At 66.4% G+C, this 46,035-nt stretch carries 43 protein-coding genes; 25 read left to right on the forward strand and 18 right to left on the reverse strand.

Annotation, left to right across the window (positions count from 1 at the left end; all coding sequences use genetic code 11):
- The first annotated feature begins 247 nt into the window (after positions 1-247).
- The 5 genes from E0497_RS17975 (at position 248) to E0497_RS17995 (ending at position 5,124) form a co-directional block, all read left to right on the forward strand.
- On the forward strand, positions 248-517 hold the full coding sequence (locus tag E0497_RS17975) for a hypothetical protein (protein WP_137726168.1): 270 nt from the start codon (positions 248-250) through the stop codon (positions 515-517).
- The gene (locus tag E0497_RS17980; RefSeq protein WP_137726169.1) at positions 510-1,241 is read left to right on the forward strand and encodes a hypothetical protein; all 732 of its coding nucleotides are present in this window, start codon (positions 510-512) and stop codon (positions 1,239-1,241) included. The genes E0497_RS17975 and E0497_RS17980 overlap by 8 nt, the downstream gene beginning before the upstream one ends.
- Positions 1,242-2,250: 1,009 nt before the next feature.
- The gene (locus tag E0497_RS17985; protein ID WP_137726170.1) at positions 2,251-3,093 is read left to right on the forward strand and encodes a hypothetical protein; all 843 of its coding nucleotides are present in this window, start codon (positions 2,251-2,253) and stop codon (positions 3,091-3,093) included.
- A 116-nt stretch (positions 3,094-3,209) separates the two neighbouring features.
- A complete protein-coding gene (locus E0497_RS17990; RefSeq protein ID WP_161987444.1) occupies positions 3,210-3,905 on the forward strand; it encodes an ATP-binding protein in 696 nt (231 codons plus the stop codon).
- A 424-nt stretch (positions 3,906-4,329) separates the two neighbouring features.
- On the forward strand, positions 4,330-5,124 hold the full coding sequence (locus E0497_RS17995; protein ID WP_161987445.1) for a MinD/ParA family ATP-binding protein: 795 nt from the start codon (positions 4,330-4,332) through the stop codon (positions 5,122-5,124).
- 87 nt (positions 5,125-5,211) lie between these two features.
- Here the strand turns inward: E0497_RS17995 and E0497_RS18000 are convergent, their stop codons facing one another.
- A complete protein-coding gene (locus tag E0497_RS18000) occupies positions 5,212-5,598 on the reverse strand; it encodes a hypothetical protein (RefSeq protein WP_137726173.1) in 387 nt (128 codons plus the stop codon).
- Positions 5,599-5,765: 167 nt separating this feature from the next.
- Here E0497_RS18000 and E0497_RS18005 point away from each other — a divergent pair, with 167 nt between their 5' ends.
- From E0497_RS18005 to E0497_RS18035, 7 genes are all read left to right on the forward strand, one after another.
- A complete protein-coding gene (locus E0497_RS18005) occupies positions 5,766-8,297 on the forward strand; it encodes an ATP-dependent DNA helicase RecG (protein WP_206663657.1) in 2,532 nt (843 codons plus the stop codon).
- A gap of 78 nt (positions 8,298-8,375) precedes the next feature.
- Positions 8,376-9,404 carry an HAD family hydrolase gene (locus E0497_RS18010; RefSeq protein WP_206663658.1) on the forward strand — a complete coding sequence of 343 codons (1,029 nt, stop codon included), beginning with the start codon at positions 8,376-8,378 and terminating at the stop codon, positions 9,402-9,404.
- Positions 9,401-10,162, forward strand: coding sequence for a hypothetical protein (locus tag E0497_RS18015; protein ID WP_137726175.1), 762 nt, complete (start codon positions 9,401-9,403; stop codon positions 10,160-10,162). The genes E0497_RS18010 and E0497_RS18015 overlap by 4 nt, the downstream gene beginning before the upstream one ends.
- A gap of 264 nt (positions 10,163-10,426) precedes the next feature.
- Positions 10,427-11,767, forward strand: coding sequence for a helicase associated domain-containing protein (locus E0497_RS18020; RefSeq protein ID WP_161987446.1), 1,341 nt, complete (start codon positions 10,427-10,429; stop codon positions 11,765-11,767).
- 292 nt (positions 11,768-12,059) lie between these two features.
- Complete coding sequence (locus E0497_RS18025; protein WP_137726177.1) at positions 12,060-12,299, forward strand: hypothetical protein; 240 nt, start codon at positions 12,060-12,062, stop codon at positions 12,297-12,299.
- 119 nt (positions 12,300-12,418) lie between these two features.
- Positions 12,419-12,787, forward strand: coding sequence for a hypothetical protein (locus E0497_RS18030; RefSeq protein WP_137726178.1), 369 nt, complete (start codon positions 12,419-12,421; stop codon positions 12,785-12,787).
- A gap of 149 nt (positions 12,788-12,936) precedes the next feature.
- The gene (locus E0497_RS18035; RefSeq protein WP_137726179.1) at positions 12,937-13,614 is read left to right on the forward strand and encodes a hypothetical protein; all 678 of its coding nucleotides are present in this window, start codon (positions 12,937-12,939) and stop codon (positions 13,612-13,614) included.
- A gap of 81 nt (positions 13,615-13,695) precedes the next feature.
- Here the strand turns inward: E0497_RS18035 and E0497_RS18040 are convergent, their stop codons facing one another.
- The 5 genes from E0497_RS18040 to E0497_RS18060 all read right to left on the reverse strand — a co-directional run bounded on the left by E0497_RS18040 (position 13,696) and on the right by E0497_RS18060 (position 16,627).
- Positions 13,696-14,166, reverse strand: a complete 471-nt coding sequence (locus tag E0497_RS18040; protein ID WP_241665957.1) for a hypothetical protein — start codon at positions 14,164-14,166, stop codon at positions 13,696-13,698.
- Between the two features lie 254 nt (positions 14,167-14,420).
- A complete protein-coding gene (locus E0497_RS18045) occupies positions 14,421-14,660 on the reverse strand; it encodes a toxin (RefSeq protein WP_137726181.1) in 240 nt (79 codons plus the stop codon).
- A complete protein-coding gene (locus E0497_RS18050; RefSeq protein ID WP_137726182.1) occupies positions 14,657-14,917 on the reverse strand; it encodes a ribbon-helix-helix domain-containing protein in 261 nt (86 codons plus the stop codon). The genes E0497_RS18045 and E0497_RS18050 overlap by 4 nt, the downstream gene beginning before the upstream one ends.
- Before the next feature lie 67 nt (positions 14,918-14,984).
- Complete coding sequence (locus E0497_RS18055) at positions 14,985-15,413, reverse strand: hypothetical protein (RefSeq protein WP_137726183.1); 429 nt, start codon at positions 15,411-15,413, stop codon at positions 14,985-14,987.
- A gap of 11 nt (positions 15,414-15,424) precedes the next feature.
- The gene (locus tag E0497_RS18060) at positions 15,425-16,627 is read right to left on the reverse strand and encodes an ATP-binding protein (protein WP_206663659.1); all 1,203 of its coding nucleotides are present in this window, start codon (positions 16,625-16,627) and stop codon (positions 15,425-15,427) included.
- A 307-nt stretch (positions 16,628-16,934) separates the two neighbouring features.
- Between E0497_RS18060 and E0497_RS18065 the strand changes: the two genes are divergently transcribed.
- Positions 16,935-18,725 carry a hypothetical protein gene (locus tag E0497_RS18065; RefSeq protein WP_137726185.1) on the forward strand — a complete coding sequence of 597 codons (1,791 nt, stop codon included), beginning with the start codon at positions 16,935-16,937 and terminating at the stop codon, positions 18,723-18,725.
- Positions 18,726-18,736: 11 nt separating this feature from the next.
- Here E0497_RS18065 and E0497_RS18070 read toward each other — a convergent pair whose 3' ends face one another.
- Both E0497_RS18070 and E0497_RS18075 read right to left on the reverse strand, forming a co-directional pair.
- A complete protein-coding gene (locus tag E0497_RS18070; RefSeq protein WP_137726186.1) occupies positions 18,737-19,180 on the reverse strand; it encodes a hypothetical protein in 444 nt (147 codons plus the stop codon).
- 24 nt (positions 19,181-19,204) lie between these two features.
- Positions 19,205-19,663 carry a hypothetical protein gene (locus E0497_RS18075; protein WP_137726187.1) on the reverse strand — a complete coding sequence of 153 codons (459 nt, stop codon included), beginning with the start codon at positions 19,661-19,663 and terminating at the stop codon, positions 19,205-19,207.
- A gap of 129 nt (positions 19,664-19,792) precedes the next feature.
- Here E0497_RS18075 and E0497_RS18080 point away from each other — a divergent pair, with 129 nt between their 5' ends.
- Together E0497_RS18080 and E0497_RS18085 are read left to right on the forward strand one after the other, a co-directional pair.
- A complete protein-coding gene (locus tag E0497_RS18080; RefSeq protein ID WP_137726188.1) occupies positions 19,793-20,440 on the forward strand; it encodes a hypothetical protein in 648 nt (215 codons plus the stop codon).
- A 132-nt stretch (positions 20,441-20,572) separates the two neighbouring features.
- Positions 20,573-21,436 carry a class I SAM-dependent methyltransferase gene (locus E0497_RS18085; RefSeq protein WP_137726189.1) on the forward strand — a complete coding sequence of 288 codons (864 nt, stop codon included), beginning with the start codon at positions 20,573-20,575 and terminating at the stop codon, positions 21,434-21,436.
- On the opposite strand, the gene E0497_RS18090 is transcribed toward E0497_RS18085, so the two are convergent.
- From E0497_RS18090 to E0497_RS18100, 3 genes are all read right to left on the reverse strand, one after another.
- Positions 21,377-22,345 carry a hypothetical protein gene (locus tag E0497_RS18090; protein WP_137726190.1) on the reverse strand — a complete coding sequence of 323 codons (969 nt, stop codon included), beginning with the start codon at positions 22,343-22,345 and terminating at the stop codon, positions 21,377-21,379. The genes E0497_RS18085 and E0497_RS18090 overlap by 60 nt on opposite strands.
- A gap of 68 nt (positions 22,346-22,413) precedes the next feature.
- Positions 22,414-22,944, reverse strand: coding sequence for an ImmA/IrrE family metallo-endopeptidase (locus E0497_RS18095; RefSeq protein WP_137726191.1), 531 nt, complete (start codon positions 22,942-22,944; stop codon positions 22,414-22,416).
- A 409-nt stretch (positions 22,945-23,353) separates the two neighbouring features.
- The gene (locus E0497_RS18100; protein WP_137726192.1) at positions 23,354-24,004 is read right to left on the reverse strand and encodes a helix-turn-helix domain-containing protein; all 651 of its coding nucleotides are present in this window, start codon (positions 24,002-24,004) and stop codon (positions 23,354-23,356) included.
- A gap of 502 nt (positions 24,005-24,506) precedes the next feature.
- Here E0497_RS18100 and E0497_RS18105 point away from each other — a divergent pair.
- Complete coding sequence (locus tag E0497_RS18105) at positions 24,507-24,824, forward strand: hypothetical protein (RefSeq protein ID WP_161987448.1); 318 nt, start codon at positions 24,507-24,509, stop codon at positions 24,822-24,824.
- On the opposite strand, the gene E0497_RS18110 is transcribed toward E0497_RS18105, so the two are convergent.
- Positions 24,821-25,546 (reverse strand): hypothetical protein, encoded by a 726-nt coding sequence (locus E0497_RS18110; protein WP_206663660.1) that lies wholly within the window; start codon positions 25,544-25,546, stop codon positions 24,821-24,823. The genes E0497_RS18105 and E0497_RS18110 overlap by 4 nt on opposite strands.
- A gap of 35 nt (positions 25,547-25,581) precedes the next feature.
- Here E0497_RS18110 and E0497_RS18115 point away from each other — a divergent pair, with 35 nt between their 5' ends.
- The 5 genes from E0497_RS18115 to E0497_RS18135 all read left to right on the forward strand — a co-directional run bounded on the left by E0497_RS18115 (position 25,582) and on the right by E0497_RS18135 (position 33,677).
- Complete coding sequence (locus E0497_RS18115; RefSeq protein WP_137726195.1) at positions 25,582-26,562, forward strand: hypothetical protein; 981 nt, start codon at positions 25,582-25,584, stop codon at positions 26,560-26,562.
- 140 nt (positions 26,563-26,702) lie between these two features.
- On the forward strand, positions 26,703-27,209 hold the full coding sequence (locus E0497_RS20700) for a hypothetical protein (protein ID WP_206663661.1): 507 nt from the start codon (positions 26,703-26,705) through the stop codon (positions 27,207-27,209).
- 204 nt (positions 27,210-27,413) lie between these two features.
- The gene (locus tag E0497_RS18125; protein WP_241665958.1) at positions 27,414-32,372 is read left to right on the forward strand and encodes a DEAD/DEAH box helicase; all 4,959 of its coding nucleotides are present in this window, start codon (positions 27,414-27,416) and stop codon (positions 32,370-32,372) included.
- Between the two features lie 409 nt (positions 32,373-32,781).
- Positions 32,782-33,051 (forward strand): hypothetical protein, encoded by a 270-nt coding sequence (locus tag E0497_RS18130; RefSeq protein WP_137726196.1) that lies wholly within the window; start codon positions 32,782-32,784, stop codon positions 33,049-33,051.
- A gap of 179 nt (positions 33,052-33,230) precedes the next feature.
- A complete protein-coding gene (locus E0497_RS18135) occupies positions 33,231-33,677 on the forward strand; it encodes a hypothetical protein (RefSeq protein WP_137726197.1) in 447 nt (148 codons plus the stop codon).
- A gap of 86 nt (positions 33,678-33,763) precedes the next feature.
- Here E0497_RS18135 and E0497_RS18140 read toward each other — a convergent pair whose 3' ends face one another.
- Together E0497_RS18140 and E0497_RS18145 are read right to left on the reverse strand one after the other, a co-directional pair.
- The gene (locus E0497_RS18140; RefSeq protein ID WP_137726198.1) at positions 33,764-34,399 is read right to left on the reverse strand and encodes a hypothetical protein; all 636 of its coding nucleotides are present in this window, start codon (positions 34,397-34,399) and stop codon (positions 33,764-33,766) included.
- 195 nt (positions 34,400-34,594) lie between these two features.
- On the reverse strand, positions 34,595-39,328 hold the full coding sequence (locus E0497_RS18145; RefSeq protein WP_137726199.1) for a methyltransferase domain-containing protein: 4,734 nt from the start codon (positions 39,326-39,328) through the stop codon (positions 34,595-34,597).
- A 371-nt stretch (positions 39,329-39,699) separates the two neighbouring features.
- Here E0497_RS18145 and E0497_RS18150 point away from each other — a divergent pair, with 371 nt between their 5' ends.
- The 3 genes from E0497_RS18150 (at position 39,700) to E0497_RS18155 (ending at position 41,146) form a co-directional block, all read left to right on the forward strand.
- The gene (locus tag E0497_RS18150; protein ID WP_137726200.1) at positions 39,700-40,035 is read left to right on the forward strand and encodes a hypothetical protein; all 336 of its coding nucleotides are present in this window, start codon (positions 39,700-39,702) and stop codon (positions 40,033-40,035) included.
- A gap of 180 nt (positions 40,036-40,215) precedes the next feature.
- Entirely contained in the window at positions 40,216-40,380 is a 165-nt protein-coding gene (locus E0497_RS20470; protein ID WP_161987449.1) for a hypothetical protein, read from the forward strand.
- Positions 40,381-40,567: 187 nt separating this feature from the next.
- The gene (locus tag E0497_RS18155) at positions 40,568-41,146 is read left to right on the forward strand and encodes a hypothetical protein (RefSeq protein ID WP_137726201.1); all 579 of its coding nucleotides are present in this window, start codon (positions 40,568-40,570) and stop codon (positions 41,144-41,146) included.
- A gap of 53 nt (positions 41,147-41,199) precedes the next feature.
- Here E0497_RS18155 and E0497_RS18160 read toward each other — a convergent pair whose 3' ends face one another.
- Complete coding sequence (locus E0497_RS18160; protein WP_137726202.1) at positions 41,200-41,523, reverse strand: hypothetical protein; 324 nt, start codon at positions 41,521-41,523, stop codon at positions 41,200-41,202.
- A gap of 332 nt (positions 41,524-41,855) precedes the next feature.
- Between E0497_RS18160 and E0497_RS18165 the strand changes: the two genes are divergently transcribed.
- The gene (locus E0497_RS18165; protein ID WP_137726203.1) at positions 41,856-42,275 is read left to right on the forward strand and encodes a hypothetical protein; all 420 of its coding nucleotides are present in this window, start codon (positions 41,856-41,858) and stop codon (positions 42,273-42,275) included.
- Between the two features lie 652 nt (positions 42,276-42,927).
- On the opposite strand, the gene E0497_RS18170 is transcribed toward E0497_RS18165, so the two are convergent.
- From E0497_RS18170 to E0497_RS18180, 3 genes are all read right to left on the reverse strand, one after another.
- Entirely contained in the window at positions 42,928-43,140 is a 213-nt protein-coding gene (locus E0497_RS18170) for a hypothetical protein (RefSeq protein ID WP_137726204.1), read from the reverse strand.
- Positions 43,133-44,632, reverse strand: coding sequence for a hypothetical protein (locus E0497_RS18175; RefSeq protein WP_137726205.1), 1,500 nt, complete (start codon positions 44,630-44,632; stop codon positions 43,133-43,135). The genes E0497_RS18170 and E0497_RS18175 overlap by 8 nt, the downstream gene beginning before the upstream one ends.
- A 268-nt stretch (positions 44,633-44,900) precedes the next feature.
- The gene (locus E0497_RS18180; protein WP_137726206.1) at positions 44,901-45,527 is read right to left on the reverse strand and encodes a hypothetical protein; all 627 of its coding nucleotides are present in this window, start codon (positions 45,525-45,527) and stop codon (positions 44,901-44,903) included.
- Between the last annotated feature and the right edge of the window lie 508 nt (positions 45,528-46,035).

Genomic DNA, 46,035 nt, shown 5'->3' on the forward strand with positions numbered 1-46,035 from the left:
GGCTCGCCGGCCACACCAACATCGCCGGCGCGCTACGCCACCACGGCCGTGATCCACACCGGCCGATCGATCTACTTCATGCCGCCTGACATGGGGTTATGCGACTTTGCCGGGCCCCTGGGGGAGCACCGACCTCGGCAACATCCGTCGTCCGGGCCGCCTGGGCCCGCTGGATCGCCGGAGCCTCCGCTGACGACATCGCCCGCAAGCTCGGGGCCGTCATGCCGTCGATGGTTGCAGGTGTCGCATGACCAGCCTCGCCGCAACACCCAAACTCACCGTTGCCGGTGCGGCACTGCTCGTCGCTGCACGATGCTCGGGCATCGACATGTTCGGGCCTGCCGACGCCGATGCGATGCTGCCGGCCCGGCTGCGCTACACCCAACTGGGTCCGGACGCCGCCGCAGTCACCCCCCGTCAGGCATGGAACGAACTCGTAGCAGCGGGGAAGGTCATCGGAGACTTCACCAGCTGGCGGCTCGTCGACCTCGACAAGAACGGCCACCCGTATGTCTGACATCAACGCCTCACGACCGAAGCTGGTCCGCCCGAGTCGGTCCCGCGGCAAGACCGGGTTCTTCGTCCCCGTCGTCAAGGACTTCTGGAAGGAGATGGCCGCAGAGGGATGCAGCTTCTCCGAGATCGGATATTTCTCGCTCATCATCACCTCAAAAGCAACGACTGCTGTCGGTAGTTTGTACCTGCAGCACGAGTGGGGTGACATCGAAGGGACGAATCCGGATCACGCGGAAAAGTCGCTGAACTCGCTCGAACAGCGCGGCCTGATCGTCCGGGACGGCTACTACATCCTGGTCCGCTCATGGATTCGCCGGAATTGCTTCAACAACCCGAAGTACCTCCGGTCCGGCCTGTATCCACTGCAGAATGACGTCGACAGTCCGCTACTGCGATTTGTCATCGGAACCGAACTGATGAGGTTGCGGCTCTCGGACCTGCCCTTGGACAAGGCACAGAACCTGCACGACAGCGCCAGCCTCCTGTGGGCCGAGATCACCGGCAACGATCTCCCTCCCATCGCGGCCATGGTTGGCGACATCAACGACCCCAACCAGTACATGATCAGTGCGCTGACCTCGATACCTGGCATCGAGACCGTTGCGGTCGAACTTGATCGTCGGAACTGGTGCGTGGTGAAGGAGGAACTGCGCGCTCCGCTGCAGAAAGCCCTGGCTCCGGTCCGGAACGTCACCCCGCTACAGGCCCGGACCGCCGGCCAATAACGCGTCGACTCGCCACGAACGGAGGCCCACAGACCACGGTCTGTGGGCCTTCTGCGTTCCCCACACACAGCCCCGAAAACAGGCCGAAAATCGTGGGATACCCCTACGCATACCCTAGTGGATACCCTATCCATTTTCGCCGGAGCGGATACCCCTGTGGATACCCATGCGGATAGGGTATCCATGCAGGAACATGCAGGTCAGGAGGATTCTGGATAGGGTATCCAATACCCTATTGGATACTCACACGCGGGCGTACCTGCGCGGGCGCGAACAAGATCACAACAAGTAAAAACCCCACCTCCCTACGGTCGGTGGGGGTCCAGGGGGAGGGGCCCGCGCCGAACCACTCCGACGAACGACCTCGCCGCTGCGCGTCAAGGCCCCGATGCGCCGCCGGCGCATCCCAGGCCGAAACAGGGAACCGGCCCTGAAACGCCCTCAGCGCGATCCTGAGGCCCTGAGACGCCCGGATAGGCGGGAGCGGCCCCCAAAACCCGGCAGCGGGGCAACCAGGGCCCGTTTCAGGGCCGCCTGAAACGACTTCCGCCACCGCCTTCGGTCAACCCCTCGGCGTCGACCGCCGGGGACCACGACCGGCCAGCCCGCCCTCAACGGCCGCCACTCGACGTGCCGCACACCCGAAACCGGCTCTCTAGCGTGATCCCGGCACACCACAGACAGAACACCGAGACGCAAGGGAGGAACAATGCCGACAATCGATGCGCAGGAACTCGCCGACGCTCTTGTTCAGGCCTTCGCGAAGCGTCCTGAACTTTTGGATGCAATCGCCGATTCAGTCGCCGAAAAAATTGCATCAACCATCGCCGCGGGAACCATCAACCAGGGGACCAGACCGGCCCCCGGCGACGTTTGGGACGCCCCCGATGAAAGCGTTCAAGAACTCCTCGAATGGGTTCGAGGAAACGGCTCGAAAATCATCCACGGAGACGCTGAAACGTGGGCGAAAGCCGTCATCGCGGCCAGCGGGACAGCACGCCCCCAAGACGTGTTCGACTGGGCGTTCGCCGACACCTGCGAGACCAGCTACTGGCGGGAGAACCCGGTACCCATCGCGGCACCGACACCGACAAAGTCCGGGACCGCCAAGTCCGGGCAGTACACGCAGATGCTCGCGGAGTACCGAGCCGCACACGCAAGCGACAGCGCCTGCACGGTGGCAGGGATCGACCCGCTCATCGAGACCGTGGTCGAGCAGATCCGCCTGTACGGTGTCGTGAACGACCCGTCCCCGACACTCGCGTGGCGACGGAACGCTCTCGCGATCCAACGATCCTGCGATGCAACCGAGGCCGCGGCCGTGATCACCTGGGCGATGGGGAACCGGCCTCACTGGCGGTCGAACGTCCACGGCATGCCAGCTGACCGCACGTTCAAGAAGATGCTCGCCGACTACCGGATCGCCGGCGCCGGATTCAACCTCGTCCGTGACGGCGGCGATCACGGTCCGGTGATCGAGCGTTTGGCCCGCGGATGGGCCTGCTACCTGGCCAGACTTCTCGGCAAGGACCGCATGCCGGTTCAGCCGTCCTCGTATCGCACGGTGTGGGAACTACTGACCGGAGCGGACGGTGGCGCGCCGGTGCCGGAACCGGAACTGCAGCAGGTTGTGCGATGGATCCTCGACCCGGAGGCAGGTCGGGCACGCTTCTACACGCACGGAGACAGCTTCCCGTCACCACCGAAGATCCGAAAGGCTCTGCTCGACATGGCAACTGACACTCCTCGCGGTCGCGGCGGTGTCGCGGCCGGGGTCGCCACCACAAACTCGCTTGCCGGGGACGGTGTCGCGGCGGTCGGCGCGACAACAGTGACAGTGGAGGGGATCTGATGGCGTTCACTCTCGACGGGGGCGGGATCGTGCAGGTGCCGTGCCGAACCTGCGGCGCGGCCGTGAGTCGAATGACTGGACTTGCAGGTCAACCCCCCAACTGGCAGGACCGTGTGGTGTGCGCAGGCTGCCGTGATGAAGACCCCCAGCAGGCATGGGACGCCGAACTCGACCGGCAGGCGCGCGCCCGCCTGCACCGACGGATCGTCGGCTTCGATGCGACAGCCGGTTACGAGACCGCGAGCTTGAACACCGACGACGTACGCAACACGAGGTGGGCGCGCGCGGCCGTGTCCGCCCTCGACGATGCTGCAGCCCGGACGACACGGGCCGGCCTGATGTTCTTCGGGCCCACCGGGATCGGGAAGACCTGGGCCGGGTTCGCAATCTGCAACGCGGCGGTGCAGCGGTTCGGCGCCGACAGCGTGCGGTTCGCGACCGAGGAGACGCTCCTCGGAGGTGACGTCGCACCGTGGGAGCTACATGGCCGGCTGCAGTCGTGGCTGCGGGGGGCATCGGTGGTGCTCGTCGACGACATCGGCGTCGCGAACCGGCGGCAGGAGCAGGTGCAGGCGGCGTGGAAGGAGTTGTGCTCCCAGATCGCCGGGCACCCGAGTTCGCTGGTACTGGTGGGGACAACGAACAGGCAGGGTTGGGATGGGGATGCCGGGCTCACCGCGTGGATGGGGGCGCAGGCGACGTCACGGCTAAGACAGTGGTCGGTGGACTGCTCGACGGGGTGGGCTGATCGACGGACGGACGCGGTGCACGAGCGTTGGCGTGAGCACCTGACCGGGAGACCGGAACGGTAGCAGTCACCATGGTGTGCACGAGAAAGCCAGGAGGTGAGGATCGATGACCGGTGCGGTTGATCCCTGGGGTGAGGGCGCGGCCGGGGCCGAGCCGGACAACCCGTGGGATGACCGGTCGCTCGACGGCCAGAGTTGGGCCGAGGCGCCGGCGATGGAACCGGAGGATGTGCAGTGGCGGGAAGCTGCGGCGCCACCGGTTGCGCCTGTCCAGCGGCCGGTGCGGCGTGCTGCGTCGGATTCTGTTCCGCCGGTGAAGCGACGGACGGTGGCCGTGCCGCCGCCGGCGGTCCCGGTGACAGAGCCGGCGGCTGCAGCGAGTCCAGTTGAGCGGGTGAGGGAAAAGCCTCGTCGGGGCTGGCGTTCCTGGTTCCGGGGACATGCCACTTCGCCTGTTGCAGGGGGTGGCGATCGGCTTGCAGCGTCGGTGAAGCGGCCACTGCAGGCCCCGAAGACGATCGCGTTCATCAACGAGGGCGGCGGCACCGGGAAGACAACGAACGCGGTGCTGCTCGGGATGACACTCGCTGCGCACCGTGGTGGCCCCGTGATCGCGGTCGATGCCTCACCGGGATGCGGTGATCTCGCGAACCGTGTCCCGGCCCCGAAGTCGACTACTGGAACGGTGCGCTCGGTCGTTGCCCAGGCCGGGCAGATCACGAGCTACGAGCAGGTGCGGGCACACACGAACAAGCTGTCCAGTGGACTTGAGGTTCTTGCCGCGGATTCGTCGATGTCGACGGAGGCCGTGTTCACTGGCTCCGCGTACGAGGTGCTGGCTGCGACGTTGCGGCGGCACTACGAGGTCGTCATCACCGACTGCGCGGCCGGCATGGTCTCCGATGTTGTCGACGCGGTCCTCGCCGATGCGGACCTGGTGGTCATCGTCTCGGAAGGCGGTGACGGCGTCCGGTCGTCGACATGGACCGCGAACTGGATGAACGAACACTCCCAGACGAACCCGCGGTACAAACAGCTCCTTGAGGATGCGGTGGTGGTCGTCAACTCTCGGCACGATCGCACGAACACGAACACCGCGAAGATCATCGACTTCTACCGGAACATCGTGCGCGCGGTCGTGGAGTTGCCGTTCGACCAGCATCTCGAGGGCGGGAACATCATCGACGTGAACAAGCTGTCCGAGAAGACTCGGGAGCAGCTGTTGGTGTTCGCGGATGCGGTGATGTCGGCTGACGGCATCGTCCGCGGCGCCGACACGTGATCGACAGTCACTGTCCCGGCGCGGGTCCTACGGGGTGCTGTTGCTCCGTGCCGGTGTCATCAGCAATGAACGGCCGTGCGCTGCAGTTCACGTGGTGGTGCCGGTTCGTCCCGTGAGGATCGGTTCGAGCATGGCCCAGACGGTGTAGCGGGCGCCGGTGTCGTCGACGGCTGTGAAGCTGCGGCCGGTACCGGATCGGGCGAGCAGATGCTCGGGGTGCTCGCTGGCGAAGCCGGTGATGGTCTCCTCGACGGCGTGAACGATGTGCGGGAGTCCCGGTTTCTTGTCGGTGGGCCGTGATAGGCCAAGGGTGACCATGCGGTCGTGGAGAGCTTCGGCTCCGCCACGGGTCGCCAGGACGAGCAGGATCTGCGGGGTGGTCAGCCCGAACTCCTCGCAGGCGTTCGCGATCTGGGCGGTCGGGGCGACGACGCTGACCCAGGTTCTCAGGGGCGTCTCGGAGGTGGTGGTCATGGACTTGATTCTGGGGAGGAGGGTTCCGGTGTGCGGCGTCGTAGGTGTGCCGCGACCGGAAAGTGGTCTCGCAGAATCGAAGACACATCTCGGACATGAATGTTCCCGGGGTCCGGTCTGCGAGGGAGGTTGTGGGCGTGCAGGTGTCTGTGGCGCACCGTGTTCGGTTGTGTGACGCCGCTGTGAAGTTGGCGTCGGTTGGGGTGCGGACCCCGGCGATGGATGCGGCCCGTGCCCGTGATGCGGACGATCCTTCGGTGTGGCCGCCGATGCTGCTCACGCAGTTGTTGGTGGATGTGCGTGCGAACGCGGCAGCGTTGTGGCCGTTGGGGATCACTGTGCAGGATCTGCCGCCGTTGCCGGCGGGGGCGCCGCCGGTGGGGTCGACTCCGCAGCGTGCCGCGCAGTCGACTGCCGCGGCCTCCACACCCGCTCCCGCGTCTGCAGTGGGTTCCCCGTGGGGAAACGGAACCCGTGTTGCGCAGGCGCCGACCCGCGCACAGGTGTTCGCCGCCGCCGGCCTGGACCTGTCGATCCCCGACACCACCGACAACCGTTCCGCTGCCGCTGTGCTCGCGCAGAAGGGGACAGGGGAGCCGCTGCTGTTCGATGGACTGCTCGACTCGTTGCGGGGGGTACCGGTCGACGATCTCGACGGTGTCAGCGAGAAGGTTCGTGACCGTCTGACCTCTGGTGGTGTCGGCAGCGTGTTCGACCTGCTTCTGCGGGTGCCGCTGCGTTATGTGGACCGCACCCAACTGGTTCCGCTGCGTGAACTGCGTCCGGGACTGCCACAGGTCACGTTCGTTGCGCGTGTGTTGAGCGTGAAGACGAGCTGGGAGAAGCGGTATACGCGGTTCACGCTCGGTGATGAGAAGACGAATGTGTCCGCGATGTTCTTCAACGCGCTGTGGATGGGGAAGAGGTTCAGCCGCGGCGACCTACTTCTCGTGCAGGGCGATGTCGGGGAGTTCAACGGCGGCCTGTCGATGACGGCACCGCTACTGGAACCGATGACGGAGGCGGCGGCCCCACTGCTGGCGATCTACCCGCAGTCCCAGAAACATGAGGTCGACACGTGGATGCTGCGGCGGGCATCTGTCGACGCGTTGCGGCGCATCCCCGCGTTGGATGATCCGATCCCCACGGTGCTGTTGGATCGGCGGAAGTTGCCGGCGCGGTTGGCTGCGCTGCGGGCTGTGCACGTGCCGGAGTCGAAAGCGGATGCTGAACTCGGCCGGGACCGGCTCGCGTACGACGAGCTGCTGCGCCTGCAGCTCGCGCTCGGTGTGCTGCGGAACGCGCAGGCCGCGGAGTCGGGTGTGACACACAAGCCGACGGGGAGACTGCTCGACGCGTGGCTGGCTGGGCTGCCGTACACGCCGACCGGTGCGCAGGCCCGCGCGATCACGGAGATCCGCGCCGACATGGTCGCCGGAAAACCGATGAATCGGCTCCTGCAGGGCGATGTTGGTGCCGGCAAGACGTTGGTGTTGGCAGGGACTGCGTTGCTGGCGATCGAAGGCGGCTACCAGGCTGTACTGATGGCGCCGACCGAAATCCTGGCCCGCCAGCATTTCGAGGAAATCGCGGAGGCGCTGCGGCCGCTCGGGGTGACGGTGGACCTGCTGGTGTCCCGAAATCTGCCCAGGCCCCGGAAGGCTGTGCTCGCGGATCTGGCGGACGGGACGACGAACCTGCTCGTCGGCACCCATTCGGTGTTGTCGGATCCGGTGGTGTTCGCGAACCTGGGGGTCGCACTGATCGACGAGCAGCACCGGTTCGGTGTCGACCAGCGTGCGATCCTGGCGGCGAAGGGCCCAGGTGGGGCGACCCCGGACATCCTGCAGGCCACGGCGACCCCGATCCCGCGGACGGCGGCGATCACCACCTACGGTGACCTCGCATTGTCGATTCTCGATGAGAAGCCGCCCGGACGAACTCCGACGGTGACGCAGTGGATCGAGTCTGCGGACATCACCGATCCGTCTGCGCGTGTGTGGGCGGCGGTCCGGGAACAGGTCGCTCAGGGCCGGCAGGCGTTCGTGGTGTGCCCGCTGGTGAAGGTGTCGGGGCAGGAATCGGAGACGAAGATGGCCGCCGCGGCCGAGGAAACCCTCGCCGAACTCGCGGACGGGGCGCTGGCCGGGCTGCGGTTGGGGTTGGCGACCGGCAAGCAGAAGCCGGACGAACGCAACGAGACGATGCGCGCGTTCAAGGCCCACGAACTCGATGTTCTCGTGGCCACCACCGTCATCGAGGTCGGCGTGTCGGTGCCGAACGCGACCGCGATCGTGATCCTGGACGCCACGAAGTTCGGGCTCGCACAGCTGCACCAGTTGCGTGGCCGTGTCGGCCGCGGCCGATGGGCCGGCCAGTGCTGGCTGGTCGGCGAAACGACCAGCGAGGACGGTATCGCCCGCATGGACGCGATGTGTGAGACCGACGACGGGTTCGTTCTCGCTGAACGCGACCTGCAAATCCGCGGCCCTGGCGCATTGACCGGATCCGCTCAGGCCGGCCGGGACGCTGGCCTGCTGGTCGCTGACCTCATCGACGACGCCCGCATCCACCTGGCGGCGCGTGAGGATGCGCAGACGATCTTGGCGCGCGACCCGCACTTGCTGCGCAGTCTGACGTTGAAACGGGAAGTGGAAGCGGCGCTCGGCGATGACGCCCACTACCTGACGAAAAGCTGACCGGACATCCGGCCGCCGGGCCTGTACATCACGGGTTCTCCACCGCCGGAAACGGCACTGCCACCTGCGGCGACTCTGGTGGCGCTGTCCACCGTCGACAGTGCGCTGCAGCTGTGGTCTCCGCCGGAAACCACGGTCGGGAAGAACCCTCCTGATCTAGTGGCGGCCGCCGAACCGGTGGTTGGGAAGAACCTCCTTGATCCACTGGCGGCCGCCAGCGGGAGAGTCCCGCCGGCAACGACAGGAGGCATCATGCCCGCACCACGATCCCGCACCACGCGACGCCACAAGCCGACTCCGTGGCGGGACACGCCAGCACCCGGGCCGACGGTCATCATCGACATCGACGGGGTCATCGCGTCGATGGACCGGCACGAGCATCTGATCGCCGCACCCCGCTACACGGACAGGGACTGGACTGAGTTTCATCGACGATTCGGTGACGCTGACGTGATCGAGTCCGGTCGTCGACTCGCCTGCTCGCTGCACGCAGCCGGGTTCACGGTCTCCTACTCGACGACACGGTTCGAGCCGTTCACGTCGGCGACATACGAGTGGCTGCGTCGCCACCAGTTCCCTCTGGGCACGATCCATGACCGCGCGTTCTACCTCGATGGCACTGTCCGCCCATCGGTCGACGTCAAGCGGCGGCACTGGTGGTGGTATCAGCGGCGCACCGGTAACCCGGTGGTCGCGTGGATCGACGACGAACCGGAGGCTGTTGACGCTCTTCGTGGTGAGGGATGCCCAGCCTGGGACGTGACAGATCTGCTGGCAGTGGCAGCTAATCCGATGGGTGGGACTCTCGCTGATGCGCTCGCGGCTACCGAGGCGTTGTCGGCGCGGATTCCGGCGGCGTTGGCGGCGTGGACAGCTGAGGATGCCGCCTGGATGAAGCAGCGGGAGGTGGCAATGCGGCGGCACAGGAAGCGGATGTTGACTCGCAGAATGCGAGCCTCCCGCGGCCAGATAGCCGACAGTCTCGGGTTGGGTGGCGGTGTTCCGCCACCCAACCCGGACCGCCGCCAACCCCACGGCACCCGAACATGTGTTCGATCAAATGTTCTATCCTGGGCAGGTAAGGCGGCGCGGGGAGCACAGCGATGACGGGACCGGAGCAATCAAAGACGGCAACCATCGAGATGCTGCGGCGACGCATCGCGACGATGTCTGCACGGCCGGGCCCGCCGCCGCGCGAGGCCGACACTGGTCCGACCGCATGCCCACCCATCCCAGCCCCCACCTCAGCTGGCCTCGCCCGCGACACCCTGTCCGTTCCCGCCCCGGTCGCTGAACTGCTGCCCCACCACGGGCTTGCCCGCGGCTCGACAGTCCATCTCACCGGCGCCTCGTCGATGCACGCAGGACTCGTCGCCTCAGTCACCCGCAGTGGCTGCTGGGCTGCGGTCGTCGGCCGACCACAGTTCGGTGTCCTCGCCACCGTCGAAATGGGGGCAGATCTGAAACGGTGCGCGTTCTGCGACGCCGGCCCTGATCCCGTCACCGTGGCGGCGACCCTCGTCGAAGGCATCGACCTCGTTGTCCTCGACCTCGGCGGCGCAGACATCCCACCGACACGGGCCCGCGCCGTGACCGCGAGAGCACGCCAGCATGGTGCAGTTCTCGCTGTCACCAACGGCCGTTGGCCCGCAATCGATGTGCACCTGGATGCGCAGATAGCCGGCTACACGCGCGTTCCTGGCCGCCGGGGCCGTGTCACCGGCATCACGCTCGACATCACTGCGACCGCCCGCGGCCGGCAGGCTCGCCGTGCCCGCGTTGACCTGACCAGCACTCACAGCGACGTGGACTGGCAGGTCGCTGCGACCTCTCCGGCTTCCGGCGTGGTGGAGGCCGCGCAGTGAACCCGCCCGGCATCGATGACTGGAAAGAACCTTTCCCCGACAACCCGATCCTGCACAGGCTTCCCGCACCGGTCCCGGTGCTCGTCGATACACCCCACGTGTTTCCCGCCAGCTGGGGATTCGCCCGCGCCGACAGGCTCCCGCTACGGGTGCGGGCCGGCGGCATACGACTTGAAGCCTCGATGGCGGCGTACCTGCACGCGTGGCTTCGGCTGTCCGCCGGCAGCTGGATCGCGCAGGTATGCGCCTCGGTGTCCTCGGCGAATGGCCACAGCCATGCGGACCTGTGGCTGTGGGTCGACTCAGCAGCTGTTCGACCTCGATGACCGCGCTTCCCGAATCCTGTCGCCGCTGCCGCACCACCGGAATCGGGGTTCGCATGATGATCCTGGCCGCGGTCGACACCTGCAATTGACCAGCCGGACACCGGCGGCGAACGCCGCATCATCCGCTCCGAATCCGAAGGGAGAACTCATGCCTCAGATCGTCGACCTCGACAGCGTGTTGGCGACTCTGCCGGTGTTCGTGAAAGCCCACGGGCATGGTCGTGTCCCCGTCAACTGCGTCATCGACAACGTCCATCTCGGCGAAGCGATCGCAGACCTGCGCTACGAGCACCGGCGTAAGCGACTCGACCCCGAAACTCGGGCACGTCTCGACGCCGCAGGTATCGCCTGGTCGATCTCGGCCGCAGACCGCTGGACAGACGGCATCGTGGCGCTCACCGAGTTCGTCGCAGCGCACAATCACGCAGACGTGCCCTCCGACTACCAGACGGCGCACGGGTTCTGCCTGGGGCAATGGCTGCACCGGATCAAGCGAAAGCACCGGATGGGGCAACTACCGGAACTTCGTACCTGGATTCTTTTGGACCTCGGCGTCGACTTCGCGCCGAAGCGGGACGACCGTGCCGGCTACCTCCATGCCCTCACCAAGTTCGTCGAACACCACGGCCACACGCGGGTTCCCGCGGGCTATGTCACCGCCGACGGCGCAGACCTCGGGCGATGGCTGGCGCGGCAGCAGGACCTGTACGAGGCCGGCCTTCTACGAACACAGCTGGTGCAGCCGCTGATCGAGGCAGGCATGCCGTGGCAGACCGCGTTCAACAGTCAGTGGGAACGCGGGTTCGCCGCCTTCACCGCATGGGTGGCCGAACACGGGCATGCGGGCCCGGACAGGGATGCGGTTGTCGATGGCTACGCGGTCGGGGAATGGTGGCGCCGCCAGTACAAGGCATGGCAGTCCGGGAAACTGCACGCCGACCGCATCCATCGACTCGAAAGCCTCGGCGCCTCACCGACGCCAGAGAACAGTTCGGCCGCCAGGTGGCGGCAGAGCATGCTGCGTTTGCAGGACTTCATCCGCGCTACTGGGCACGCGCAGGTGCCGAAGACTTATCGCAGCGCGGACGGATATGCCCTTGGTCGCTGGTTCCAGCGGCAACGTCGCCGGTACAACGATGGACTGCTGAGCGCCGAACGGATCGCGGACCTCGAGGATGTCGGTGTGCGCCTTTCCCTCCCCGCCCGCAACGGTCGCCCCCGCAAGAAGGTTGTTGCCGCAATGCGCCGGCCCGCAACTCCCCAGATCAGAGCCGCGTAGGCGCTGCTCTCAACTGCTGCACCGCAGCATCCCCAGGCGTGGCTTGGGGTGCTGAACTGCGGTAACGAGGAGTCGGGTCGTGCTTGGAGAGGGCTACTCGAAACACTGCTCTCAACCCGCCCATTGGACAAGCGGCACAACGGTGGCGAGGCCTGACTGACGGGCAGGTGGAGCAGGTTCGGCGCCGATCCTGTCCGTCGACGACCACCGCGGGATCGGGATGCCGCAGGTCTGCCGAGCGGCCGCGACAGTTGGTGACGAAACGAAACACCAACTGAGGAGGCATCTTTCGATGAACAACACCACCCGCGCGTTCGAGGTCTCGGTCACCGTCACCGCCACCGTCTCCGTCGATGCCGACGGCATCCCCGACTACCTGCCGAAGAGCCTGCACTCGTGGCCGGACGGCCTTGTCGAAGAGTGCGGCCGACTGTGGGCGGAGCAGACCGGGCTGACCATCGACCGGTTCAACGAGACCGATCTGGTGGAGATCAGCGAACAGGACTCGTTGGATCAGCCGAGTACCACCTAGTCGCGAGTACCGGCCCGCGGTCGTGTACCGCGACCGCGGGCCCTTCTGGACGTGCCGCACTGCCGGCGGCCCGACAGGACGCTGGGATCACCGCACCGAACACGACAAGGAGACCCACGATGAGCACCGCAACCATCACCCCGGCCGGACTGGTCACCGAGAAGAACATCCCCGCCTTCGGCCCCTACGCTGCAACCCCGGTGTCGCCGGAGACCGTCGCCGAGCAGGTCACCGCTTCGACTGCGGAGGTCGCCCAGCCTGTGGACGGTCAGCACGCGGCTGCTGATGTGGCCGCACTGATCACCAACCGGATCGGCGCCGGGTTTGGGGCAGTGGCCGGGACGGTGTTCACCACCCACCACGGCCACACGTTCGCGATGGCGGGCGTCATCGTCGGCGTCAACGAGGTCGTCGTGCAGTTCGCCGACGAGAACAAGAACCTGCACGTCGTACCCCTCGCGTCCGCGGTCGCGGTGATCCTGGACTAGCCGCGCAACCTGCGGGGCGGGCAATCCTCGCCCCGCAGGTTGCGGCGTTGGCAGCTGTCCGTCAGAAGCTGGGGCGGGTTCGTGGTGCCGCGCGGGAAGAAGGCACCCGATGTACTCGGCGCAGCAATCAACAACGGACGGAGAACCGGATGCTGCAAATCGGACTGAACCGCGACGTGGCTGCGCGCCTGGCGGTCAACGAGTGGGCAGAGCTGAACGACGAATTGCGTGACAGCGATGTCAACGACCGCACGATGACGCCGTTCGTCGTGGGCATGGTGCGGGATCTGGTTGTGCATCACGCCGAGCCTCACGCGCAGGAACTGCTGTATGTGATCGGCGACGACACCGCCCAGCCCCACGTGTTCGCTGACTTCCAGTGCGATGGGGAAGGCTCGATCACCAACGACGGACATCTGTGTCTGTCGGTGATGGTCGGGGCGGCGCCACTGATCATGGACACGGGAATCGACGACGTGCGCGAGTTGCCGCTTCCCGCGGACATCACCCAACTCGATGCCGTCGTGGTCCTCACCGCAGTGATCGACCACCTCAACAGCCTGCTCCGCCGCGCCGCCGCAGTGTTCGGCGCGCGGCCGGCGTCCCGCGCCGAGCCGATCGAGCACCGGGTGCTGACGGCCGAGGGTGTGCGCGGCGAAGCCGACGACAACCCGACACTCAGCGACACCGCCCGGCAGCGGCTCCGGGACGTGAGTGACGACGACATCGAGGACGCGATCATGGGGTGCTGGAAGCAGGTCGAGGACCGATTCTTCGAGGTCCACGACGAACTGCAGACCGCGGTGGTCGCGATGCTCACCGCCTGACGGGTACGGGCCCACCGGACTGGTTCAGTTCGGTGGGCCCGCGTAAGTCTGGCGGGTCGGGCTGTCCGCCAGCCCTTCTCATCAACTGCCGAAGATCGCGCCGATGCCGGTCCCCGGTACGACCGGGCCTGGAATGGTGATGACGGGGGACGCTTCGTCCACCGTGAACGCCGGCATCTGGAACGCCGTCAGGTACTCCTCGATCCCGGGGTAGGCGGACACCCACATCGCCGGCGTCGCGTCGTAGCGGCCGCACGTCGCCATGACGACGTAGCTTCCATCGGGGATCGCGGTCACCGTCTGCGTTGTCACACCTGGTGCGACTTGCCCCTGCGTGAAGATGGTCTGGCCTGCCATGACGACATCTGCGACCGGAGGCAGCACACCGTCAGGTGCGGGCGCGAGTGCAGTCCCGCACGTCAGGGGGACGCCGGTGCTGTTGGTGATCGTGTTGACGACTGACGAGCCGTCCACAGCGAAGTTGTAGGCCACTTCGCCGGCGTCGGCAGCCGCTGCCACCGCGGGGGCCATGCCGGCGAGGGGAATCGCCATCGCCGCGCCGATAGTCACACGTGAAAGCAGCCGCATCCTGAATCCTCCTGATCGAACAGTGAATTGGTTCCGCATCGACAGTGCCGCAGAAACATCCCGCGAGAAGGGATTCGGGAGGCGCGTGTTTCGCCCGAGACTGCCTGTCCGTGGCCCCGACTGCCGTTGGCGCTGTGTGGATGGGTCTGTTGGATGCGGCCGACGTTGAAGTCGCATGACGTTCGGGTCCTGATGGGTTCGATCTCGTGCGCTATGGGCTATGCCAGTAGGTCGAGGTACTGTCGGCGGGCTTTCATGGCGTGGATGAGTAGTTCGTTGCCGCTGTCGAAGCGCAGGACAACGAGTTCGAGGAGTCGACCGTTCGGGTCGAATCCCAGTCGGAGTTCACGGGCGGGGTTGTCGTCGTCGAGGTCGGCGATATACACGTGGTGTTCGGCGGCGTATATGCCGTCGTCTGCGGTGATGTCGTGCTTGAGTGCGGACGGGTGGACCTTCACGCGACGTCGGCCCAGGCGCGCACCGCGGCACGGATCGCCTCGGATCGGGACATGTGGTTCTGCTCGGCGCGGGCGTTCAATGCCTCGATGAGTGCAGCGTCCATCCGCACCGCCACCATCGTTCCGGCTTCGTCTCCTACGGTCGGGCGGCCGCGCTTGCGGAGGCGTTCGACGTCGTAGCCGGCTTCGGCTTCGTCGGCCCAGTCTCGGATCATCTCGTCGGTGACCGGGGTGCCGTTGATCGTCTCGCCGTTCATACCCAATATCGTAATACGAAAATTGGTGAGTCGGGAGGGGCTGCCTTCCGTACATGGCATCACCGCCTCAGCGGAGGCTCCGCCCGAGCGCGAACCCGCGAATCTCCGGCAGTGCACCGGGCAGCCGATGGAACAGTCGGCTGCCGTCGGCGCGGGCCGGGCTGCCGTTCGTGTAGATGTCCCGGATACCGGTGCAGGCGTCGCGGAGCGCCTGGTCGACGGTGCGGGTCTTGCATCGTCGAGCGTGCAGTGGCGCATGAACGATCACCGTGGTGCCGTGCACCGACACACCGGGCCCGGACCCGCGCGCTGGCAGCCCCCGCATCGTGCGCAGGAACTCGTAGTCGATGACCGACAGCAGGTAGAGAACCTGATCGTCGTCGGGTTCGTCGTCGAGGAGGATCGCGAGAAGATCATGGTCGGCATCGACAGGATCGCCCCCATGCTCATCGACGTGTTCGAGTGGGCCCCGAGCCCTCCACGCAGGCAAGGACACCCCGGCGGTGGTCACAGTGCGCCCCCCAGCTGCAGCGGGCGGACGTCGGCGAGGCCGAAGACTCGCTCCACCGTCTGGGCGACAAGGTCGACGTCGTCGTCGTTCGTGCACGCAGACACCACAGTCGCCGCCGTGATCTCGATACCGAGTCCAGCGTCGAGGAGATGCTGCGCAGCCTCAAGGTCCGCCATCTGGGGTCGCCACACGGGCAGACCCCCATCGGCGATCGACTCCCGATGGTGGGACAGCAGATGCCTGCCGATCTTCACCAGTCGCGCGTCGATTCCTGCGCGGTCGGCCACGTCGTAGTCGGTTTCGACCGTCACCTCGAACGGGAACCGCCGCTTGATCGCGTCGTCGAGAGGTCGAACACCTTGCCCTTCCTCGTTGTAGGTGATGATCAGGCTGAACCCTGGTGCTGCCACCACCGGTGGCATGTCGGGCCGGTCGTCGAGGACGAGCTGGCCACGCGAGTCGGCGACCGACAGCAGTGCGGCGATGGTGCCGGACGGGGCACGGTTGATCTCGTCGACCAACAACACCTTCCCCTCCTTCAACGCGCGGGTCAGTGGACCGTCGTGCCAGACGAAGCTGCCGTCAGGGTGCGGCTGGTACTGACCGGCCAGCGAGGACATCGTCAGATCACGGTGACCCTGCACCGTGATCAGGTCAGCGCCGAATGCCGCCGCCGGCAGAGTCGTCTTCCCGCCGCCGGGGACACCCTTGAGGCGGACATTCATCTGGCCGCGTAACTTCCGAAGAATCAGGTAGTCGGGCTGCCCGGCGATCGACCGCGGCAGATAGCGGCGGCCGTCAGCGAGGAGCACGCCGTCGGCGTCTTCGGCGGGGACCGCGGCCAGGACGCGGTCGGCGATCGCCACTCCACTCTGCGGGGCGGAGATGCCGGGGACGACGTGCTGATCGTGGGCGAGAGCGTCGACAGCAGCGGTGAGCGGGTCGAGGGCAGGCCCGGCCGGAGACGTGGCGAGTGCCGCGAACAGTTCGAGAGGGTTGAGCGGGCGGTTACCGGGGACCGTCGTGTGGCACACCCGCGGCGGGTGGATCAGCTCACGGTGCCCGTGCGCAGCGGTATCGCAGTGGGCGCGGAACAGTCGCTCGAAATGGCCGGCGACATCCCTTTCCTCGGGATCCACTTCGCGGACCACGACGGTGCCGGCATCGAACTGGTCCCGCGTGCCGAACGCGGACGCCACAGTCTCGATGCTGGTGTACGGATCTCGGTACGCGACTGCGGCGAACACACGTCCTGCTGGAATAGCCGGATCCTGTGTGGCCCATGCAGCGAACTTGATGCTCGCCATCTGTCACACCTCTCTACTCGGGAATCGATCGTTCAACAGGAGTGTTCCGGCAGCGGCTGGGGACTGCGGCACCACACGAATCGAGTTCCGTACGTGCCGTTCCCTCATCCCCGTGACCGGCTTCGTGTGATGCCGCGACCCGGTTTCGTGACTGCGAGAGTGCGGGCATCCCGAATCACCAACCAGGAAGACTCCGCCCATGACGTCGACGACCACGACCCAGATCGCCGCCCCGCTCGAAGCGACAACGGACACCGTGTGGCGGCAGCTGTCGAGCAGGCTCGGCGAGTTCGTCGACACGATCACTCCACGACGTGACCTGGTGACCGTCATCGGTGTGGACGCCACACCCGACGTCGACGGGTATCGGCCCGCCGGCCTGTTCGACCACACCACGGCAACAATCACTGTTGACGCCGCCCAAGTGCTTTCCCCGGGAGACGATCCAGACCGGATCGACCTGCGTGATCCGCGGGACTGCGCCCGCTACCCGGTGCTGGCGGGTGTGACAGTCCACGAGGTTGGACACGCCACCCACACGGCCCGCCGACTGGGGATGCCTCGACGGGCCGCTCCGTGGGTGGCGTTGTTGGAAGAACCACGGATGGAAGGCCGTGTCGTCGCCGGCAACGTGCGCACACGAACCTGGTTGCAGGCAGCGGCCGTTCGGCTGTTGGGGGATACGACCCCGCGGACCGCTGGGGAGGCTGCACGTCTGCTGATCTTGGTCGGCGGCCGTGTGGACGCAGGTGTCTACGACCGTGACGATCTCCCCGATCTTGCCGCGGCCGCTGCTCCGTTCCTCACCGGCGAGCAGATCGGTGTGCTGGTGCAGCAGACACGTGTCGCGGTCGGCCTCGACGACGGTGACATCGACGGCCTCACCGGGTGTGCGGTGGCGATCGCCGACGTGATGGAGGCGTCTGACCAGGTGGATGACTGCGACGACGACGTCGTAGACCACGGCGGTGACGACGGGGGAGGATCCGGGGTATCGGTGCAGGTCAACGAAATGTGCACTGACAGTGAAATGCGCACTGAAATACACACTGACGGCAACAATGACGTTGCCGCGGCAGTCGCGGCCATGACCCGACGGGCTGTCGCCGCAGTGCAGGCTGCCGAAAACCTGACCGTCACCTCCACCGCGGAACAGCAGCGCCGCGACACCACAGCCCAACTCCACCGCGACACCGCAGCAGCCGGCCGCGCGAGCAGGGCACACGTGCACCGTCACACGGTGCGGCGACCCACCCCGGACGAGCTGCGCCAGTCCGCTCGCCTCAACCGACTCGTCGCCGGCGCCGCAGACCGTGGCGCCACCATGACCACTGTCACCCGAACCACCCCTCCCGGCCGGTTGCGGATGCGTGAACTCGTCAGAAGGGAAGGACAACTCGCCGCCGGAACGAGGCTGTCAGCGACACCGTGGTCCCACACCAGCTACCGGGACGTCGACACTCCACCGGTGACGGTGGGTATCGCCATCGACAACTCGCCGTCGATGGCACCCGTGCTCGATTCGGCGGCGGCGGCAGCCTGGATGGTCCGCCGGGCCACACGACCCCGAGGCGGCGACAGCACCGCGGTGACCTGGAACAGTGACGCAGCGATCCTGCCCCACGAAACCCGTGGCGGCGCAATCCATGTTCCAGAACCGGTAGGCGGCAGCGATGGGCTGCCGGCGGCGCTGCTGGCACTAGACGCGCACCTGCAGTTGAGCCGGGGCGACGGCCCACGCCTGGTCACCGTGATCAGCGACGCCGACCTCCCCAACCCAGATGAGGCCGAACAGCACCTTCGGCGTCTCGCCGCGACGGGGACGCGCCTGCTGTGGCTGATTCCCGGGCCCGAACATCAGCAGCGCCCCGGACTGCTCGAACGACTCGACCGCCACCTCGAGGCTGTGACCGTGATGGATCTGAGTGAACCTGCGCGGGCCGCGGACATCATCGGCGACGCCTTGGCTGCGGTCCTCCGCCGCTGGTGACCGCCAGGGGGTCAGGCTGCGGCGCGGATCTGGTCAACCATGTGCTGGGTGGCGTCCGCAACGTCGATGTACGTCTGTCCGTACACCTCCGGGTTCGAGGCAGACCGCTTGTCCGGCACCGCGTACAGGCCCGACTTCACGTGGTCGCCGGTGCGGCGCAGCACCTGCACCGCGTACTCCAACCCACCGAGCGGCATGTACGCCATCGCCGGATCGTTCTGGAACAGTTCGGGGCTGTCGTCTGCCTCGACGAGGGTGAACGTCAGCGAGGTGAGCAGTTCCGCGATGTCGCGGGGGTCGATCTCGGCTGCGGACGGAACACCCGACTCGAGCAGCAGCCGCAGTGCGTCGCAGAGCTTGCTGCGCAGCATGCCCATCGCCGCGTACCGGGCGTAGATGTTGATCTCGCGGACCTCGGCCGGCAGGCGGTGCAGCGGGAATGTCATGGTGGTCATCGGGAAGCTCCTGGGGTGGGTAGATCAGTAGGGGCCGTGCAGGTACGCCGAGTCCGGGGTCTTGTTGGCCGGGTCGTTGATCAGACCGCTCAACCAGTCGGCGCACTCACGGAAATCGGTGGCCTGCTCCGGGGCGGAGCGGCCGTCGGGGACCGGGCACAAGCCAGCTTCGATGTTCCCGGCCGTCGCGACCAGCACATCACGCGTGAAGATCAGGGCCGCGGTGGCCGCGTACACGAGCGGGTAGTCGGTTCGCAGGAACTGCCCGGTGTCACCGCTGGTGTCCTGCTCGACCCACGCGAACAGTTCCAGGGCTTCGCAGATCTTGACCGCATCCACCCCGGGAGCGGATCCGCCGGCCTCGAGGACGATACGCAGTGCCTGCGAGAGCGCATGCTGCACGAGCCCGTTGTCACCGACGCTGATCGAGCAGTCGATGTCCTTCGCGGAGAAGGAGACACGGGTACGGGGGAACGTCTTCATGGCCACGAGTGTGCCTTACCCGTTTCCGGGCATGGGGCATCCGCGGATGCCTCACCACCAGCCTCCCGCACCTATACATGACGGCACCGACAACACGTCGGGACACGACACCACGAAAGCGACAACCCGATGACCACCTCTGCCGGCGCACCTGAACTCTGGGTCGACGAGTTCGGGGACGACCCCAACATGCCAACCCGCACGACCACGTCAGCCTCGACACCGATCCGCCCCCACCGCGGGTACCGGTTCCATGCGTTGCCGGCGACCGCCGCCTATGTGCCCGACGGTTCGTACCGCATCGACCGGCGCGCGCATGTCCTCCTCCGCGACGACCGGCCCGTGGCCCGTATCGGACCTGACCTGCACACTCGCTGGCTGTCGCCGATGGAGGACACCGCATTCACGGTGTGGGCGCAGGAGCTGCGGTGGATCCAGCAGGTGCCCGCGCACACGAGCCTGCCGGCGTTCGGTCTCGCTCTACTCGACCGTGAAGCCCACGCCGTCGACTGGTGCGAACAGCAGTCGCAGACGGCGCTGGTGTACTCGACCGTCGCCGATATGCGGCGCGGCCGGTGGCGCGCTGAACCCCTCCTGAACGCCGACCATGCCGATGATCTCGCCTTCCTGACCCGAGTCGACTCGCTGGCCGCCTACTACTGGCATCGCGGCCGCCGGCACACGCTCACCCCGGGCCGGGCGGGACTCATGGACGAAGTGTCGAACGGTGAGGGGCTGGCGGCGATGATGCCGGCATGCCTCGTCGACCCAGCCTGATCCCCGTGTCGGCGCATCCGTATTCGCCGGGCTCGGGGGCGAACAGGGAGAACGGAACTCGCGCTGCGACCTCGCGCACACCGTGCAGCCCCGGCAGCAAACAGTTGACCAGCCAGCCGACAGACTGTGGCGATGGAGATCAACGGAAACATCAGCGCGACTGCCGTCGCCACCGCCTACTTCCGGTCCGTCGAGTCGAAGCGCCCGGACCACCTGTTCGTCGACGCTCTTGGTGAGCAGTTCGTTGCAGCATCAGGGATCTCCGCAGACGGCGACCTGCGGTTGCCGAACGTCACCGAGCACCGCCTGTACCGGTCGGTGGCGGCCCGCACCCACTACCTCGACGAACAGGTGTCGGCAGCTGTCCGCGATGGGGTGCGGCAGGTGGTGATCGTCGGCGCGGGCCTCGACGTGCGCGCGTACCGGATGGGTTTGCCGGCGGAGGTGACGGTGTTCGAGGTGGATCTCGAGGCGCTGTTCGAGTTCAAGGAACCGGTGCTCGCTGCGGCTGACTCCGTGCCGACATGTCAGCGTGTCACCGCAGCGGGGGACGTGACAGGTGACTGGTCACAGGCTGTTTCTGGGGTTGGGCATCGCGCGGATGAGGCGACCGTGTGGGTGATCGAGGGCCTGTTCATCTATCTCACCGACGAGCAGAACGAGCACCTGTTGGCGACGGTCAGTGAGATCAGCGCCCCCGGGTCGGTCCTGTGTGGCGCCCACTTCGGTCCGGGCTCCGTCGACGAGCAGCAGACCCGTCAGATGCAGGATCGGGTGAACGAGGCCGGCTACGGCTTCCAGTCGTATGTGGCCGATCCGGCGGCGTGGCTCGCCCCCTACGGGTGGGAGACCAGCGCGGTGAGCATCGCGGACTACGCCGCCGGAATCGACCGGACCCTCCCGTACACCGAAGAACCCGGCCGGGAGGTGTCGTGGCTACTGTCCGGCCGCCGCAGCGTCCGGGGTGAGGTTCGTAGTCGTGTAGACGTCGGATAGCTCGACCATGAGCCGGTGGGAGGCAATGGAATCGGTCGACGCTTTCCAAGCCGCCCACCGGGTCAGGGGCGGTGCGGTGTTCTGCTCGAGGACCACATCTCGATTGCTGCTCGTGACCGACTGCCACTCCTGCATGCGGGTCCGCAGCAGTCGGTAGCGGCGGCAGCGGCGAGGCAGGGTCACCGCGGCGACGAGGCCACCGAAGCCGATGAACGACGTCACGAGCCCGAGGATCAGAACGAACGCGATGGCCTTCGAGTTTTCGGCGTACCAGCTGTGCGCCTGATCAGAGTTGTTGTTGACGTAGAGGTCGACGATCTTGAACGCCACGTAGACAACGGCCATCGCGGCGGCCGCCGCGAGGATGGACAGGCCGGCGACGAGCGGGCCGCGGCGAACCTTCCGAAGTGCTTGCATGGCGGTGACAATGACACCGGTGCCGGCTGCACCGATGGTGCCGAGGTAGACGGTCCAGTAGGCCGCCAACGATCCGGTCATGGGGAAGTCTGCGGTCATGTAACTGGTCGGGGTGTCGGTGACCGGTGTCATCAGGAACGTCCCGAACATCAGAGCTGTCACTGCGGCGTAGACGACGAGCAGTCTCCGGCCGATGGACTGGTGGCCGCCGACGGTGAACGCCGCGAATCCCGCGAACGTCGTGGCGGCCAGCGTGCCGAGCCACATGCCGGTGAAGTCGCACAGGTTGTAGATGCCGGTGATGGCGTGCAGCCACTCGTCGACGTAGTCGTCGGTGACGACAGGAACACGCGCGAGTTTGGCGGCACCGAGGAACCCGATTGCCGCGGTGAGGAGCCAGGTTTCGCGGCGGTCGCGGTACCGGTAGACGCGGTAGCCGGCGACGAGCAGCAGGATCAGGGGGAGAACAAGGCCGATGAGAATGGAGATCACGGGACCGCCCATCCGACGGCGCGGGCGAGGCGTCCGAGGATGGCGCTGTCGACGTCGCCGACGTTCGCTCACCACAACGGCTGTTTCAACTCATCGGCAGCGTTCATCAGCAAGGTTGCCAACCATTCGGCTTCGCGTTCGATCGGATCGGTCAGCACCGCGCGGTGCTTGCACACGGCTTTCGGGAGGAGGTTCTTCATGTGGTCGGGGTGGATGTTCGGCATCAGCCGGCGCAGGAACGCGGACTGCAGGGCCTCGACAGTTTTTTCGTCGGCCTGGTGCCGGAAGATGATGTGCGCCAGTTCGTGGCAGATGATGTGTTCGCGGTAGTCGCCGGACGCGTGCGATGTCACGAAGATGTAGTCGATGCGCTCTCCGGGAATCCACACGCCGGTGATCTTGTTGCCGTCGCCGTCTTCGATCTGTTCGAACTCGTCGGGGATGGTGAGGACTTCGATGGGGCGGCCGTTGCGGATCGACAGATCAGCGATGAATCGTTCGCGGGTCCACGGCCGGCTCAGCGGTAGATCGCGCAGGATTCGTTCGGCTGCTTCACGAGCTGCGTCGCTCGCATCCTGACGTGTGGGCTCGGTGCTCATTGATACTCCTGAGGAGGGACATAACCTGGTCGCGTTCAGCTGGGGATGCAGGGCCTGGGGTCCGACGTAACGCGACCCAAGGCACCCCGGCGGAGCGCAACTCCCCGAAGAGTCGGAGCTGTTGATCGAGATCACTGCAGTCGTCGTCGATCAGATAGGCGGCGTCGAAGCCGAACGCGCCAGCGATGTGGCAGAGGATCTGATCGGGTACATCGGTGACGGCCCCTGAGCGGATGCCGTCGATGAAGTCCGCGGTGACAGTGTCACCGCAGGTCGCGCTGATGTCGGAGGCGATACTCGCAGACGTATGGGCTGTCCGATCAGATTTCGGCAGAGTTGTGAAGAGTCTTTCGACCCTTTCCGACAGGCACATGCGACATTCCCCGGTCATGTCTCACCTCTTCGTCGGCTAGGTCGTTTGACCTGATCGGCGGCGATGTAGTCGTTGAGCGAACTGTTCGCACTGTTCAGGTGTGAGATCAGTGACTCGACCGCTTAGCCATCGACGATACAACCGTTCGGTGTGCTCAGGTTCTGGTGTCCCTGCGGTGGGGGCGTCGAGGAGGTGCCCGAAGGCCAGTTCGAGGACCGCCGGGATCTGGGTGCTGGAATGCCGGTTTCGTTCGAGGACTTCGGTGGCCCAGCGGCCGGCGAGACGGGATGCTGACTGTTGCACGGCGCGCACAGAGTCGCTGATGTCGGTGTTGGTGGCGTCGTAGGTGTCGGTGAGTCGGTTGACTGCCCGGATGAGACCGGCGAGTTCGTCGACAGATACCGCGACCTGCGATGCACTGATCAGTCCGTCGGATTCTGCGGTGTCCGGTAGTGGTGTGGGGAGGCCGCCGGTGAGGGTTCGGGCCGCGGATCCGGGCTGCCATCGCAGGCCAGTGTCGAGCTTTTGGAGGGTTTGCGCGGAGGGGCCAGGTCCGGCGCCTTCTTCGATCGTTCCGAGGCGGGTGACGGACGGGCCACCAGCTTGATGAACCTGTACACGAGTGAGGCCTAGCTCACGTCTCCGGGCGGCAACGTAGTCGCCGAGCCGTCCTGAACCGTCGACCATCCGGTGAAGCACCTCGCTTGCATCTTGTATGCGTCAACCACGGGTGTCCATGGCTCCCCCGACCATGCCTTCGCTCCGAGGTCTACGCAGCGCGTTGCGCTGTGCGACGGCGATCTGGAGCGGCGTAACTATCTCACATACCAGGTATGGCTTCAAAGTGGCTTTGAAATGTGTGTGTCATGTTGTTACTGTCCGTATCGGATAGGGGACGTTCCATCGCGCGGTGACATCAGCACAGCTTGTTGACTCCGACACGGGCGGTCGCCTGTCTCGTCGCCTGTCGGCGGCACCACCTATCGGAGATGCACTGCCCCACCACCGGGGTCGCGGAGCCTCGAACCATCTGGTTCGAGGCTCCGCGTCGTTTACCGGCATCCAGAAATCGACGTTGCCGCAGACCGGAACCACGACACCTACCGTCGTTCACGCGTCGCGGACCAACTGCGACCCCTCGCCGCCACACACCGGCCGGAAACACCCCTATACGAGAAGGACAACACCCATGCGTTCTGTCGGACAGTCGCACTGCGGCAACCGACCCGGTGACACCGACTCCTTGGTGGCGGCACTGACCGCGGCGATGGAGAGTCGGTTGACAGGCATCGACTCACCCAGCCCATCTGAACTGACGATCGTGTCGTGGATGCTCTCTGGCGAGTTGGCTGCGATCCGGCCTGAATGCGAGACCGGCACATCGATGGAACTGCAACCGCAGGTGCTCGATGTCCTGTTGCGTGAACTCGACCGAATCAACCACCCCGGCCGCAACCTCGGCGCCGTCGCACAGATCGTCGCGCAACTGGGCGCTGTCGGCGACTAGAACGCGGCCAGGTCCAGATCGTGCAGTGTCGCCGAGACGACATCACTCAACGTGTACTCGCCGGCAACAGTGTGGTGGTAGGTGCCGTGCCCATTGTCTTCCGCGACCAGCAACAGCGGAGACTGCGCCACCTCGTCGAGGAAGTCGACCAACCGCGTGTACGTGACGACCGGCAACTGCAGCATCTCCAACGGGGGCTGCGTGACGACATGACGGGCAACATCCTTGGACAGCGACTGCACCTGCTGCTGCACCGTCATCGCCAGGTCACGCAGAGCACCGGAATCACCTGCATAGCTGGACAATCCCAGAGCTGCCGTATCTGCAACTTGCTCGACAGCCCGGGCAGCACGCATCACCTCGACGAGAGTGGCCGCGGACTCGGCGAGCGTATGAGCGGACAACAGGACCGCGGGAACACTCTCGCCAGTGTCGCCGTCGCTGGTGAGCACGGTAGGGGCGAGGCTGTCCGCCCATCGTTCGGCGGCTTCGGCGGTGATCATCGACCGTGCCGTGTCGGTGCTGACGCCGGCTGTTTCGGCAACCACAGTGACCATGTTGGTGACGAACTCGCTGACCACGTCACGGGAAACCGCGATGCTACGTTCCTGCAGGATCACGCACAGCCGATCCGTTTGCGTGACATGCCAACTTGTTTCGTCCATGCGGTGATCATCGCGCACGGTGTTCGGGTGTCGACGCCGGACGGTGACAAGGGCCATACGGCGAGGTTCCACTGTCGAGGAAGGACATGACGATGACGACGACCTCAGCGGTCCAGGACTGGGATGCTGCGACGGCCGCCCCGGCGGTGATCAGTCAGTTGGAGCAGTCGACGGCCTGGATGGGCAGTGACATGGCGGCGGTGGCACGCCTGTTCGTCGAGCAGCAGAACGCCCAATCGTGGTGGACGCGCACACATCCACGCCGGGGTGGGGCCGATGTCACCGAAATGCTCACTGGCTGGCTGCCGTACGCGTACGGCGTCACCCCGGGCACTCCTCGCCGAACCGAGGACGGGTTGAGTATGGCCGCGCAACTGGTGCGGGACATGCTGCAGGCGCGCGTTCACGCGTTCACAAGCATGCCGATCTACCTGGCCGGCCCGAACGTCGCCGACACGGTGATCATGCTGGCCGGCACCCACACGTATCGGGGGGAGTCGGTGGCCGATGGGGTGGGTATCGGCCGCAGCGGCCACCTGGTGCTACCGACCCCGATCATCCGGCGGCAGCCGTCGCAGTTTGATCAGGTCGTCGACTACGTGCTGCAGCAGGATCCGGTACCGGATGCCGTGCAGGCGATCTCGTGGACCGTCGACACCACTGAGTCCGGCCACACACTGCGCGTGGGGGACTGGATTCTGGTGGGCGAGGTCGGCGACCCCAACGGAAGCAACATCGAACGGCAGGTCGCGGAGGTGATGTGCGACCCCGCCACCGATGGGTTGATGCCGGAAGTGATGTGGAGCAGCGAATGGTCGCAGCCGCTGGCCCGCCCGACCGCCGATACTCGACTGTCCGCTGCCGACCGGATGCGATGCGCGGTGGGTGACTTGAAGTCCGGGAACGTCGCCCCGTGGACTCGGGGAGACATCTACGACGACATCGACGGGCTGCTCTCAGTCCGGTTGGTGCAGGTGCTGTCGGATGCTGCAGCGGTCGGTCTGCTGTCCGCCACTCCGGTGGCTGTCGACGGCGCGAACCGCGAAGTGTTCCTGCTGTCGGCGGCGTCCTGACCAGCAGTGCAAGCGTTGCCGGCGGACGTGTCAGCCGGCGCCGGTGGTCGACAGCAGATGCCGGTCAGCCGTGCCGCACCCGATCGTGATGGGCGACAGTCTGGATCTCGTCAACCGCAGTCGAGGGAAACGAGGCCCCCATGTCGATCACGTTCGCACCGGAGATGGCGCCGGTCATCGGTTTCCGTTTGACCGACCACCTCGGTGGCCGTAGCGGCCTGATCGCCGACCACGTGGACGCCACCGCTCAGCTGGTGGCGCTGAACGCCTCCGGTGACGTTCTGCCCGGCTGCACCGACCCGGAGTCCGCCCGTTACTACGGCGCGGGTATCGAGTCGGTCACCGCTGACGGTGACGATGCACCCGAGGTGAACATGTCGAACACCAACGCGGTGATGCTCCTCGACCTGCTCGGCCTCGACACGGAAGGCTTCGGAGACTGCCCCGCAGACGACTTCCTCGGACGGGTGCTGGTGGCATCCGCTCTCAGCCCCGCCGACGAGGGCGTTCCTGCACACGCGGTGGGCGGGAATCCTCGCATGATCGACTGCGGTCGACGGCCGGGCTACATCCAGGAGCGTCTGGGCGATCTGCACCGGTTGGCGGCCTGGGCGGTGGAGAACGGCCGTACCGTGCAGTGGGGATAGATAGCGAAGCGCACCTGCCGTGAAGGGCAGAGCCACATGTGACGGCCCTCGCAGGACGCGTCCCCGGTGCACTACCAGCGATTCTGTCCAATCTCCGAGGTGGAGCCTCCGTGCCAGCATGGCCGCTCTCGGCAGTAACCTCATCGCCGACCGTGTGTAGGAATCGGCACCTCTGGGCCGACAGGTACGAAGGCAGGCTCTCGGGTGTCGGGTTCAGTTCATGACGTCATTGAGGCGTTCCGTCAGGCACCCAGCAATTCGGAGCGAGGCACGAAGTTCGAGCAGTTGATGGTCCGCTACTTCCAACTCGACCCGCTGCTCTCCCAGCAGTACGAGCAGGTGTGGCGGTGGACGGACTGGCCCGGCCGCGACGGCAAACCGGACACCGGGATCGACCTGGTCGCCCGGGAGCGGGACACGGGCGCGTTCACCGCGATCCAGTGCAAGTTCTACGAGCCGACCCACACCCTCGCCAAGGCGGATATCGATTCGTTTTTCACGGCGTCGGGGAAGAAGCCCTTCACGAACCGAGTGATCATCTCGACCACCGATCGGTGGGGGCGTAACGCGGAGGCGGCACTCGAGGATCAGAACACGCCGGTGCAGCGGATCGGGTTGGCGGAGATCGCCGAGTCTCCGATCGACTGGGATGTGGCCTGGCCGAAGGGCGAACTTACGGTCACGTTGTCGGAGGCGAAGCGGCACGATCCGCGCCCGCACCAGCAGGACGCGATCGACGCGGTGTTCACCGGGTTCGACGCCGGCCACGACCGCGGCAAGCTGATCATGGCGTGCGGAACCGGTAAAACGTTCACCGCGTTGAAGATCGCGGAACGCACCGCCGCCGAGCAGGGCGGGTCGGCGAAGATCCTGTTCGCGGTGCCGTCGATCTCGCTGTTGTCGCAGACGTTGCGGGAATGGACCGCCCAGACCTTGTTGGATCTGCGGGCGTTCGCGGTCTGCTCGGATACAAAGGTTTCCCGCGCCGCGGAGGACATCGGCGCCGTGGATGTCGCGATCCCGGTGACCACCGATCCGGCGACCCTGGCTGCGGAGATGGGGCACCGGAAGCGGGCGAAGGGGTTGACGGTGGTGTTCACCACCTACCAGTCCCTGCCGGTGGTCGCGGCCGCCCAGACGCAGGGGGTGGACGGGTTCGATCTGGTGATCTGCGACGAAGCGCACCGCACCACCGGCGTCACCCTCGCCGGTGAGGACGAGTCGAACTTCGTGCGCGTCCACGACGGCGACTTCCTCAAGACGGCCCGCCGGCTGTATATGACGGCGACACCCCGGCTGTTCGACGAGAAGGTCAAGGATCAGGCGGCCGAGCATTCGGCCGAGCTGGCGTCGATGGACGACGAGACGAAGTTCGGGCCGGAGTTCCACCGCCTGTCGTTCGGGGACGCCGTCGAACGGGGCCTGCTCACCGACTACAAGGTGATCGTGCTGACCGTCGACGAAGACCTCGTCGCCTTCCCGTTGCAGCAGCAGCTCGCCGGCGAGTTCTCCGAGCTGAAACTCGATGATGCGTCGAAGATCGTCGGCTGCTGGAACGGCCTGGCGAAACGGGCCGGACGGACCCCGGACGGCACCGGCTTCGCGCCGGGGGAGCCGCCGATGCGGCGGGCGGTGGTGTTCGCGAAGGACATCGCCGCCTCCAAACAGGTCGCCGACGTGTTCCCGGCCGTCGTGGATGCCTACCGGGATCTGTTGGACGAGAGCGAGAACGACGGCCACGACATCGCGGCGACGAACCGGGATCTGGCGTGTTCGGTGCACCACGTCGACGGCACCTACAACGCCCTCCAGCGCAACGCCGAGTTGTCGTGGCTCAAGGCGCCGGTCCCGGAGGGGGAGTGCCGGATCCTGACGAACGCCCGCTGCCTGTCCGAGGGTGTGGACGTGCCGGCCTTGGATGCGGTGATGTTCCTCAACCCCCGCAACAGTGTGGTGGATGTGGTGCAGTCCGTCGGGCGGGTGATGCGCAAGGCCGACGGCAAGGACTACGGCTACATCATCCTGCCGGTCGCTGTCCCCGCTGGCGTCTCGCCGTCGCAGGCGTTGTCGGACAACCGCCGCTTCAAGGTCGTGTGGCAGGTCCTCAACGCGCTGCGCGCGCACGACGACCGGTTCAACGCGATGGTCAACTCCATTGCCCTCAATAGCACTGCGGCGGAGAAGAAGACCGGTAAGGGCTCGTCGATGCTGATGGGCGACCACATCGGCCCCGTCGCGGACGGCACCGGCGAATCCGTCGCCGGCACCGGCAACAGCACCGATGGTGGCTCGTCGACCGCCGCCGGCTCCGACGGCGCCTCGACCGCCGCCGCCGATGCGGGTGGGCAGGTGGCGCAGCAGATGGCGCTGTTCTCGCTGTCGGAGTGGCAGGAAGCGATCGTCGCGAAGATCGTCGACAAGGTCGGCACCCGCGCTTACTGGGAAGACTGGGCCGCCGACGTCGCCGACATCGCCGCCGCCCAGAACACCCGCATCCGTGCACAGTTGGACGCCGCCGACCCGCAGGTCACCGCCGCGTTCGAGCGGTTCCTGCAAGGCTTGCGGGACAATCTCAACGACTCCATCACCACCGACGACGCGATCTCGATGCTCTCGCAGCATCTGATCACCAAACCGGTGTTCGACGCCCTGTTCGCCGAACACGACTTCGCCTCCCACAACCCGGTCTCGCGGGTGATGCAGGCGATGGTCGACACCCTCGGCGACGCCGGCCTCGAAGCCGAGACCGCGAAACTCGACGGCTTCTACGCCTCCGTCCGCGTCCGCGCCGCCGAAGTGAGCACCGCCGACGGCAAGCAGAAGGTCATCGCCGAGCTCTACGAGAAGTTCTTCCGCCTCGGCTTCCGCAAGCAGTCCGAAGCCCTCGGCATCGTCTACACCCCGGTCGAGGTCGTCGACTTCATCCTCCGCGCCGCCAACCAAGCCTCCCGAGACGCGTTCGGCCGCGGCCTGACCGACGAAGGCGTCCACATCCTCGACCCGTTCACCGGCACCGGCACCTTCATCACCCGGCTGCTGCAGTCCGGACTGATCTTCCCCGAAGACCTGGCCCGCAAGTACAGCCGCGAGTTGCACGCCAACGAGATCATGCTGCTGGCGTACTACATCGCGGCGGTGAACATCGAATCGACCTACCACGCCCTCATCGGCAGCGAGAGCGTCGGGGAGTACAGCCCGTTCGAGGGGGTCGTGCTCGCCGACACCTTCCAGATCACCGAAGACGGCGACAGCCTCGACTCGGACATGTTCCCCCAGAACAACGACCGCATCGTCCGCCAGAAACAGATCCCCATCAACGTCGTCGTCGGCAACCCGCCGTACTCGGTCGGACAGACCAGTGCGAACGACCTGAACGCCAACATCTCCTACCCTACGTTGGACAAGCGGATCGCCGACACCTACGCCGCGCGATCGACCGCGACGAACAAGAACAGCCTCTACGACTCCTACCTGCGCGCCTTCCGGTGGGCCACCGACCGCATCGGTGACGCCGGCATCGTCGCGTTCGTCTCCAACGGCGGCTGGATCGACGGCAACACCGCCGACGGCATCCGCCTCTCCCTCGCCGGTGAATACTCCCGCATTTACGTCTACAACCTGCGCGGCAACCAGCGCACCGCCGGTGAACTCTCCCGCAAGGAAGGCGGCAAGGTCTTCGGCTCCGGAAGTCGTAACACCGTCGCTGTCTTCATCGGCATCAAGAACCCCGCCCACGCCGGCGCCTGCGAGGTCTTCTACCGCGACATCGGCGACTATCTGAGCCGCGAGCAGAAACTCGAGATCGTCGACGCCGACACCCTCCCCAGCATCGACTGGCAGTCCATCACCCCCAACGCCCACGGCGACTGGGTCAACCAACGCAACGACGACTACCTCGCCTGGCCTGCCATCGGCGAGAAGAAGCAGACACCGGGACAGGTCACAGTCTTCGCGCTGTATTCGTCGGGCTTGAAGTCGAATCGGGATGCGTGGGTGTACAACTACGAGAAGTCGGCAGTCGCGTCGAACGTCCAGCGCACGCTCGACTTCTACAACAGTCACGTCGACGACTTTGCTGCTTATTGCGCGGGGAACGCAGTCACAGACCGGAAGGGCGCCGCAGACCAGTTCATGGACAACGACCCGACGAAGGTCAGCTGGAGTGGAGGTCTCAGGTCGGACTTCGCTGCCGGAAAGCATCATTCGTACGAGCCGAAATCTCTCACAGCCGGGCTCTACCGACCGTTCTCTAAGCAGTACGTGTACTACAGCGCTGCGCTCAACGAGCGTCGCTATCAGCTCCCCGTGCTGTTCCCGACCTCGGACCACAAGAACATCGGCATCGTGCTGACTGCACCGGCGTCGCACTTTGAGTTCACCCCGTTCATCACGGATCTACTGCCGAACCTCCATCTGCTAGACACCGGTCAGTTTTTTCCCCGCTGGACGTACGTGAAGGCCGAGCCGGCAGCCGGGGAGCTGGACTTCGCGTCAGTAGGCGCCGCTGACGTCGACGAGCACGGCTACCGGCGGGTCGACAACATCACCGACAGCATCCTTGCCCTCTACCGCGACGCGGTCGGCAATCAGGTCACCAAGGACGACATCTTCTACTACGTCTACGGACTTCTCCACGACCCCGCCTACCGCGCGAACTATGCGGCAGATCTGAAGAAGATGCTCCCGCACATCCCCACCCCCGAAACTCGTGAACGGTTCGAGCAGCTCACTGCAGCTGGCCGGCAGTTGGCGGACCTGCACGTGAACTACGAGACCGTCGAGCCGTACGACCTGGACGTGCAACTCAAGAAGGGTGCCTCCGCTACTGACCGCGAGACGTGGCGAGTGTCGAAAATCAAGTGGGGCAAGAAGAAAGACCCCGACACCGGCAAGAACGTAGACGATCGCACCACCATCGTCTACAACCCGAAGGTCACCATCACAGGCATCCCAGAAGACGCCGAACGCTACATGCTTGGCCCCCGCTCGGCGCTGGCATGGATGCTCGACCGGTATCAGGTCAAGATCGACAAGGCATCCGGGATCGTCAACGACCCCAACGACTGGTGCGACGAACACGACCAGCCTGACTACATTGTCGACCTCATCAAGCGAGTGACCACCGTCGCGGTCGAGACGATGAAGATCGTCGACTCGCTGTAGACCGGACGGGCAGATACGAAGAAACGGGATGACTTAGGCCAGTTGGGCGACACTGTTGTCACTGCCCGACTGGCCTTGCTGGCGCTGTCCGTATTCAGTTGCGCGGGATCTGTGGTGCCGATGCTTCGCTGCGTGCATTGTTGTGCCGCACCGGTTCTGGGTGCCAGTGAGGGTGGGGTGTCCAAGTTCCGACGCGCCTCAGGAGTGTGCTCGCATGACCCCAGCCCCCGCCGCCCTCGATGATGTTTGCCGCCCCGACCGGCCATTACCGGCTGCCGAAGCACCCACAGCCAGCACCTGTTCAGTGTGTGAGGCCCCGATGATCCGCCGGTGGGATACGGCGGGAACCGATTTCACGTGGGTCGACGAGTACGGCCAGCGTGCCGGAGGAGAGTCCCCGATCCCCGGTGTGAGCACTGTCAGCGACTACCTGACTCACCTCCTCGACGGGGACCGGATCGTCGAATACTCCGACTTCTCAGCCCGATCTGCCCTCGGGGCCGGGATTCTGCCGTGGGAGCACTGGCACACACCGCAGCCTGGACCGCCGCTGAATCTGCCCGGCGGTGTCCCCGAGTGCTGCGGGACGCCGATGCAGCTCGTCCGTGACGGCTGGCGTTGTCGTGAGCGGCGCACGTTGTTCTGGCGTGACGAGGAGTCCGCGACTGCCGCAGCGTGACCGTGGGCCGGCACCCCAGTTCGGGGTGCCGGCCCACAGTTTCTGATGGGTGGGCTGTCCGACACCTACCGCCGACGGCCAGGTCCGGGTGGGTTTCGTGGTGCCGCACTCGCGAGGGCCGGTGGTGACGATGGGTTTATCGGAGATGCACAACGACGGAGGGATTGCACATGATGACGATGGGGACTCGTTGGGTCAGTGGATCGTTCACCTTCCCGGACTGCTCGGAGGACGACAACGGGCTGGATGCGTCGATCGGTGACGCGATCGCACGCCTGGGCGCGGTCGGCGTCCACGCCGATGCCGGTGACCGTGTGCCGGTGAACCTGGACGCGCAACTCGCCGCGCTGGTGGCGGGAGTGTTCCGGCCGGACGCGGACCGCGGGATGTGCGGTCACGCCCGCGAACGCGGTGGCGCTGAACTGTGCGTCGTGTTCGACGGATCCGGCCCGGCCAGCGACGCGCAGACGGTGTCGGCGGCACTGTCGGAACTGGCGGAGATCGGCGTGCACGGGCAGGTCGAATGCGTCGAGATCGGCACGGAGGGGCCGACGTTCACCCGCTGGTCGGTGGACGGCGGCCTGGTCAACGTCGATGCGGGTGGCCGCGTCGTCTACACCGGCTGACGCTTTCACCGCATGCGGCCCCAGTGAGGATGTCCTCGCTGGGGCCGCAGTCGTCTGTGAGGCCGGCCGGCCTATCGGGCTGTCCGTCAGATGGAGGAGAGTCCGACAAGCTGCGGTGCGGCCAGGAGGGTGGCCAGCTCGTGATGACGGGTGCCGGCGATACCGCCCCGGTATCCGAGGGGAACCGAAATGTCCGGGAGTCGGTCACCGAGAACGAACAGGTCAGCGGGTTCCGGCCAGTAGTCACCGCTGGTGAGGTCCGGGTCTGCCCACGCCGCCTGGATCTGTGCGGCGATCGCGGGATCGGGGTGGGTGGGTGCGGTGATCGTCGACGAGGCGACGATGTATCGCGCGACGATGGGGCGGATCTCGTCGACAACCTGGTGGTGATCGGTACCGAGGTGGGTGGCGATCCTCCGTACGGGTTGGGCGAGGGAGCGGGCACGCAGGTAGATGCCGTACTTGTCGAGGAGTCGCTGCGCGAGGGCACCCGAGGCGATGAGTGCGACAACCGGATTCGCGTCGGCGGGGGGCGTCGGGACGGCGATGCTGGGGGAGTTCAGGACGAAGGCGTATTCGGCGGCGGTACGCGCCTCGTGGGGGGTGGCTCCTGCGTCGATGAGGTCGCGGCGGGTGTATCCATCGGTCTCGATGGCGTGACGCAGGGCTGACTTGTGGGCGGCGCGTGCGTCGGCGAGGTGGTCGGCGAGTGGTCCGGTCATGGATGGTCCTCCTGGTTGGGTGTGCCACCACCATAGCGGGGCTGCGTGCGATTGTCACACGCAGCCCCAAAGTGGTTGGGATGCAGCAGCACCGACGCTGTCCGTGAATGCTCCTGCCCGCCGCGATTCGTGAGCCTGGGGCAGGTAGCGGAAAGGGGCTCAACCTCATGCAAGGTTGAGCCCCACCGCCAGCAGTTACGCCGCCTGTGCGTCCACCGACTCGGCCGCGAGACTGTCAGCGATCTCCGCAGCGATGACCGCCAACCGGGCGTCCGCGGCGACAAGCGCCCGTTCATCGGGGAACACGGAGCGGGCCGCTTCCCGCGAGGCAGTCTCCTGCCCACGGAACCGGGTGATCGTCTCCTGCAGGCGGGTCACATGCTGTTCGCACGCCACACCGTCAACGTCCTGCAGCATCACCGCCACCACCGGTGCCAGCGCCGACACGCCGCGCCGGAGTTGAGCACGAGACACCGGAGCCGATGCCACCTGCACGTGATCGAAGTCGACACAGAACCCGACGATTGTGTCGTGGACGGTTTCAGCGGAGACAGTGACCGGCCCGAGCGACGCCCGCCGATAGGGGCGAGCCAGCAAGGACCGGACCGACTCTGCGACCCGATCGAACGGAATTGCCGTCGTCGCTGTCGCCTGCTGCAGATCCCGCACCGCCGCCAGCGAACGGCCCAACCGGCGGACCTCCTCGGCGTACATGTCGGCCTGCTGCTCGGCGGCCCGCTGATTCCGCAGATGGTTGGCCTTCCGCAGCCGCAACGTCCGCGCCGTCGCCTTGATCTCCGCCTCCTCCAACAGCAGCGAGTTCCCCGACGCAGCCGCCTTGATCTCCGCATACGCCAACGTCGCATCTCCGATGTCGTCGATCTCGCGGACCGCCGGATCCGGCGAGTACAGGTGCGCGAACGCGCGCGCCTTGCGGTGCAGCACTTCCCACGAGTAGGCGTCGAAGGTTCGTTCGGTGACGTAGGTGAACACGTCCACGACCTCGTTCAGGTTTCCGGGCCGGAACGCGCGACCCAACCCCTGCTCGACATCCGACGGCCGCCACGGCGGCGCCACCATGTGCACGGCCGCCAGGCGGGTCTGAATGTTCGTGCCGATACCGACCTTCGGGGTTGACCCGATCAGCACGGACACCGACCCGTCACGGCACGCCGCGTGCAACGCTTCCCGAGACTTCGCGGTAGTGGCCTCGTGCACGAACCGGATTCGGTCGGCCGGCACGCCACGGTCGATCAGCAGGTGACGCAACCGCCCGTAGGTGGAGGTGTCGTCGGGCTTCGGGGTGCCCAGATCGCAGAGCACCAGTTGCAGCGGCCCCGGGGTGTCGTTGTTGTACACCGCCTCACGGTTCTGGCGGTAGACGTCGGTGATGTGGTCCGCGGCCGCCACCAACTTCGGGGACTGCGATCCGACCCCGACCAACGCCGGATCCAACGCGATCTTGCGGCCGTCACCGCAGATCGCCAGCATGTTGTCGCTACCTGGCTCACGAGTGTTGGCGCCCTGCAGTGCGTCCGCGCGGGCCACGAGACCAGCAACGTAGTCGAGTACCTGCTCGGACGGTTCGACGACGACCGTGTGTTCCCGCCGGTCCGGTCGGGCCAACCCGAGAGCGTCAGCCGGCAGCAGGTCCGCGAACTCGTCGAGGAGACGCCGCAACTCGGGAAGGTTTTGGATCGTCGACGGCCGTGTGTGGGTGCGGAACCCGGACCCGTCAGGGGCGACCTCGATACGGGTTTCCCAGCGGATGAACGTCGCCGCGAACGCATCGAAATGGGACAGCCCCAGCGCGTCGAGACGATCGGGGATCATCAGCCGAGCCCAGCAGTACGTTTCAGCGAGCGTGTTCCGGAACGGTGTACCAGTGAACATGGCGAGCACCGGGCGCCCCGGATGCCGGTCGGCGAGCGTTTCGACCTTCATCAGCATGTCGGTGGCCCGCTTCGACGATCCGAGGGAGAACCCGTCGGCGCGGGTAGCGATCGGCAGGCGAAGGAACTTGTCGGCCTCGTCGACAGCGAGATAGTCGATGCCGAGTTGTTCGAGGGTGATCTGATCGGGGTCGGCGACTTTCGACCGCAGGGCGCTCAGTTTCTCCTCGAGGGACCGGACCGCGCGTGCGATCTGCTTCGCGCCGTGCCCGCGGCCCGGGCCGTCGTGCATGCTTGCCCGTAGTGCCGCCTTCTGCGCCTCGATCCATGACGCTTCCGTTCTCGGGTCGACCCCGAGCGACGTGAACGCCTCATGCGTCAGGATCACAGCATCCCAATTCCCAGTGGCGCAGCGGGCCGCGAACAAGCGGCGGGCATCCCGGGCGAGGTCATCGTCGGTCGCCACCAGGAACCGGGCCGCGGGGAACGCCTGCTGCGCTTCCCGCGCGATCTGCTCGAGCAGATGCTTCGGCACGGTGATGCACGGCCGGTGCACGAACCCGAACCGGCGCAGCATGATCGCGAGACTCACCATCTCCAACGTCTTGCCGGCGCCGACGGCATGACCGATCAGCGTCCGCGGCCGGGACAACGCCATATCCAGTGCATCGAGTTGGTGCGGCCACAACGAGATCCCCGCAGACAGGCCAGGAACCGTCAGATGGGAGCCGTCGGGGCGGCGTGTGACGTGAGAGCTGAACCGCTCGTTGTAGGCGTCGAGGATCCGGCGGCGGCGGGTGTCGTCCTCGAACACCCACACACTGAACCGCTCGTGCAACGCCTGCAGCCGGTCGGCGGCCGACGCGGTCTCGTTCGGGTTCCGGACCCGCTTCTCCTTGCCGTCGACGTAGAAGGAGTCGTAGACGATCGGCCGCTTACCGTTCAGGCCGCACTGCAGCAGGTCGATCGGCGACATATGCGCCGTCCCGTACATGATCCGGGCCTCAGCAGAGCAGCCCAGATTCTTCGGCAACTCCCAGTACGCGATTGACGGAGTGTGCAGGATCCCCCCGACATGGTTTGCGCCGAGTTCATCGCGCACAAACGCCGCCACATCCTCGACCGTCAGCCACGGCGCACCGAGGTTCACCCGCACATCGTTCTCGTCGAGTTGCGCAGGCATGACCTCTTCGAGCGCGGTCACGTTCCGGGCGTAGTCGCTGTCACGGCCTGCAGCCGCCACCGCGGCGACGAGTTTGGTGCGCACATTCCCCGACAAGTAGTCCCGCGCCGGGGTCCACGCGCCCGCCGCCTGCGGATCCCGGTAGACCAGATCCTCGAGCGCGGCCGCGGCCGCATCCTCGCCGTCGACACCCAGCAGGGACGCCACCCGCAGCAAATCCAGGAAACCGCACTCGCCGAGCGTCACCGCCAACGCCTCCGCTGCAGTCTCGACCCGCTCGACCCGCGGCGGACGAACATTGACCCGCCCCAACAGCACTGCCGCAGGCTTCGCTTCCCGCGTATCAGGGTTGTACTCCTCCAACGCCATGACCAGCGAATAGTCCGGGTCGCGGCGGAACCCACCCATCGGGGGACGGCGCACCGACAGCGCCGGAACACCAGTCTCCGGATCCGGCTTGCCCTCGACGATCGTGCCCCGGTTCAACGGGCCCCACGACGCGACATAGCCGGTGTACAGGTCCAACGCCTGGGCGCGGGTGGGGGAGATCTCCTCATCGGGACGGTCGGGGTCCGACTCGAGATCCATCAGCGCGACCGCAGCATCCCGCAACGAGATCAGCGCCCGCAACTCCTTCGCCGGCCGCGGAACCTGCACCAACACCCCGTCAGTGACCGTGACGACCTGCCCGTCGACGAGATGAAACGACCGCTCCTTGCGGCCCTGCGCATCCGCCACCGGCAGATCCGCCCAGCCCACGGAGGGGACTGGATCAGCGGTGATCGGCGGCACCGTCGCGCACACCGCAGCGACCATCGCCGCCGTCGCCGCCACCGGATCATCAGCGAGGACCGCCAACCCGTTGTAGCGGTTACCGGTCACCCGCATCACCCCGGCCACATGCTCCGGGTACGCCGCCCAATACTTGTTGACCCGCACCGGGCTTGCTGCCACACCAGCAGTGACCGGAACGTCCACCACGTCACGACAGTCTGTGACCTGCGTCGACCCGTACACGCTCCGGCTGTGGTCGTAGTTGACCGAATCCCGCCACCCGGACCGGGGCACCCCGGCCCCACGAACCTGGAACACCAGCACATCCGCAACAACATCGGTGCCGGTGAACGTGCCGGTCGGAAGACGCATCGCGGCAACGAGGTTCGCGTCACGGCACACCTCCCGCAGCGAGTTCCCCGAATCCATCACGAACCGGGACGCGATCACCACCACATAACCGCCGGGGCGGACGGCACGGACCGCTCGCCGCAGGAAGTAGGTGTGCAACGGTGCATGAATCTCGTGCGCCGAGTCGTACACGTGCACCGACGAGAACGGCACGTTCGCCACGACCGCATCGAAATGGTTGTCCCGCAACGACGTGGACTGCAGGCGGCCCGTGTAGATCGTTGCCGACGGATGCAGCAGTGCAGCGATCCGCGCCGATGTCGGGTCAACCTCGACACCGGTGAACTCGACAGGAAGACCAGCAGGCGCAGCATCCATCAGCGCACCGTGCCCGCACCCCAGATCGAGTACCCGACCCCCACCGAAACCGGCCGCGCCGAGCACCTGCCACAGGTGGGCCGCCACCGTCGGCGGCGTGTAGAACGCGGTGTCGACGACATCCGCGGCGGCTGCCCGCGCAGGCTCGTCGAGCAGCGAGTCGAGTCGGTCGGCGACGTCGAGCCACATCCCGGACGGTTCCGGATCGAATGCCGGCGCCAGCACACCCCAACCGGGCCACGCCTGCAGCGCCGCCCGCTGACCGGTGGTGACCGGGGACTCGTCGCCGAGATCCCGGACTAGTTCGAGTGCCCGCACAGCGGAATTGACGGTGTCACGTGTTGAAGCCACGACAGAACTCCTCCCATGCCGCCGCGATCCACCGCAGCAGCCAAGAATCAGACAAGTATTTGCGTTGGCTTCAAGGTTCACGGCACCCCGAAAGCGGTGCGGCACGACCACATAACCCCAGATAGATCACGGTCGGTGGCATGTTGCATGTATGTACACCACAGACAGAAAACACATACCGTTCCCTACGCGCTGACAGTGGTGACAACTGTCGCCGTCAACGTCCCACCGCAGCCGACGCCGGCCGCACACCCACCCCTGTCCAGCCCTCCCCGCAGGCGTCGCCCACCAACAGCCGGCGACCCGTGCCGCACCCCACCGGCACGGCCGCGAACGTGGACCCCACATCCGCCAACACAGGAGGCAGCCACATGCTCGCAGCGACCACCACCGGAAGCACCGCCGCTCAAGCGCGCGCCATCAGCATGGCCGCGATGCTCACCCGCGACCTCGATGACATCCCCGACCGCGACCCGCTGGACCGACTGGTCGCGGGCCGCGACATGCTCACCGTCGCCGCACTCGTTATCCGCGCCACCCCCGACAGCGACGCCCGTGGCACCCTCGCCAACGCCGGCCACGACTACTTCCGTGCCCTCGCTGCGTACAACGGCTCCGCCCACGTCCGCGACCTCGACACCGCCGTCCCCACCGGGAAACTGCCCGACGAGTGGATGGCCGTCGTCCAAGCCGCCTACGGCGACTGACCGCCAGAACACCACCGCCGCCGAGCAGATCCCGACCCTGCTCGGCGGCACACCAGGCACCGAACCCTGTCCACTCCCAGCCGGTGAAAGCCCAGCTCACGCACCGGAACCGTGCCGCACCCGACGAAACCGGTTGCGACAGTGGTTATCGAACACGGAAGACAACGAAAGGGGCCGAATATGAAGCGCAAGACCGTTGGTGGCGACGAGGTCGACGCCTTCTCCCGCCGCCGCCACGCCCACAACTGGAAGCCCGGCGAACGCAAGGCGATCAAGACCGGCGCCAACCGTCGCCTCCGCCGCGAGGGCCGCGACGAGGCCCGCCGCGAGGCAGCCGCCCGCTAGACCCCAGCCCCGACCCGGAGGCCCCGCACACGAACAGTGTGCGGGGCCTCCGACATGTCGGCACCCGCCCGGTAGTCGGCCGCACTGTCCGCCATCTCACCCGCCCCGACGCGCCGTGCCGCGCACCCCACACGTCCCCAACAGGATCGACATCGACAATGAAACCCGCAACACGCCAGGAGAATCCGTGACCAACCATGCAACAGGAGAACGCACGGCCAGCATCGTCGAACGCGTCCTCCTCAACCACGACACCGCTGCCACCGACGTCGCCGGCGTCGTCGCACACATCACCGCAGCCGACCGTGCCGCCGCACTGAACCTGCTCCGCTCCCTCGACAACGGTGCAGCCCCCGCAGACGTCGCCGCAGAACTGGCCAGCACCATCGCCGCAGTGTTCAACGTGTGGCGAGACGACGACACCGACTCCCCACTCCCACACCCCTACGGGGATGGCCCCTGGCGTCTCTACCCGGCCGACCCCGGCCAGACGGCCCACCGCGACCCGACCGACTGGGAGGCCGATCAGGAATCCCGCCCGATCGCCACCGTGCACGTGGCCATCATCGAACACAAGTCCGGCAGCAACGTGAGTACCCACCTCACCGCCGCGAGCGCACGAAACGAGATCGCACGCTTCGCCGCCGCATGGTGGGACAGCCGAAACGGTGCGATGCCCGACGACCAGGACGAGCTGATCGACGCCTACTTCGGCGACCACGAGTACGAATGGTGGTCGATCGTGGAAACGCCCATCGAACCGTAGAACCAGACGTGCAGTGCCCGGCAGACCCCACCATCTGCCGGGCACTGCACCGTTTACAGCCGACCCGGTTCGGGGTGGGTTCCCACACCGCTCCCGCTGCCGACAACCGTGCCGTCGAGTCGCCGCCCATAGATCCGAACCGCGTGCCAGCCCCCACCCGCGGTCGCAGCCCGGCCGGCCGTCGCGGCCGCATGAACCGCCCACTCGACGGATTCCCCAAGCCGAACCAGGATCTCGGTCGCGAACTGCTCGGCACGCAACCTCGGCGGATGCTGGCTTTCCCCGAACCGGGCGCCCGTAGCCATGTCCTCCGTGTACTTCCCGACGGTGTGCGCGCGTTCCCGCGCTGCACGCTTGGCTGCCTTATTCCGGGTCATGGCGGGTTTCTCCTCGTTCCTGTCCGGACGCCTGGCCCCGTGCCGGCCGTGGCGCATAAACACACGGATGCGAGACATCACGCGAGTCCGAGACCCTTGCCCTCGGGGGAATCCGCCTGGCACGGTGTCGGATTCACTCGGGGAACGGCCAGCGTGATTGGCCGCTGCACGCACTGTATCTTCCCCGGTTCCGGTGGCCGGCCCCACGGGCAGCAGTTGGCATCACCGGCACCGTCTCCGCTCCATCCCAGCGGATCCTGCCGTGCCGCAACCACTTCGGTCGGCCCATACGTTTCTGGTGTTCCCAACCAGCACGCCAACAGGAGGCAGACATGAGTGACCGTTACACGCCGAAGGTCGGAGACAACGTCGTGATCGGTGAGGCGTTCCTCAAGCGCGGCGAGAAGATCGTCGTCTACGTCGTCAAGAAGGTGAATCCCAAGACGCTCACGTTGGCACCACTGTCGGGAGTGGGTATGGGCGTACGCATCCCCGGATACGGCGTGCAGCCCGCAACGGACGCCCAGGTCGCGGCCGCAGCCGCAGTCGACCCCGCCGCGATGGTCGCGGTCGGCAGCATCGTCACCGTCTCCACCCGCAAGGACCAGTTGTTCGTCGTCGTCGGGGAGACTGCGAAGGGATTCAGCCTCGCTGACCTCAACGGTGACGGGTCGATGCGAACCCGGGCCCACGCATCGCTCCTGCGGAAGGTGCAGGTCGACGCCGCCGCGATCATCGCGGGCGCGGCCTGACCTGATTCCGCTGCTGCGGGCCCGGTGTGAGGGCGCCGGGCCCGCAGCAGACGAAACACGCCAGCATTCAGAGACTTCCCCGAACAGGAAGGAACGGTAGTTGACGTGATCCGAACCTCGGACATCACTATCGCCACGGCATCAGCATCGTCCTACGACCACTGGTTTTGGGCAGTCGGGCCGTTCGTTGGACTCCTGGCACTCGTGTGCCTCACCGCCGCGACATTCGCGTACACGCGGCACCGGAAAATCCACGGAAACGTCCGGTCGGTCGTGCACGAGAGCGCAATCCTCGGTGCGACGACTCTCAGCATCACGTACACGGTCGCCGCGATCATCGCGATCTACTGATCCTTGCCGGTCCGCGACCACATCGCTGTGATGTGGTCGCGGACCGGCAAGGCACACCGACTGCTGTCCACTTCACGAGTACCGTTCCCCACTGCCACACCACACGATCCGGGAAGGCTCCCACGCATGAACCACCGCAGCACCAGCGCCCACCGGGGTCCGCTTCGGAACACTCCCGCGCCAGCACGTGGCCCGCAACCGCTGCCCACCGGCCCGAACATGACCGAAACGATCCACCGGGAACTGTTCTCCGACTACCGGCCGGGAAGCCAACGCGCCCACTGATCCCCGGGCAGCAGCGTCAGCGGAGTCGGCGCGCTTCGGCCACCAACTCCGCTGGCATCGGCCGGTCGTCGGCCCGGGCACGCACCCACTCGGCAGCGTCCGGCACCGGCATCCCCAGCACGGCAGCCAGGTCGGTGACCGTCGTGACCAGGGTGCCGTCGACGCCGCGAACATCCCACGCCCGCAAATCCCGGTAGGCCGGCAGCGGTCGACGCGCACGATCAGACACGCTCCACCTCCCACTGTCCATGGCCGCCGATCACGACGATCTCTTCCTCGGACAAGCATCCCATCCCTGTTCTGGGCAGCGACAACACCCGCGATGCGGGCACGGTGCCGTGCAGTCGAACCGACACGTACTCGTCGTCATCCCACTCACGGCGCGCGAAGTACGACGACACTTCACTGCGGGTCGTGAACGACGACGCCGGATTCAACGCCACCTCGCCGTGGCTGCGTTCACCCTTACTCGCCGGCACCCACGCCGGGGCGTCGCCACTAGTCGAGAACCACATGCCCCGCGACACCGACACCTCCGACACCCCACGATCAGCGAGATACCGTTGGGTGACGGCGTACTGGGCGCGCACGATCGCCCGCGCCCGCCGCGCCTCCACGGTCTGCGGGGGATCCGGGTTCGGTTGCACGAACACGTCCCGCACTGCGGCCTGTGTGTGCACCGCAGCTGGTGCGACATCACGTTCGGTGTGCGCCGCCCATGCAGCCATCGCCTGCGATGCGACCGTCTGCCGGGCCGCTGCACGCACCAGCGCCGGGTCGGCTGCCATCACGTTCGGCGTCGTCACCCGCTCCCCGGTGCCGATCTGTCGCCACGGCTCCCCGTCACCTGTCCGCCAGCACAATCCGCTGGTCGTCGACCCCCACTGGGCGGTTTCGGGTGCCGCCAATGCGGCGCACTCGTCGGTGTCGAACAACTCGGCGTCGTCGGCGTCGGCGAGCGCATTTCCGAGCTGTGTGGCGACCTCCCGTTTCGCGGGGACCGCGAAGGGTTCGAGCGCCCCCTGCGAGAGCACGACCGGCACGGGGATCCCGTCGATGTACTCGTCCTCGAAGCAGGCGTCCTGCGTGCGGGCCAACGCGGCATCCCGGTGCGCGGCGAACGCGGCACTGTCGACGTCGATGCTGCCGTCAGCGTGGCGCGGCAACGACGGAAGATCGTCGACCGGAGGCCCGTACAGGTTGTCGGCGCAGACCGCTGCGATGGCTTCGGCGTCCGCGTCGGTCAACGGGATGTCACGGTAGAAGCCGGCCGCGAGGCTCGCGGCGGCCGCCGACCCCTCATCCGTGACGCCAGCCTGCACAGATGGCATGTCCCCGGTGGGGGAGAGGGCCTGCCTACGAGCTTCGAGGATCGCGGGCGGACACCGGTGAGCGGCCGCCGCGAACTGCCCGCACGCCGGACACTGCCCTCCACCTCCACGCACCGTCGGCGGCGTCCACCCGTCAGCGGCCGCCGGATTCTCGGCAACATCCGCGGCCCGCCGCCGGGCAAACCCGCGAGTCACCGTGCGCCGCACCTCCTCCGCCTGCTCAACCTGTCCGCACGCCTCCAACGCCTGCGCCTCGAGCAACAGGTTGTGCGCGCCCCGCGCCGTCGACGCCAACTCGATCTGTCGGTGCCGAAGCTGCCGGCGCGCAACAGCCAGTTCGCTGGCGGCCTGTTCGATCCACGCCGGCGAGATCGGCTGCCGAGCGGACATCGCGACACGGTCGTCATGGACGAGCTGCAGGCGCCGCACCTCCGACTCGGCGCGATCAAGACGATCAGCAGAGTGTGGGAAGCATCGGCGACCGACACGGCACACGGCAGGGTCTCCTCGAATCACGACAACGGAACGACACGACGGTAGAACCTGCAGTTCCGCCGCATCGCCTTGTGCGGCCGCGTCCACGGGGCGCGAACCGGCATGCGTCCAGCGCCGGCGACCGAGCCCGCGTTGCCGTTCGCATTCCAGGTGCTCCGACTGCCTACAGCTCGAAGCTGTCGTGGCCTCGCGATCGCCGGCCCTGCGTCCCGCCCTCCCTGGCTGCACGGGCCAGGCGGGCGAGGGCTGATTCCTCGGCGACCATGCCTTTCATACCCCGACTCGAGTCGATCGGCGTGTCAGATACGGACATCGCCAGGAAGTCGTCCAACGTCATCCCCGTCCCCGCCTTTTCGCCACTCGGATCAGTTTCCGCAGGCGGGAGGGCGATGCCACGGTGGGAGACCGGCTGCCACCACTGCCACTCCGCCGGCGCGAAGGCTGTCAGGTACGGGTTCTCGGCTTCGGTGATCGAGCAGTGATGAAGCATGCGGAGGACGGCCCTGACCTGGTCGTCACCGTCGATGCACTTCACATCGTTGGCATTCCGGGCATCGAGCCCGTGGACCCATTCGTCCCGGGCGGTGGCTTTTTCGAAGATCGCGATGATGTGGATGTGCCACTGGCGGTGACTGCAGTACGGGCATTCAGTGGTGTCGCTGTGCGTGAGCAGCACCCACTGCTTGATGGCTGGGGTGCTTTTGAGTGCCGTCGTCCTCAGTCGAATGTACTGAGGGTTCTCGTAGTGGTACTGGATGACGTGCACTGCGTGGGAGTAGACGACGGACACGAGGGAACTCCAATCGAATAGGGGCACTCCGGCCAACCGTGAACGCGGCAACTGTTTCGTCTGCCGTCTCCACGACGATCAGCGCAAACAGGCGACCTTGCTGGCGCCTTGAGCTGAGAAGCATTATGACAGACAGGATTTCATCTCCGCGGACCCTGATCGTCCGTGGTGGAGTGCTATTGACCTGTGCGACACAAAATACGGACATAGCGAGAACCGTGCAACAGCACATCCGCCGGATGCCGCACCTGTCAGATGCCGCCCCTATCGTTCGTCTCATCGGAGATACACACCACCTGTGAGGACATCATGGCGAGCAGCATCATCACGCCCCGCACCGTGCGGAAACCACCTGACGGCAACCCTGGAATCCTCACCCGATTCCGGGACTGCCCCCGGTTTGGTTGACACCCAATCTGTGAGGATCCGTCCTCACGATGGAAGGATGTCCCCATGCCGAAGCCGTTCCCCGAGGAGTTCCGACGCGACGTCATCGCCGTCGCACGCA

The sequence above is a fragment of the Prescottella subtropica genome, from assembly GCF_005434945.1.
GTDB lineage: Bacteria > Actinomycetota > Actinomycetes > Mycobacteriales > Mycobacteriaceae > Prescottella > Prescottella subtropica.

What these genes read in the sequence shown, in the direction of transcription:
- E0497_RS17975 (WP_137726168.1), top strand. Translation starts at nt 248, where the DNA reads ATGACCAGCCTCGCCGCAACACCCAAACTCACCGTTGCCGGTGCGGCA.
- E0497_RS17980 (WP_137726169.1), top strand. Translation starts at nt 510, where the DNA reads ATGTCTGACATCAACGCCTCACGACCGAAGCTGGTCCGCCCGAGTCGG.
- E0497_RS18000 (WP_137726173.1), bottom strand. Translation starts at nt 5,598, where the DNA reads ATGACCACCACCTCCGAGACGCCCCTGAGAACCTGGGTCAGCGTCGTC.
- E0497_RS18015 (WP_137726175.1), top strand. Translation starts at nt 9,401, where the DNA reads ATGACGGGACCGGAGCAATCAAAGACGGCAACCATCGAGATGCTGCGG.
- E0497_RS18020 (WP_161987446.1), top strand. Translation starts at nt 10,427, where the DNA reads ATGGCCACAGCCATGCGGACCTGTGGCTGTGGGTCGACTCAGCAGCTG.
- E0497_RS18025 (WP_137726177.1), top strand. Translation starts at nt 12,060, where the DNA reads ATGAACAACACCACCCGCGCGTTCGAGGTCTCGGTCACCGTCACCGCC.
- E0497_RS18030 (WP_137726178.1), top strand. Translation starts at nt 12,419, where the DNA reads ATGAGCACCGCAACCATCACCCCGGCCGGACTGGTCACCGAGAAGAAC.
- E0497_RS18035 (WP_137726179.1), top strand. Translation starts at nt 12,937, where the DNA reads ATGCTGCAAATCGGACTGAACCGCGACGTGGCTGCGCGCCTGGCGGTC.
- E0497_RS18040 (WP_241665957.1), bottom strand. Translation starts at nt 14,166, where the DNA reads ATGGCGATTCCCCTCGCCGGCATGGCCCCCGCGGTGGCAGCGGCTGCC.
- E0497_RS18050 (WP_137726182.1), bottom strand. Translation starts at nt 14,917, where the DNA reads ATGAACGGCGAGACGATCAACGGCACCCCGGTCACCGACGAGATGATC.
- E0497_RS18065 (WP_137726185.1), top strand. Translation starts at nt 16,935, where the DNA reads ATGACGTCGACGACCACGACCCAGATCGCCGCCCCGCTCGAAGCGACA.
- E0497_RS18070 (WP_137726186.1), bottom strand. Translation starts at nt 19,180, where the DNA reads ATGACCACCATGACATTCCCGCTGCACCGCCTGCCGGCCGAGGTCCGC.
- E0497_RS18075 (WP_137726187.1), bottom strand. Translation starts at nt 19,663, where the DNA reads ATGAAGACGTTCCCCCGTACCCGTGTCTCCTTCTCCGCGAAGGACATC.
- E0497_RS18080 (WP_137726188.1), top strand. Translation starts at nt 19,793, where the DNA reads ATGACCACCTCTGCCGGCGCACCTGAACTCTGGGTCGACGAGTTCGGG.
- E0497_RS18085 (WP_137726189.1), top strand. Translation starts at nt 20,573, where the DNA reads ATGGAGATCAACGGAAACATCAGCGCGACTGCCGTCGCCACCGCCTAC.
- E0497_RS18095 (WP_137726191.1), bottom strand. Translation starts at nt 22,944, where the DNA reads ATGAGCACCGAGCCCACACGTCAGGATGCGAGCGACGCAGCTCGTGAA.
- E0497_RS18100 (WP_137726192.1), bottom strand. Translation starts at nt 24,004, where the DNA reads ATGGTCGACGGTTCAGGACGGCTCGGCGACTACGTTGCCGCCCGGAGA.
- E0497_RS18105 (WP_161987448.1), top strand. Translation starts at nt 24,507, where the DNA reads ATGCGTTCTGTCGGACAGTCGCACTGCGGCAACCGACCCGGTGACACC.
- E0497_RS18110 (WP_206663660.1), bottom strand. Translation starts at nt 25,546, where the DNA reads ATGGCCCTTGTCACCGTCCGGCGTCGACACCCGAACACCGTGCGCGAT.
- E0497_RS18115 (WP_137726195.1), top strand. Translation starts at nt 25,582, where the DNA reads ATGACGACGACCTCAGCGGTCCAGGACTGGGATGCTGCGACGGCCGCC.
- E0497_RS20700 (WP_206663661.1), top strand. Translation starts at nt 26,703, where the DNA reads ATGTCGATCACGTTCGCACCGGAGATGGCGCCGGTCATCGGTTTCCGT.
- E0497_RS18135 (WP_137726197.1), top strand. Translation starts at nt 33,231, where the DNA reads ATGGGGACTCGTTGGGTCAGTGGATCGTTCACCTTCCCGGACTGCTCG.
- E0497_RS18140 (WP_137726198.1), bottom strand. Translation starts at nt 34,399, where the DNA reads ATGACCGGACCACTCGCCGACCACCTCGCCGACGCACGCGCCGCCCAC.
- E0497_RS18150 (WP_137726200.1), top strand. Translation starts at nt 39,700, where the DNA reads ATGCTCGCAGCGACCACCACCGGAAGCACCGCCGCTCAAGCGCGCGCC.
- E0497_RS20470 (WP_161987449.1), top strand. Translation starts at nt 40,216, where the DNA reads ATGAAGCGCAAGACCGTTGGTGGCGACGAGGTCGACGCCTTCTCCCGC.
- E0497_RS18160 (WP_137726202.1), bottom strand. Translation starts at nt 41,523, where the DNA reads ATGACCCGGAATAAGGCAGCCAAGCGTGCAGCGCGGGAACGCGCGCAC.
- E0497_RS18165 (WP_137726203.1), top strand. Translation starts at nt 41,856, where the DNA reads ATGAGTGACCGTTACACGCCGAAGGTCGGAGACAACGTCGTGATCGGT.
- E0497_RS18175 (WP_137726205.1), bottom strand. Translation starts at nt 44,632, where the DNA reads ATGTCCGCTCGGCAGCCGATCTCGCCGGCGTGGATCGAACAGGCCGCC.